This is a genomic window from Pseudomonas sp. GW821-FHT09C09 (assembly GCF_059418105.1).
In genome coordinates this window covers 14,355-70,981 of sequence record NZ_JBWKPF010000012.1, presented here as the reverse complement: position 1 = coordinate 70,981, position 56,627 = coordinate 14,355, and the positions used below count along the sequence as shown (strand labels likewise).

The following is a 56,627-nucleotide window of genomic DNA, read 5'->3' as shown; positions in this document are numbered from 1 at the left end:
AGGTGGCACCTGTTCCTGCACGATCCACTCGATCAATCCATCCACAATCTGCTGTACGACCGGCACCATTGCCTGTCGGTCAATTCTCAATTCCATGAGTACCCAAACTCCTGTCCGTTTTGCTCGCGGCAGTAAATCACAGCCGCGCCGGTCAGGCTGTGCGACAAAGACGTCAAAAGCCACCGTTCTAACTATTTGAAACACATTGTTTATCAATGACATGGAACCGGACACAGACGAAAAAACCCGCTGTCGGGCGGGTCTTTTCCTGCATCAACAGATGCCTTTTCAGAACGCGGTCACGCCTCCATCCACAGCCAGCGAATGGCCGGTAGTGAACGCTGCACCATCGCTGCACAGGTACAGCACGGCGCTGGCAATTTCCTCGACCTTGCCGATGCGGCCCACCGGGTGCATGGCGTTGGCGAATTCGCCTTTCTTCGGGTCGGCCTCATAGGCGCGCCGGAACATGTCGGTGTCGATCACCGCCGGGCAAACGGCGTTGACGCGGATTTTTTTCTTGGCGTACTCGATGGCGGCCGACTTGGTCAGACCGATCACCGCGTGCTTGGAGGCGGCGTAGATGCTCATCTTCGGCGCGGCGCCCAGCCCGGCCACCGACGCGGTGTTGACGATCGCCCCGCCTCCCTGCGCCAACAACAACGGCAACTGGTACTTCATGCACAGCCAGACGCCTTTGACGTTGACGCCCATGATCGCGTCGAACTCGTCCATCGAACCTTCGGCCAGCTTGCCTTTCTCGATTTCGATGCCGGCATTGTTGAAGGCGTAGTCGAGACGGCCGTAGGTATTGATCACCTCGTCCATCAGATTTTTCACTTCGCTTTCGACGGTAACGTTGCAACGCACGAAAGTCGCTTCACCGCCGGCTGTACGAATCAGCGCCACGGTGCCCTCGCCCCCGGCGGCATCCAGATCGGCGACCACCACTTTCAGACCTTCGGCGGCGAATGCCTGGGCGGTCGCGCGACCGATACCGTTGGCGGCGCCTGTGACGACGGCGACCTGACCGGAAAACGTCATGCTCATTGTTATGTCCTCGAATGCGGGGGATTGATGAAGGCAGCATAGCCACAGGGGCCTGAGTGACGTCAGCACTATCAAAAGGCCGGTTAGGCTTGCATGAATCGCGGTGATGAAACCCCGCCGGGGACTATCACCGTACTGGATCAGCCTGCATTCGCCCCGTGAGCCAACCTTGCGGCATTGTCCATGAAGGTCTATCAACAAGGCTTCATTCAATTCGAGTGCCTGTCATGACCAACCAGACCAATCGCCAGTTCCTGCTCGCCAAACGCCCGGTGGGCGCCGCCACCCGCGAGACCTTCACCTATCAGGAAGTACCGGTCGGTGAGCCGGCGACGGGGCAGATTCTGGTCAAGAACGAATACCTGTCTCTCGACCCGGCCATGCGCGGCTGGATGAACGAGGGCAAGTCCTACATCCCGCCGGTGGGTCTGGGCGAAGTCATGCGCGCGTTGGGCGTAGGCAAAGTCGTCGCATCAAACAATCCGGGGTTTGCCGTCGGCGACTACGTCAACGGTGCCATTGGCGTGCAGGATTACTTCCTCGGCGAGCCAAAAGGTTTCTACAAGGTCGATCCGAAACTGGCACCGCTGCCGGTTTATCTGTCCGCATTGGGCATGACCGGCATGACCGCCTACTTCGCCCTGCTCGATGTCGGCGCGCCGAAGGCCGGCGACACCGTGGTGTTGTCCGGCGCAGCGGGCGCGGTGGGCAGCATCGCCGGGCAGATTGCCAAGATCAAAGGTTGCCGGGTGGTCGGTATTGCCGGCGGTGCCGACAAGTGCAAGTTCCTGATCGATGAACTGGGCTTCGACGGCGCCATCGACTACAAGAGCGAAGACGTGTTGGCCGGTCTTAAACGCGAATGCCCGAAAGGCGTGGACGTGTATTTCGACAACGTCGGCGGCGATATCCTCGACGCCGTGCTGAGCCGTCTGAACTTCAAGGCCCGCGTGGTGATCTGCGGCGCCATCAGCCAGTACAACAATAAAGAGGCGGTCAAAGGCCCGGCCAATTATCTGTCGCTGCTGGTCAACCGCGCGCGGATGGAAGGTTTCGTGGTGATGGATTACGCCGCGCAGTACGCCAGTGCCGCCCAGGAAATGGCCGGCTGGATGGCCAAGGGTCAGCTCAAGAGCAAGGAAGACATCGTCGAAGGTCTGGAAACATTCCCGGAGACTCTGGGCAAACTGTTCAGCGGCGAGAACTTCGGCAAACTGGTGTTGAAGGTTTGAAAACAAAAAAGGGAGCCATCAGGCTCCCTTCTTTGCATCTTCAGCTGTTCCGTCAGGCCAGTTCGGCAACCACCGCAGCCAGGGCCTTGGCCGGATCCGCCGCCTGGCTGATCGGACGGCCGATCACCAGATAATCGGAACCGGCATCCAGCGCCTGACGCGGGGTCAGGATGCGACGCTGATCGTCCTGGGCACTGCCGGCCGGACGAATGCCCGGCGTCACCAACTGCAGCGACGGATGCGCGGTTTTCAACGCCGTGGCTTCCAGCGCCGAGCACACCAGACCGTCCATCCCGGCCTTCTCGGCCAGCGCTGCCAGGCGCAGCACCTGCTCCTGCGGCTCGATGTCCAGACCGATACCCGCCAGATCCTCACGCTCCATGCTGGTCAACACGGTCACGCCAATCAGCAACGGCTGCGGGCCGCTGCGCTTGTCCAGCTCTTCACGGCAGGCCGCCATCATGCGCAGACCACCGGAGCAGTGAACGTTGACCATCCACACGCCCATCTCGGCAGCGGCCTTGACCGCCATCGCCGTGGTGTTTGGGATGTCGTGAAATTTCAGGTCGAGGAACACTTCAAAACCCTTGTCGCGCAGGGTGCCGACGATTTCCGAGGCACAGCTGGTGAACAGTTCCTTGCCCACTTTGACCCGGCACAGTTTCGGGTCCAACTGGTCGGCCAGCTTCAGTGCGGCGTCACGGGTGGGGAAATCCAGGGCGACGATGATAGGAGTCTGGCAGGCGGACATGGATGGGCTCTCAGGCAAGTCGAAATCGGCGCGCATTGTAGCGGAACCGGCGGCGGCGCGGCACCCGATGATCGGTAAATCGTCGCGCCGGACGTGATCAGCATAGCCTTGCAGGGTATTGTGTCGAAGCCGATACACAACCGACACGCCGACAACATGCGTCCGCGCTAGCCTCGCCAGCCGCAACATGTCCTTACAGCAGCCCTTCCCGCCTCACGGCCGGACGCCTATGCTGAAACCACAACCTCGCAGCCTATCTTTGTGGTTGGCGGCTTACTGGCAGATGAACAGCCTCATGCACAACTCCCAAGTCTCCGTGAATGAAGAGCAGAAAGACGACAAGCGCTGGAGCATCCGCGCCCTGATCGTCGACGACGATGTGCCGATCCGCGAACTGATGATCGACTACCTGGCCCGTTTCAACATCCACGCCAGCGGTGTCACCGACGGCGCAGCCATGCGCCAGGCGATGCAGGCCGAGCATTTCGACGTGGTGGTGCTCGACCTGATGCTGCCCGGCGAAGACGGTCTGTCGCTGTGCCGATGGCTGCGTGCCGAATCCGACATCCCGATCCTGATGCTCACCGCCCGTTGCGAACCCACCGACCGAATCATCGGCCTGGAACTGGGTGCCGATGACTACATGGCCAAACCGTTCGAGCCTCGGGAGCTGGTGGCGCGGATCCAGACGATTCTGCGCCGGGTGCGCGACGACCGCACCGAACAGCGTGCGAACATTCGCTTCGACAACTGGCGCCTGAACAGCGTCCTGCGCCAATTGATCGCCGATGATGGCCTGGTGGTACCGCTGTCCAATGCCGAATTCCGCCTGCTCTGGGTGTTCATCGAACGGCCGCGCCGGGTGCTCAGCCGCGAACAACTGCTGGACGCCGCCCGTGGCCGCTCGATTGAAGCCTTCGACCGCAGCATCGACCTGCTGGTCTCGCGTTTGCGGCAAAAACTCGGCGATGACCCGAAAGCCCCCCAGCTGATCAAGACCGTACGCGGTGAGGGTTACCTGTTCGACGCACGGGACATCGGCTGATGCGGGGGCGCTTCGACACGCTGTTCAGTCGCCTGTTTGGCGTGCTGTTCGTGGCGATCGTCCTGGCGCACCTGCTGGCTTTCGCCTGGTTCCACCATTACGGCCCGCCTCCGCCCCCTCCGCCGCCGGAATTTTCCCAGGGCGTCGAAGGACAACGTCCGCCACCGGATCCGCGCTTCGCCCATCGACCGCCGCGCCCCTGGTTCGGCGGGCCGCTGGTGCCGCTGACCTTTCAGTTCATTTCGTTGATGATCGCTGCGTGGTACGGCGCCAAACTGCTGAGCCGGCCGATCCAGCGCCTGAGCGACGCCGCCGAGCGCCTCAGCGAAAACCTCGACAGCCCGCCGCTGGAAGAGTCCGGCCCGCGAGAGGCCCGGCAGGCGGCCCATACCTTCAACCTGATGCAGCAGCGGATTCGCGAACAGGTTCAGCAGCGCGCACGCATGCTCGGTGCCGTGTCCCATGACCTGCGCACGCCACTGTCGCGGCTGAAACTGCGTCTGGAACAGATCGACGACGACAAGCTGCAAGGCCAGATGCGTCAGGACCTGAACGACATGATCGGCATGCTCGACGCCACCCTCACCTACCTGCACGAACAACGCACCAGCGAAGCACTGCAGATGATGGACGTGCAGGCGCTGGTCGAATCCCTGTGCGAGAACGCCCAGGATCAGGGCGCCGACGTGCAGGTCAGCGGCCATTGCGCGCCCCTGGCGGTTCAGCCAATGGCCCTGCGCTCGTGCATCAACAACCTGATGGACAACGCCTTGCGCTACGCCGGGCAAGCACACATCGAACTGCAGGATCAGCGCGAACACCTGCTGATCCGCGTGATCGACCACGGCCCGGGCATCGCCGCGGACAAACGCGAAGCCGTGTTCGAGCCGTTTTTCCGTCTGGAAGGCTCGCGCAACCGCAACTCCGGCGGCGTCGGCCTGGGCATGACCATCGCCCGGGAAGCCGCGCAACGCCAGGGCGGTCAGTTGAACCTCGAAGAGACGCCTGGCGGCGGCCTCACTGCCGTGATTCGCCTGCCACGACTGTAAGCCCGACTGTGTACCGTCCGGTACAAAACCCACATACCTGCGACACCTCACGCCTTGAGTCTGCAAGCGCCGGTTCATGAACCGGTTTTCCATTACAAGGAGTGAGCCCATGATCGGTAGCGTCAGCAACTACACGAGCTATACCAGCACCAGCAGCACTTCCACACAAAACGCCCGCAGCCAGCAACTGCAAAAGGAACTGTTCGCAAAACTCGACAGCAACGGCGACGGCGCGGTGGATCAGGACGAACTGAACAGCGCCCTGTCGCAAAAATCCAGTGACGGTTTGCTGGTCAACCTGAGCAAACAATTCGGCGAACTGGACAGCGACAGCAGCGGCAGCCTCAGCGCCGAAGAATTGGCCGCCATGGCCCCACCGCCACCACCCGACCACAACCAGGCCCCCAACACCGACCTGGCCGACGCCCTGATCAAAGCCCTCGACACCGACGGCGACGGCGCCATCAGCAGCGACGAACTGAGCAGCGGCCTGACCAGCGCCGGCAGCACCGCCGACAGCAGCAAAATCTTCTCGGCCCTGGACAAGAACAAGGACGGCGTCGTCAGCCAGGACGAACTCACCGCCAGCCTCACCCCGCCACCGCCACCACCCCGGGTTTCCAGTGACGAACTGTTCAGCCAGCTCGATGCAGACGGCGACGGCAATGTGACGGCGACCGAGTTGAGCAGCGCATTGCAGGCCAGCGACAGCACCTCGTCCTCCAACAGCGACACCAGCGCGGCGCTGCTCAAAGTGCTGGATAGCGACAGCAGTGGTGGCGTGAGCAGTGATGAGTTGAAAGCCGCGTTACAGGCGGGACGCCAGCGTCCGAGCGATGAACAGACCGCCAGTACCACTCAAACCACGACCGAAGCGTTGAACCGGATGATTGCCAATCTGAGCAAGCAGTATTCGCTCGATAGTGCGGCGTCGGTGGGCAAGTATTTGAATGTGGCGACTTGAGGTACATACAAAAACAGGATGAGCGTTAGCTCGACAACGCTTTTGATCTTGATCCACCCGCCCCTTCGGAAGGCTGAGTGGAGGTGTTCATCCGGGGATTGGCACGTAGTGCCGTGCGGCGAAGCCGAACTCATCGACGAAGTCGATGCCCCCGGAGGGACACCGGAGCGAAGGAACCCGAGCCTGCGAGGGCCGAACGCCGGGGCGAGCGTTTTTTGCTTACTTTTTTAGGCGCTTGTAAAAAAGTGAGTCGCCGTAAGGGCGAAACCATAAGCCGCCGTTACCGAAGAAACGGATATGTACACAGTAGACCCGGAGCCTGGCCGGCCCGAAGGCCGCCAAGGCTAACCGTCAACGCCGATCCTCAACCCGCCCCTGACTCTTGCTCCAATCCGTCAACAAACTATAAGCCACCGCCAACAGCGTAGGCCCGATAAACAACCCGATAAACCCGAACGCAATCAACCCGCCAAACACCCCGAGCAACACAATCACCAGCGGCAGATTCCCGCCACGGCTGATCAGATACGGCTTGAGCACGTTGTCCACGCCACTGATGATGAACGTCCCCCAGATCCCGAGAAACACCGCCATCCCGTACTCGCCCTTCCAGGCCAGCCACGCCGTGGCCGGAATCCACACCAGCGGTGGCCCCATCGGAATCAGACTGAGCAGGAACGTCACGATCCCCAGCACCAGTGCCCCCGGCACCCCGGCAATCAGGAACCCGATCAGCGCCAGGATCGCCTGCGCCGCCGCCGTACCGATCACCCCGTTCACCACCCGCTGCACCGTACCGGCCACCAGTTCGATGTAATACCCGGCACGGTCGCCGATCAAGCGCTCCAGCAGGCTATGCACGAACGCCGCCAGCCGCGGCCCGTCACGATAGAAAAAAAATACGAAGACAATACTCAGGGTCAGCTCGAGAATCCCGCCGCCGATCTGCGCACTGCGCGCCAGCAGCCAGTTGCCCACCTGCCCCAGATAAGGCTTGAGCGACACCATCAACGCCGCGCCCTGCTGATCGACACTGTTCCAGAAACCGACCAGCCGCTCCCCCACCAGCGGAATCGTGCCGAGCCAGGCCGGTGCTTCCGGCAGACCGTCGACCTGCACATCCTTGATGAACACCGTGGCATCGCGCACGTGATCGGCCAGGTTGAACCCCAGCCAGACCAGCGGTGCCGCCACCAGCAGCATCCAGCCCAGGGTCAGGATACTTGCCGCCAGAGATTCGCGGCCGCCGAGCCAGCGCGTCAGCAGGCGCATCAACGGCCAGCTGGCGAACGCCAGCACCGCGCCCCAGAACAGCGCCGACCAGAACGGCGCCATCACCCAGAAACTGGCGCCGAACAACACCAGCAACAGGATCTGCACCAGCAGACGATCATTATTGGGCATGTGAAATCTCGAAAAAGTCAGTCAGGCAAAGAGTAGGCGAACACGCCGGGCGTGTCCGCCGCAGACACCTTATCGCAACAGATCGATGCGCAGGCCGGCACCTTCGACATTGCCGGTCTCCATGCGCGCCGCGCGCACACCCTGCGTGATCAACGCCTGACGCCAGACTTCGGCCTTGGGCCCGGAAACCGTCACCCGCAACGTCGTGTCGAGGTTCAGGCCACGGGACAGCAGACGCAGCCAGGTGTCGTCCGGATCGCCAGCCAGCTTCGGCAATTTCAGCTCGCCGGTGTCTTTCAACTGGCGCAACAGGGTCGCGGACGTCGGCAGCAACTCCCCCAACGGCGTGGAGGCCTCGAACTGCTCGACATGCAGATAGGCTTTGCGATTGCCGCGAGTGATGCTGTAGAGCGCCACCAGCGTGTTGTCACGAGGTGCCGCCAGTCTCAGCAGCAGATAGGCCTGTTGCTCGTCGGCACCGTACAGCTTGGCATTGCCGAACACTTCGTTGGCCCACAGGCTGCTTTCGCCACAATCCCTGGCCTGACACCAGAACAACAATTCGGCGTCCTGTTTTTGCAGGGCCTCGCGGGCGACGGTGAAGGCTTCGTTGGCGGAATGTTCGGGCGGCAGTTCGTAGGTGACCGAGGTGGTCTGCCCACGGGCGCCGACCTGGCCGTCGAAACGCAGCTGGCCGCTGATCTTGCGGATCGAGCCCATCGGGTAGATCCGCTCCAGCGTCGCGGCCGGGCGATAGTCGACGATCTGCGCATCGGCCAGACGCGGCACGATCGGCAGATCCTGACTGCCCGGCAGGTCGGCAGCGAGCAACACGGGACTGAAACAGCACAGCGCCAGCAGACTGAAAGATCGCATGGACAGGCTCATCGGATCGGCATGGCCGGGGCGCCTTTCTGGCTATTCGGGTTCGCAGCGGTGTAGAAATCCATTGTGGTTGTCTCCCATTTCAACCCGCCCAGCCTCGACAGTTGCCCGGGGCAAGTCAAGGAATGGCGAAGAACCGATTGAAACAGTCTGCGACAAGAACCGCACCCGACTCGTCGTTCAGGTGCAGATGGTGCCCGCCCGGCAGCTGTTCCCGGCTAAAGGGTAGACGCTCCAGCAGCTCGGGGTGTTTGGCCAGCATGCCATCGGCTGCCACCACCAATTGCGTCGGACAGGCAATGCGCTGGATGAAGGCCATCGCCTGTTCCTGAGTCAGACGCAGCGGCGATGGCAGGGTCAGACGGTTGTCGGTGCGCCAGGTGTAACCGCCGGGCACCGGCATCAGGCCACGTTGCGCCAGCAGTTCGGCGGCTTCACGACTGACCGCCACCAGGCCTTTCATGCGCACTTCGATAGCCCGGTCGAGGGTGGCGTAGACCGGTTTGCGTTTTTCCCGCAAATCAAGCTGTGCCTGCAGCGCCATGCCCAAGCGTTCGGCGGCGTTTTCGCCTTTATCCGTAGGAGGAATCACCCCGTCGATCAATGCCAGATGGGTGATGCGCTCCGGCAACGACCCCGCCAGCACCAGCGAAACAATCGCCCCCAGCGAATGCCCGAGCAGGCCGAAGCGCTGCCAGCCCAGCTGTTCGGCGACTTGCAGCACGTCATGGGCGTAGTCCCACAAGGCGTAACCCGCGCCGACCGGACGATGTCCCGAATGGCCATGACCGGCCATGTCCAGTGCCACAATGCGCAAGCCTTTGAGCTTCGGCGCCAGGCGAGCGAAGCTGTTGGCGTTATCCAGCCAGCCATGCAGGGCAATCACCGGCAACCCGTCTTCCGGGCCGAAAATATGCGCCGCCAGCTCGATATGCGGCAGGCTCAGGCGCACTTCTTCGACCGACGGGCTCATGCGCAATCCTTGTGCTGGCGGTTTTCCCAGCGACTGAACAGGTTTTTCAGCAACTGCGCGGTGTCCTGCGGACGCTCAAGGGGAAACATGTGACCGCCGGGCACGGTCAGCGACTCGCCCTGAGGCAGGCGCCCGACGTGCCGGGCGTGATGATTCATCACCACGCGACTCTTGTGTCCGCGTACCACCGCCAGTGGCACCTGAAGCTGTCGGGTTCGCCCTGGGCTGGTGTGCGGCACACCGCGATAAATAATGATCTCGGTGGCCGGATCGAAGCGCAGGCGCAACTTGTCGCCGACCTTGTGCAAACCGTGTTGCAGGTAGGCGTCGAAACACTCGGGATCGAAGCCACGGAACAGAGTCTTGCCGGCAAAGTAGCTGCGGGCACTGTCGAGGTCGGCGAATTCTTCGCGTCGTCCCAATGTGCGACCGGCCGGAGTGAGTTTATCGATGAAGCCAAAACGCTTCGCTGCGCGGATCACCCAGCGATCGGTGCGGGTCAGCACCGGCGAATCGAGCATCACCACCCCGCGATACAGCTCAGGGCAACGCAGTGCGGCGTGCAGGTGCAGCATTCCGCCGAAGGAATGGCCAACGCCCCACACCGGCTCGTCCTGTTGTTGCAGGTGGTGAATCAGCTCGTCGACCAGGTGGTACCAGTTGTCACCCGCCGGGAAACGCGGATCGTGGGCATGCTGCTCCAGATGCGTCACCCGGAACTCGGGCGCCAGCGCCGAGAACAGCTTGCCGTAGGTGCCGGAAGGGAAACCGTTGGCGTGGGCGAAGAAGATCGGTTGCGACATACGGGCAAATCCATGGGCGGTAAACGTGGCGTTGATTGTCCGTAAGACCGCGTTCCACAGCAATGACCGTAACTGCCAGGAATGATGACAGTCCGGTCAAGGCTATGACGGATCGGTCAGCGTGCCGGCGGTTGCTCGCCCAGCGGCACCACGGCCATGGTCAGGCGCGACACACAACTGGCCTTGCCTTCATCGCTGGTCAGGCGGATGTCCCAGACATGGGTCGTGCGACCGATATGAATCGGCTTGGCCACTGCCGTCACCCGTCCGCTGCGCAGGCCGCGCAAATGGTTGGCGTTGATTTCCAGGCCCACGCAATAGAACTTGCTGGCGTCGATGCACAGGTAACTGGCCATGGAGCCGACGGTCTCGGCCAGCACCACCGAGGCGCCGCCATGCAGCAGGCCGTAAGGCTGATGGGTGCGATGGTCGATGACCATGCTGGCCGTCAGCGATTCCTCGTCGAAGGACTCGAAGCGGATGTCCAGCACTTCGCCGATGGTGTTTTTTTGGATTGCGTTCAACTGCTCGATGTTGGGAGTGGTGCGCCACAAGGTCATCGCAGGCTTCCTTTGTTGTTTTGATCGTCACTCAATCCTGCCACAGCACCGCCTCGCTGCGCTCGCTCCATTCTTCGAAGCGCGCGCCGTAGGTGTCTTCGATGACGTTGCGCTTGATCTTCAGGGTCGGCGTGAGGAAGCCGTTTTCCACCGCCCAACTGTCCTTGACCACCACCAGGCGGCGCAGGCGTTCGTGCTTGTCGAGCACGGCGTTGACCTCCTCCAGCAGTTTTTCCAGGCTCGAATGCAATTGCGGTCGTGCGTCTTCATGCCCGGCAGCCGAGATCACACACAGCCCCAAAGGAGCGCTCAGACCATCGCCGACCACGCAGACCTGCTCGATCCTTGTATGCACGGCGAGACGGTTTTCAATCGGCGCCGGAGCAACGTACTTGCCTTTGCTGGTCTTGAAGATTTCCTTGAGCCGCCCGGTCAGGCGCAAACGACCTTCGGCATCCTGTTCACCCTTGTCGCCGGTGCGCAGGAAGCCGTCGGCGGTCAGGGTCTCGGCGGTTTTCTGCGGTTCCTTGAAATAGCCCAGCATGTTGGCCTGGCTGCGCACCTGCACTTCGCCAGACTCGTCGATGCGCACCTCGACATCAGGACATGGCCGGCCGATCCAGCCTTCCTTGTATTGCCCCGGCAGGCAGATATGCGAATAGCCGCAACTCTCGGTCATGCCGTAGACCTCCAGCACGTCGAGCCCGAGCTTCTGATACCAGCGCAACAAGGTCAGCGGCACCGGCGCCGCTCCGGACAACGCCACGCGCAAGGCGTCTAGCCCCAAGCCGGCCAGCACCTTGTGGCCGATCCGTTTACCGATAAAGGGCAGACCGAGGAGGAAATCCAGGCGTTTCGCCGGGATCTTGCTGTAGACGCCCATCTGGAATTTGGTCCAGATCCTCGGCACGCCAAACATCGCCGTCGGCCGCGCCCGTCTCAGATCGTCAAGAAACGTATCGAGACTCTCGGCAAAGAAAACGGTTTGCCCGGTATAGATCGACGCCAGTTCGACGAACATCCGTTCAGCTACATGGCACAGCGGCAGATAGGACAGCAGCCGGTCGTTTTCATTGAGGCCGAACAATTGCGTGCCGCGAGTCGTTGCGAACCCGAGGTTGGCAAAACTGTGCATCACGCCTTTGGGCAGACCGGTGGTGCCGGAGGTGTAGATGATGGTCGCCAGTTGCTCGGCGACGGGTCGCGGGTCGTCCTGAATCGGTGAATAACGTTGCAGGTCGCCCCAGTTGAAATCGAACTCGCCCGGCGGATGCAGCGGCAGGCTGATGGTTGGCAGATCCGCTGGCACCCCGACCGACATCCCCGGCCAGTCATCCAGTTTGCCGACGAAGGCCAGTACGCTTTCGGAATGGCTGAGGACCTGATTGACCGAGTCGGCAGTGAGGTTGGGATAGAGCGGCACGGAAACATGCCCGGCCATCCAGATCGCCAGGTCGGCGATGATCCAGTGGGCGCAGTTTTTCGAGATCAGCGCGATGTGGCTGCCCTGGGGCAACTCCCGGGAGCGCAGCCAGTGTGCGGCGCAGCGGGCCTGATGGCCGACGTCGGCCCAGGTCAGCGTCTCGACCTGCCCGCCGCCAATGGGCTGCACCAGGAAGCGCTGGCGCGGGTGCCGAGCCTCGCGTTCGTAGAACACGTCCAGCGGCAATCGAAAAGCAGCAGACATGCGACTCGCTCCTTTCTTTTTGGGATGGAGCAAGCGTAGTCAACCAAGCAAGTGCTTGGTTGACTATTTCATACAAAAAATTTCACGGATGTTTGAGGCTGTTGAGCGTCATCGAACCGATCAGCAACTCACTGTGCTCAAGCTCGGCCAGCCCGGCGGTGCTGACCTTTTCCGGCGGATAACCGGCGCCGTGTTGCAGGTAACTGAGCAGATGCCCGACCAGCGGATTGTGGCTGACCAGCAGCACATTGCTTACCGACACCAGTTGCTCGGCGACGCGGTCCGGATCGACTTCCGGGGTCAGCCATTCGACCGTGCGGATCTCCGGCTCGAAACCCAGCGCCTCGCGCACCAGCTGCGCAGTCTGCTGCGCACGCAAGTACGGGCTGGCGTAGATCGCCGTCAGTGGCTGGCCCATCAATCGGGCGGCGCTGCTGAGCACTTCCTTGCGGCCATGAGCGGTCAGTTCCCGCTCCGAATCGGGGCGCGAGCCATAGGGCTCGGCCTCGCCGTGACGCAATACCCAGAGTTTCATAGCTTGGGTTCCTCATCCCGGGCCGGATGCGGTGCCGGCGCGACGACGTGTGGCGCTTCACCTTCCGGGGTACGCGGCGCCGGCCAGTCGGCGAACGGCCAGGGTTTCTGGTCGCTGTGGAAGCTGCCGAACCGGCCGATCTGGGCCAGGAACTGGCTCAGGCTGTCGCCGAAATTCATCAGACCGGCGCTCGGGGCGCCATAGATCAAACGATAGATCAGTTGCACCAGCACCACCGCGCCGAGGATGAACTGCGCCACCTGCCAGACCAGGATGTAGACGATCATCCACAACACCCGCAGCAGGATGGATTCGTACTTGGCTTCGGTTTTCGGATCGTTCATGTCTAGCTCCCCTGCCCTGAAATAAAAGGCAATCAGTTGAAACCGCTGGTGGAAATGAAGTCGACGTCGGTCTTGGGCTCGGCGCGCATCAACAGGCCGATCACCTGTTCCAGCGTGCGCCCTTCGAACAGGATCGCGTGGAGCCCGGCGACCAGCGGCATGTACACGCCGACTTCCTGGGCCTTGGCCTTGAGCACTTTCAGGGTGTTGACCCCTTCGGCCACTTCACCAAGGCGCGACACCGCTTCATCGAGGCTCAAGCCCTGACCGAGAGCGAAACCGACCTGATAGTTGCGGCTTTTCGGCGACGAGCAGGTGACGATCAGGTCGCCCACCCCGGCCAGACCGAGGAAGGTCATCGGGTTGGCGCCCTGATTCACCGCAAACCGGGTCATCTCGGCCAGGGCACGGGTGATCAGCATGCTTTTGGTGTTCTCGCCCATCTCCAGCGCCACCGCCATGCCGGCAATGATCGCGTAGACGTTTTTCAGTGCCCCGCCCAGCTCCACGCCGAAGCGGTCGGCACTGGCGTAGACACGGAAAGTGCGGCCATGCAGCGCGGCCTGCACTTCTTTGCACAGTTCTTCGTCTTCGCTGGCGACCACCGTGGCCGTCAGCGCGTGTTCGGCGATTTCCCGAGCCAGGTTCGGCCCGGACAGCACGCCGATGCGCGCCTGCGGAGCGATTTCTTCGAGGATCTGGCTCATCAGTTTGAAGGTGTGGGCTTCGATGCCCTTGGTCAGGCTGACCAGCATCTTGCCGCTCAGGCGCTCGGCATGCGCCGCCAATACTGTGCGCAGTGCGCTCGATGGCAACGCAACAAAGCACAACTCGCAGGCATCGAGGGTTTCCTGCAGGTCGGTGACGGCCGTCACGCCCGGCAGAATCTTGATGCCCTTGAGATAACGCGGGTTCTCGCGATTGACCCGGATGGCCTCGGCCTGCTCGGGGTCACGCATCCACTGCCGGACTTGATGGCCGTTCTCGGCCAACAGATTGGCCACGGCGGTACCGAAACTTCCGCCTCCCAGGACCGCAATCGGGCGCTGTTCAGTCATATGTAATCCGTTAATCCATACCAGTGGCGATGCGGGCATTATACGGAGCGGCCCCTTCTCGGACAGCCCCGGCGTCAATTACCCGCACTTGTAGGAAGAAGACCAATAAAACCGAGGAAAATGCCCGCAACGTGACTGGAAAAGTCACTGTCCTCGGTTAACATGCGCGCCAATTCTTTGCTATCAAGGCTGCGTCGTGTTTTCTGGCACTCCCTCCCCGCGTTCGTCCCTGCTGCTGGCGCTGCTGTTCAGCCCGATGTTGCTGGCGGACGACCTGTTTCTCGACAGCGAGGCCTTGCCCCAGATCCTCACGGCCACGCGCCTGAAACAGTCGCCGGCGGAAGTCCCCGGCAGCATGACCGTGATCGACAGCGAACTGATCAACGCCAGCGGTGCCCGGGACATCAGCGAACTGCTGCGCCTGGTGCCCGGCATGATGGTCGGCAACATCAGCGGCAATCAGGCGGTGGTGAACTATCACGGCACCAACGCCACCGAAGCGCGGCGCATGCAAGTGTTGATCGACGGCCGCTCGGTGTACCGCGCCGGCCTGGCCACGGTGGACTGGAGCGACATCCCGGTGGCCATGGAAGACATCGAACGCATCGAAGTCTTTCGCGGCCCGAACACCGTCAGCTATGGCGCCAACGCGCTGATGGCAGTGGTCAACATCATCACCCGCAACCCGGCCGACAGCCACGGCACACGGCTGAAAATCACCCGTGGCCAACGGGGCATCAACGACTTCTATGCCAGCCAGGGAACGGGCTGGAACGGCGGCGACCTGCGTCTGTCGCTCTCGGGCCAGGAAGATGACGGCTTCGACAGCGACCGCACCGGCGCCGATTACCGCGACAGCCGCCGCTTGAACCGCTTCAGCCTTGCCGTGAGCCAGACCCTCAGCGACAACCAGAGCCTGGACTGGCAGCTCAATGCCAAGGACGGAACCAACCAGCGGCCTTACACCTATCGCCCGGTGTTCTCGGGGATTACCGCTGCCGGGAACAATTCCGACGTGATCGCCAAGGATTACGCCGGCTCGGTGCGCTGGAACCTGGACATCAACCCCGACCACAGCCTTTATGTACAAGGCTCTGCGCAACACTGGGATCGCCAGCAGACCTGGCGAGCCTGTGATGCCGAGGTGTCCTTCAGTCCGCAACTCACGGAGCTGTGGCAACTCAACCCCAATTACACCGAGCAACTGGCGCGCAACATCACCCGCTACACCGGGCCCGGTGCCGCGCCCGGCACGCCAACGGAAATGGCCCTGGCCAATCAGGTGCTCGATCAATGGCGTAACGGCGCCAGCCGGACGCTGTGCGGCGACATCGACCAGAGTGCCCGGGAATCGCGCTATGACCTGGAGTTGCAGGACACCCTCAGCCTGTCCGACAGTCTGCGTCTGGTCAGCGGCCTGAACTATCGTTACGACCGGGCCGATTCCGAGACCTATTTCAACGGAACGCTGGACGACACCACGTGGCGCGCCTTTGGCCAACTGGAATGGCGCGCCAGCGAGCACTGGCTGTTGCAGGGCGGCGCCATGTTTGAAAACACTCAGTTGATCGGCAGTTCGCTGACGCCCAGGTTTGCCGTCAATTACCTGATCAACCCGCGCCACAGCCTGCGTGCGGTGTACTCGGAAGCGATCCGTTCGCCGGACATGTTCGAGAACAACGTCAACTGGAGTTATCAGGTGACCAACCTGCGCCCGTCCGCCTATGGCCAGTCTTCGGCCCGCTACTTCGTCAAGACCCGGGGCCCCGGCGATCTGGACCAGGAGCACATGCGCTCGCGGGAACTCGGCTACAACGGCTTTTTCCCGGAATGGGGCCTGGCGCTGGACGTGAAGCTCTTCTACGACGAAATCACCGGGATGATCAGCGAGCCGCTGCGCAACAATCAGTACATCGCCAGCAACGCCAACGATTCACGCTTTCGCGGCACCGAAACCCAGCTGGACTGGCGCCTGAGTGCGGCCGATCGACTGCGCCTGACTTACGCCTACGTCGACGCCGAAGCAAGCAATCCGCTGGACCAACAGTTCACCGCACGCAACAGCGGCTCGGCCGGCTGGCTGCGCGATTGGGGCCAAGGCTGGAACAGCGCCCTCTTCTATTACGGTGACAACGCCCTCAACGGCTATCGCTTTGAGCGGGTCGACACGCGCATCGCCAAACGCATCCCGCTGGGCAAGGCCCAACTGCAACTGGCCGGCGTGCTGCAACAGCGTCTGGACAATGAGCCGACCACCTTCGTCGACAACAATTACGACGAACGCCGGGTGATGTACTTCAGCGCCGAGCTGGAGTTCTAGATGCGTTACGCCATGTCACGGAAGATGCCAACGGCCGCCCAATGGCTGGCCGGACTGTGCCTGTTCCTGACAGCCTGGCTGCACGGCGTGGCGGTACAGGCGGCCGACATTCTGCTGACCGGCGCCGAGGAAAGCCCCGGTGTGCAATCGTTCGTCCAGGCCCTGAGCGAACTGCGCCCCACCGACCGCGTACACTTCCAGCCACTGGCGAGCCTGCCGGCGCCGGGCAAGCTGCCGTCCAGCCTGCGTCTGATCCTGCTCGACCTGCCGAGCCTGGACTGGCGTATGCAGGAACCCCAGGGACCGGCGACACTGGTCCTGCGCATCAGCCGCCTGCAGGCCCGGCAACGCTTCGGCACCGCGCAACCACCCCACTTGAGTCTGCTGTGGAGCGATCCGCCGCTGAGTCGCCAGTTGCAACTGATCCGGCGGATCCTGCCTCAGGCTCAGCGGGTCGGCGTGCTGTTCGATCAGCACAGCGAGTTCCTGCTCAAGGAACTGCAATCGGCCGCCCGGCCGCTGAATCTGCAAATCGTCCCACAGCGCTGGGACAACACCCACGACAGCCGCCCCTTGCAGACCGTGCTGAAAAACAGTGATGTGTTGCTGGGCCTCGACGACCCTGACCTGTACAACCCGAGAACCGCGAAGAATCTGCTGCTCAGCAGCTATTCGCGACAACTGGCGCTGATCGGTCCGAACGTCTCGTTCGTGCGCGCCGGCAGCCTCGCCAGTACTTACAGCGACCAGAGTGACTGGCTGACGGTGCTCGACGAATTGCTCGACCGCCCTCCGGCCACCTGGCCGAGAGCGCTCTACCCCGGGCGTTTTAAAGTTTCAAGCAATGCGCAGGTGGCTCGTTCATTAGGGATAGAGCCGATGAATGAAGCGTCTGTTGCCGCAGAGCTGGCCGAAGGAGAGCGCCGCCCATGATTTTCCGCCGTTGGGACATCAATACCCGCACCCAGTTGATCAGCCTGGGCCCTGCGCTATTGCTGACCTTGCTGTTGATCAGTTTTTTCACCTTCGTGCGCATCCAGGATTTGCGCCAGGAGCTGAACCACACCGGCCAACTGATCGCCAACCAGCTAGCGCCCGCTACCGAGTACGGGGTGATTTCCGGCAACAACGAGGTATTGGAAAGCCTGCTCAAAGCCACACTGGCCACACCCAATGTGCGGTTCCTGGAAATCCAGGACAGCGCCAACCGGATTCTGGCGTATGTCGAACAACCGTCGGACACCCATAAGCGCCCGCATCAGGTCGAAGTGTTCCAGTCACCGGTGCGGCTGCAACGGATTGCCTTGCACAATGATTTCTTTCAGGACGGCAAGACCAACAATGGCGGTGCCAGCGAGGATTATCTGGGGCGGGTGATCGTCGGCCTGTCCAACGATGCGTTCAGCCAGCGCCAACAGGAAATCCTGCTCAAGGCCGGGATCCTGGCGCTGTTCGCCCTGCTGTTCACATTTGTCCTGGCACGGCGACTGGCCGGCAGCCTGTCGCAGCCGATCCGCGATATCGGCGATGCGGTCAAGGCGATTCAGGACGGTGACTACAAGACCCCGCTGCCGATTGTCGATGACACCGAGTTGGGCGCCCTCTCGCAGCACATCAACAATCTGGCCCAGGCGCTGGAACAGGCCAGCCGCGAACAGCACCAGGCCATGGCGCAGCTGATCCAGACGCGTGAAGAGGCGGAAAAGGCCAACAACGCCAAGTCGGACTTCCTGGCCATGATGAGCCATGAACTGCGCACGCCAATGAACGGTGTCCTGGGCATGCTGCAATTGCTGGAAACCACCGAGATGACCGAGGAGCAGATCGAGTACGCGGCGCTGGCTTCCGAGTCCACCGAGCATTTGCTCAAGGTGATCAACGACATTCTGGATTTCTCGCGCATCGAGCGTTCGGAACTGGAGCTGGAGCACATCCCGTTCAACCTCGCCGACCTGATCGGCGCGTGCGCGCAATCGTTCCAGCACAGCGCGGCGCAGCGTGGCCTGGAGTTGCAACTGCGGATCCCCGAAGACCTGCGCGGTTTGCAGGTACAGGGTGACCCGACGCGGATCCGGCAGATTCTGGTCAATCTGGTGGGCAACGCGTTGAAGTTCACCGAACAGGGGCGCGTCAGCATCGAGGCGCAGTGGCAGTCGCTGGATCACGAATTGCTGTGGTTCACCTGCTCGGTGCGCGACAGCGGCATCGGGATTTCTTCGGAAAGCCTGGAATTGATGTTCAACGCGTTCCAGCAGGCTGACAGCTCTATTTCGCGTCGTTATGGCGGGACCGGTCTGGGCCTGCCGATCGCCCGCACCCTGGCCGAACGCATGGGCGGCACCTTGCGCGCGCAAAGCGAAGAAGGTCGCGGCTCGGTGTTTACCCTGGAAATTCCGCTGGCTCTATATAAGCAGGCATTGCCGATGCTGGCAGCGCCGCGCGCAATCGATGGCAATGCTCACGGCGAAGGCCGCAATGTCCTGCTGGTGGAGGACAACCCGGTCAACCAGACCGTGATCGAGGCCATGTTGCGCAGCCTGGGCTTCACTGTCAGCGTCGCCACCGATGGCATGCAGGCTGTACGCAGTGCCGGGGGCAGTCGTTACGAAGCGATCCTGATGGACTGCCGTTTGCCGATCATCGACGGTTACGAGGCGACCCGCCAGATCCGCCGCCTGCCCGGCTGCGGCCATGTTCCGATCATCGCCCTGACGGCCAATGCGTTGCAGGGCGACCGGGAAAACTGCCTGTCGGCGGGCATGAACGATTACCTGGCCAAGCCGTTCAAACGCAATGACCTGCAGCAGATTCTGCAGCGCTGGGTGCAGTAGAGAGGCCCTTTCGAGCATCTGCGACTGGCGTGAAAAGCGAAAGTGCGGCAGTCTTAGGCACCCGAACGAGCCTCAAAAGGGGCTTGAATAAAAATTTCAGTGCACAAGTGTACATTCATGTCCTTGGTGCTGTGACTTTCACCACAACGCAATAGTCTATGAGTAGGCTGCCGGTTCGAGGCATGAACGCGTCGATCGGTCGGGAAGATTTGCCCCACCTGCCGCATGGGATTATTGAGGAGCTCGCATGACCAAACAAAACGCCTTTACTCGGGAAGACCTGCTGCGCTGCAGTCGCGGTGAGCTGTTCGGCCCAGGTAACGCGCAACTGCCCGCCCCGAACATGCTGATGGTGGATCGCATCACCCTGATCAGCGAAGAAGGCGGCAAGTACGGCAAAGGTGAATTGGTCGCCGAGCTGGATATCAACCCTGACCTGTGGTTCTTCGCTTGCCACTTCGAGGGCGATCCGGTGATGCCGGGCTGCCTGGGTCTGGACGCCATGTGGCAACTGGTCGGTTTCTTCCTGGGCTGGCAAGGCCTGCCGGGCCGCGGCCGTGCGCTGGGTTCGGGCGAAGTGAAATTCTTCGGCCAGGTCCTGCCGACCGCCAAGAAAGTCACCTACAACATTCATATCAAACGCGTCCTGAAGGGCAAGCTGAACCTGGCCATCGCCGACGGTTCGGTGACTGTCGACGGTCGCGAAATCTACACCGCCGAAGGCCTTCGCGTCGGCGTGTTCACCTCCACTGACAACTTCTAAGGGTTATTCGCATGCGCCGCGTCGTTATCACTGGTCTGGGCATCGTTTCGTGCCTGGGCAATGACAAAGAGACCGTCTCCGCTAACCTGCGTGCAAGCCGCCCTGGCATCCGGTTCAACCCGGAATATGCCGAAATGGGTCTGCGTAGCCAGGTTTCCGGCTCCATCGACCTCAACCTTGAAGAACTGATCGATCGCAAGATCTATCGTTTCGTCGGCCACGCAGCGGCTTACGCCTACCTGGCCATGAAAGACGCCATCGCCGATTCCGGTCTGACCGAAGAGCAGGTGTCCAACCCGCGTACCGGCCTGATCGCAGGCTCGGGCGGTGCGTCGACCCTGAACCAGATGGAAGCGCTGGACATCCTGCGCGAAAAAGGCGTCAAGCGCGTCGGCCCATACCGTGTAACGCGGACCATGAGCAGCACCGTTTCGGCGTGCCTGGCCACTCCGTTCAAGATCAAGGGCCTGAACTACTCCATCGCGTCTGCCTGCGCCACCAGTGCTCACTGCATCGGTACCGCCATGGAACAGATCCAGATGGGCAAGCAGGACATCGTGTTCGCCGGTGGCGGTGAAGAGGAGCACTGGAGCCAGTCGTTCCTGTTCGACGCAATGGGCGCCCTGTCCAGCAAGCGCAACGACACCCCGGAAAAAGCCTCCCGTGCCTACGACGCCGACCGTGACGGTTTCGTCATCGCTGGCGGTGGCGGCATGGTCGTGGTCGAGGAGCTGGAACACGCTCTGGCCCGTGGCGCGAAGATCTACGCGGAAATCGTCGGCTACGGCGCGACGTCCGACGGTTACGACATGGTGGCTCCAAGCGGCGAAGGCGCCATCCGCTGCATGCAGCAGGCGCTGTCCACCGTCGACACCCCGATCGACTACCTGAACACCCACGGCACCTCGACTCCGGTCGGCGACGTTGCGGAAATGAAAGGTGTGCGTGAAGTGTTCGGCGACAAGGCCCCGGCCATCAGCTCCACCAAGAGCCTGTCGGGTCACTCCCTGGGCGCCGCCGGCGTTCACGAAGCGATCTACTGCATGCTGATGATGGAAGGCAACTTCATCGCCGGTTCCGCCAACATCGACGAGCTGGACCCTGAAGTGGCCGATCTGCCGGTGCTGACCCAGACCCGCGAGAACGCCACCATCAACACCGTGATGAGCAACAGCTTCGGCTTCGGTGGCACCAACGCCACCCTCGTGCTGAAGCGCTGGGAAGGCAAGTAATTCCTTTCCGCTGAGCCGCACATGAAAACGCCCCGACTGGTTCGGGGCGTTTTTTTTCGCCTGGAGAAAAGCGTTTTTCAGCCGCTCCAAGATGAAACTTCTGTCATGCAACTTACCGCCCTGCGACTGAATGTCGCGGATTCAGCGGGCTCCAGCGCTGTTGCAGACTTCGCAAGAATACATTGCACAAATCGAGCGTTTACTTAGCAGGCTAACAAATTTTATAAAAGAGTCCTGCACACGCCTTGCTGCAGATAACAGAGATTGGAGCTAGCAGATGACTGTAAAAGTAACTGAACGCGACGATTCACACATGTCCCATGAAGGCGTAGCCGCCGGCGTACGGATCTGGGATGTGCATCAACAAGACTTGCTGGTCGGCATGTTCCACAACGAGATCGACGCCCACAACTACAAGGCCGAACTGGAACTGCAAGAACGGCAGCGGGATCTGAAATCCGCCTGAACCGAAACCACAGCATTGAAAACGACAAACCCCGCCATTGGCGGGGTTTGTCGTTATCGGGTGTTTCAGGACCGCGTCGCGGCCCGACGGAACCCGATTACCACATCAGATCATCAGGGATCACATAAGCCGCGTACGGATCGTCCTCGGCATTGACCTCTTCAACCTTCTCGTTGAGCTGCACGATGCGCTGCGGATCGCGCTCCTGAATCTTCAGGGCCGCTTCACGAGGAATCACTTCATAACCGCCGGCATGGTGCACGATCGCCAGCGAACCGCTGCTGAGCTTGTTGCGCATCAGCGTGTTGACCGAGATGCGCTTGACCTTCTTGTCGTCAACGAAGTTGTAGTAGTCCTCGGTGGTCAGCTTCGGCAGGCGCGAGACTTCGATCAACTGCTTGACCTGCGCCGCGCGAGCCTTGGCCTCGGCCTTTTCCTGCTGCTGACGGTTCAGCTCCTGGTCACGCTTGACCTTCTCGGCCTGAGCTTCCTGGGCAGCACGCTGCTGGGAGTCGTCCAGTTCGATCTGGCCCTTGTGGGCCAGACGCTGTTGTTTCTGTTTGTCTTTGCTGACCTGTTTGGCCTGCTTTTGGTTGACCAGTCCTGCCTTGAGCAACTGGTCGCGAAGGGAAAGGCTCATTGATGCTTACTCACTTGGGCAACGGCTCAGCCGCAGCTGGGCAAATTCTTTTCCTGACGTTTGGCTTCACCCCACAGGGCGTCCAACTCTTCGAGGGTGCAATCTTCCATGGGGCGGTGGGTGTCGCGCAATGCCTGTTCGATAAAACGGAAGCGTCGTTCGAACTTGCCATTGGCGCCACGCAGTGCAGTTTCCGGATCGACCTTCAGGTGCCGGGCCAGATTGACCACGGAAAACAGCAGGTCGCCGATTTCGTCCGCCACCGCTTGCGGATCATTCTCGGACATGGCTTCGAGCACTTCATCGAGCTCCTCGCGCACCTTGTCCAGCACCGGCAGGGCGTCCGGCCAGTCGAAACCGACCTGCCCTGCGCGCTTCTGCAATTTGGCCGAGCGGGACAACGCCGGCAACGCAGCCGGTACATCGTCGAGCAGTGACAGTTGCTGCGGCTCGGCGGATTTCTCGGCGCGTTCTTCGGCCTTGATCTCCTCCCAGCGCTGCTTGACCTGCTCTTCGTTCAGACGCGGCACGTCCAGCGGCGCATACAGATCGCCGGTGGGGAATACGTGTGGATGACGACGAATCAGCTTGCGGGTGATGCTGTCGACTACCCCGGCAAATTCGAACCGCCCTTCTTCCCGCGCCAGCTGGCTGTAATACACCACCTGAAACAGCAGATCGCCCAACTCGCCCTGCAAGTGATCGAAGTCGCCGCGCTCGATGGCGTCGGCGACTTCGTAGGCTTCCTCGAGAGTGTGCGGGACGATGGTCGCGTAAGTCTGCTTGATGTCCCACGGGCAACCGTACTGCGGATCCCGCAGACGGTTCATCAGGTGCAACAGGTCTTCAAGGCTGTAGGTCGGTTTCATGGAGTCCGGTTACGTCGCGTCTCGATGATGTTCGGCAACTGGGAAATCCGCCCCAGTAACCGGCCCAGTGCGTCCAGTCCCGGAATCTCGATGGTCAGGGACATCAGCGCAGTGTTGTCCTCTTTGTTCGAGCGGGTGTTGACCGCCAGCACGTTGATCCGCTCGTTGAGCAGCACCTGCGAAACGTCACGCAGCAGACCGGAACGGTCGTAGGCGCGGATGACGATGTCCACCGGATAGGTGAGCACCGGCACCGGGCCCCAGCTGACCTGGATGATCCGCTCCGGCTCGCGCCCGGCCAGTTGCAGCACCGAGGCGCAGTCCTGACGGTGAATGCTCACGCCGCGCCCTTGAGTGATGTAACCGACGATCGCATCGCCCGGCAACGGCTGGCAGCAGCCGGCCATCTGGGTCATCAGGTTGCCGACGCCCTGGATCTGGATGTCGCCGCGCTTGCCCGGCTTGTAGCCGGTGGCCTTGCGTGGAATCAGTTCCAGCTGTTCGTTGCCGCGCTCCGGCTCGACCAGTTGTTGCGCCAGGTTGACCAGTTGTGCCAGACGCAGATCGCCGGCCCCGAGGGCGGCGAACATGTCTTCGGCGGTTTTCATGTTGGCCTTGTCGGCCAGCTTGTCGAAATCCACCGCCGGCAGACCGAGGCGATTGAGTTCACGCTCGATCAGGGTCTTGCCCGCCGCGACGTTCTGGTCGCGAGCCTGCAGCTTGAACCAGTGAACGATCTTCGCCCGCGCCCGGGACGTGGTGACGTAACCGAGGTTCGGGTTCAGCCAGTCGCGGCTCGGCGTGCCGTGCTTGCTGGTGATGATCTCGACCTGTTCGCCGGTCTGCAGGCTGTAGTTGAGCGGCACGATGCGCCCGTTGATCTTCGCGCCACGGCAGTTGTGACCGATTTCGGTGTGCACGCGGTAGGCGAAGTCCAGCGGCGTCGCGCCCTTCGGCAAGTCGATGGCGTGACCGTCCGGGGTGAAGATATAGACCCGGTCCGGTTCGATATCGACCCGCAGCTGTTCGGCCAGGCCGCCGATGTCGCCCAGTTCCTCGTGCCACTCGAGCACCTGACGGAGCCAGGAGATTTTCTCTTCGTAGTGGTTCGAGCCGGATTTGACGTCGGTACCCTTGTAACGCCAGTGCGCGCAGACGCCGAGCTCGGCTTCTTCGTGCATCGAATGGGTCCGGATCTGGACTTCCAGCACCTTGCCTTCCGGACCGATCACCGCGGTGTGCAGCGAGCGGTAGCCGTTCTCTTTCGGGTTGGCGATGTAGTCGTCGAACTCTTTCGGAATGTGCCGCCACAGGGTGTGGACGATGCCGAGCGCGGTGTAGCAGTCGCGCATTTCCGGCACCAGCACTCGTACAGCGCGCACGTCGTAGATCTGGCTGAACTCCAGACCCTTGCGCTGCATTTTGCGCCAGATCGAATAGATGTGCTTGGCCCGGCCGCTGATGTCGGCGTCAACGCCGGTGGCCTGCAATTCGTCCTTGAGCTGGGTCATCACATCGGCGATGAAACGCTCACGGTCGAGCCGCCGCTCGTGCAGCAACTTGGCGATCTGTTTGTATTGATCAGGCTCGAGGTAACGGAAGGACAAGTCCTCCAGCTCCCATTTGATATGGCCGATGCCGAGACGGTGGGCCAGCGGCGCATAGATGTCGAAGACTTCCCGGGCGACCCGGTTGCGCTTCTCGTCATCGGCGGTTTTCACCGCACGGATCGCGCAGGTGCGTTCGGCGAGTTTGATCAGCGCAACGCGTACGTCGTCGACCATCGCCACCAGCATCTTGCGCAGGTTTTCCACCTGGCCCTGGGTGCCCATCACCATCGACTGGCGCGGGCTGAGACTGGCACTGATCGCCGCCATGCGCTGCACGCCGTCAATCAGTTTGGCGACCACCGGGCCGAAGCGCTGGCTGACCGCTGCCAGTTCGATCTGGCCTTCGCGCACGCCACGGTAAAGCACCGCCGCGACCAGCGAATCCTGATCGAGCTTGAGATCGGCGAGGATCTCGGCGATCTCGAGGCCGGTGCTGAAACTGCCGCTGCCTTCGGACCAGAGATTCTTTGCCGCGTTGGACTGTTGCTCGGCCTGTCGAGCGTACTCACAGGCCTCCTTCAAGGCTTCGCGATCCAGTGCCAGATCGACACTGACCGCATGATCGAGCCAAGCCTCGAGATTGATACTGCCGTCGGTGTTGATCGGCTGGTGTGCTCTCACCTGTACCATCTTGCTTTACCTTCCCTACGACGCAGACTCAATGCGTCAAATCACTGACCTTGATTGCCCGTGCGCACTCGCGGGGCTAAGACGAGTGCTGCACGGGCCGATCAGTCGGATCAGACGAGCCATCCTAGCTCGCTTCAAATAACGCCATGGCCTCGACATGTGCCGTCTGAGGAAACATATCGAGAATCCCGGCACGTTTTAACCGGTAGCCCTGCTTGATCAATTCGACCGTATCGCGCGCCAGAGTTGCAGGGTTGCACGACACATACACCAACCGCTCGGCACCCAGGGTCGCGAGCTTGCGCACCACCTCGAAAGCACCGTCACGCGGTGGGTCCAAGAGTACCGCAGAAAAGCCGTTTCCGATCCATTCGGCATCGGTCAAAGGCTGGGATAAATCGGCCTGAAAAAACTTTGTGTTATGCAAATTGTTACTGGCAGCGTTGGCGGCGGCGCGATCGACCATGGTCTGCACGCCTTCGACCGCCACCACTTCACGCACGGTTTTGGCCAGCGGCAAGGCAAAGTTGCCCAGACCGCAGAACAGGTCGAGCACGCGCTCATCGGCGGTCGGTTTCAGCCAGTCCAGCGCCTGGGCGACCATGGCTTCGTTGACCCCGGCATTGACCTGAATGAAATCCCCCGGCCGCCAGGCCAGCTCCAGATCCCACTGCTCAAGGCGATAACCCAGCGACTGCGTGGCATCGACCGGCTGCGGCTCACCTTCGCCGTGCAACCACAACTGCGCCTCATGGAAGGCGCAGAAATCCTTGAGGATCGTCAGGTCAGCCTCGGACAACGGCGCCATGTGACGCAGCAGAACGGCCAGAGACGAGCCACTGAACAATTCCACATGCCCCAGCGCCTGAGGTTTGCTCAGGCGACGGAGCATCTCCGGCAAGCGGGTCATGATCGGCTGCAAGGGCTGTACCAGCACCGGGCATTCGTTGATCGCCACGATGTCCTGACTGCCGGCAGCGCGGAAACCGACCTCAAGGGTTTTGGCCTTGCTGTCCCAGCGCACGGCAATACGGGCGCGGCGACGGTAGCCGAATTCCGGACCGCTCAAGGGTGCGGCCCATTCCTCGGGCTCGACGCCGGCAACTCGTGAAAGCTGTTCGGCGAGCATGCGCTGTTTCAGGGCAAGCTGTTCGCCGTGGGGCAGATGCTGGACGCTGCAACCGCCGCAACGCCCGGCGTGCTGACAAGCTGCCGGGCGACGCAATTCGCTGGCGGTGAACACACGCTCGGTGCGCGCCTCGACCACTTTGCCGTGGGCGCCAAGCACCCGCGCCTCGACCTCTTCACCGGCGAGGGCGCCGAGGACGAACCAGGTCTTGCCTTCAAAAAACGCGATGCCGCGACCGTCATTGGCCAGGCGCTCGATCTTCAAGCGCTGCTTTTTGCCAGTCGGGAGTTGCGGGGCCTTGCTTCCGCCAGCGGGCTGGAAGCGCAGGCCTCTATCGTGCTTGGCCATCAGTTGGCCGCGTCGAAAATGCCGGTCGACAGGTATCGGTCGCCACGGTCACAGATGATCGCGACGATCACCGCGTTTTCAACTTCTTTGGACAGGCGCAACATCGCTGCCACCGCACCGCCCGAGGACACGCCACAGAAGATGCCTTCTTCCCGGGCCAGTCGACGGGTAACGTCTTCGGCTTCGCTTTGCGCCATGTCGACGATACGGTCGACACGATCAGCCTGATAAATCTTCGGCAGGTATTCCTGCGGCCAGCGGCGGATGCCGGGAATGGCCGAGCCTTCCATCGGTTGCAGGCCGATGATCTGCACGCTGTCGCTCTGCTCTTTCAGGTAGCGCGACACGCCCATGATGGTCCCGGTGGTCCCCATGGAGCTGACGAAATGGGTAATGGTGCCCTGGGTCTGACGCCAGATTTCCGGGCCGGTGGTGGTGTAGTGCGCTTCGGGGTTGTCGCCATTGGCGAACTGATCCAGCACCTTGCCACGACCTTCGGCTTCCATCCGCTGAGCCAGATCGCGAGCGCCTTCCATGCCCTCTTCCTGGCTGACCAGAATCAGCTCCGCGCCGTAAGCGGTCATCGCCGCCTTGCGCTCGGCGCTGGAGTTGTCCGGCATGATCAGGATCATCTTGTAACCCTTGATCGCGGCAGCCATCGCAAGGGCGATCCCGGTGTTGCCCGAGGTCGCTTCGATCAGCGTATCGCCGGCGTGGATCTGCCCGCGCAACTCGGCACGGGTGATCATCGACAGCGCCGGACGATCCTTCACCGAACCCGCAGGGTTGTTCCCTTCGAGCTTGAGCAATAGGGTGTTGCTGGTGACACCGGGCAGGCGCTGCAAACGCACCAGCGGCGTGTTGCCGACGCAATCGGCGATGGTTGGGTACTGCAAGGTCATGGCGTTTTTCGCAATCCGGACAGCGGGGGCGCCTATCATACCGGCAAACCTGCGCGGCCCATATCACGCAAAGTGCGGTGCTTATGGTTTCTTGGAATAAGCAGTAAAAGTCTCACCAGTGACGAGACTTTTTAAAGAGTGTCAGCAGTGCTGACACTTTCTTGTGCCGCTCACACAATCTGCGGACGACTCATGTCCACTGTGGGAGCTGGCTTGCCAGCGAAAGCGTCGGGACTGACGGCACTGTCATCCGCCACCAACCGCAGATTCAATCGCAATCCCGACTGGCCGTTCTCGGCCCATAAAGTCCCGCCCTGGCGCTGCACCGCATTCCTCGCAATGCTCAACCCCAGACCAAACCCACCGTCCCCCGGCCGCGAGCCGTCGAGCCGGGTGAACGGCGAGAAGATCCGTTCAAGATCCGCCTCGGCCACACCGCCGCCCTCGTCCTCCAGCCATAGATGCCAGTAATCCCCGTCACGCCGTCCATCCAGCCGCACGATGCCGCCCTTGGGCGAATGCCGGATCGCATTGCGCAGGATGTTTTCCAGCGCCTGGGCCAGGGTATTGAGGTTGCCGCGCACCCAGCACGATGCATCCACCGCACATTGCAACTGCCCTGTCGGACAGCAACTTTCGTAACAGGCGTTTTCCGTGAGCATTTCCCACAGGGCCTGGATCTGGATCGCTTCGTCCGGCAGCGGTGCACGTTCGGTTTCGAGCCAGGCCAGTTGCAGGGTGTCTTCGACCAGCCGCTGCATGCCATCGACTTCGCGGCCAATGCGCTCGCGCAACGGCAACAGCTCCTGCTCGCTTTCGCTGGCCACCCGCAGGCGACTCAGGGGTGTGCGAAGTTCGTGGGACAGGTCGCGCAGCAATTGCTGCTGCAGGGCAACGGTCGATTGCAGGCGTTCGGACATCGAATCGAAGGCCCGGGCCAGTTCGCCGAGCTCGTCCGGGCGCTGGGTGATGCCGCTCGACAGGCGCACATTCAATTGATCGGCGCGCCACGCGTTGGCCTGTTCACGCAGGTTGTTCAGCGGCACCACCAACAAACGGTAAAGGCCCACGCACAGCAGCAAGGTGAACAGACCGGGGATCACGCCATTGGTGATCACTCGCCAGAACACTCGATACTTGCCCGGCAGGAATCGCTCAGGCAGCTCGATGACCAGGCTGCCGGCGGCCGGTTCTGTGGGGAATGGCACGCGCAACCACGGTCGGCCCTGCTTGTGAATCGGCCAGTCGAGGCCGCGCAGAAAGGTCAGGTGCTGGATTTCCTGTGCGTTCAGCGGATCACTGCTCAGCGACTGCAGGTTGCCGCCGATCACGCCAACCCAGCCGGCCTCGCGCAATTCCATGCTCTGCAACCAGCGGTCAATGCCAACCCGCTGATCGCGCTGCCACGCCGCTTCGGCTTCGGCGGCATAACGGGCCAATGTGCCGCGCGCCTCGTCGGAGAGGAACTGGTTGCGCTCCTCCATATAGCGGCCCCAGGACCAGCTCAACCAGATCATCAGCAGACAGAACGCCACCAGCAGACAGGCCAGTTTCCAGAACAGCGAATGCCGGCCCGGCAGATCAGACACCTTCATCGACGGCGCTCAGAACATAGCCCTTGCCCCACACCGTGCGCACTTCCCGCTCGGTGTAGCCGATCGATTTGAGTTTGCGGCGGATCTGGCTGATGTGCATGTCGAGGCTGCGGTCGTGGGCCGCGTAGCCGCGCTGAAGCACATGCTGATAAAGGAAGGCCTTGCTCAGCACCTCTTCATCATTGCGATTGAGGGTTTCCAGCAAGCGGTATTCGCTGCGGGTCAGGCCGGCGGGCTGATCGTGGTAGGACACCTCGCACTGCTCATCGTCGAAATGCAGACCGCCCGCCGCTACAGGCTCAACGCTGATTGCCGGACGCCGATCGAGGGCGACCCGCCGCAGGATCGCTTCGATCCGCACGTGCAGCTCGGCCATGCTGAACGGCTTGGGCAGATAGTCGTCGGCCCCCAGGCGAAAACCGCTGATGCGATCGGCCTCGGCCCCCAGCGCCGACATCAGCAGCACCGGCGTGGAATGGCTCTGACGCAGTTGCGTCAGCACATTCAGGCCGTCGAGCCCCGGCAGCAGAATGTCCATCAACACCACATCGAACGGCTGGCGCCGGGCGATGCTCAGGCCTTCGCTGCCACTCTGGCACCAGGTGACCTGGAAGCCGCTGCGCCCCAGTTGCTCGTGAACATAGGCACCGAGTACGGGATCGTCCTCGATGGAAAGAATGCGTGGCTGGCCAACAGAGACAGGAGTCATGACTATCTGCAAATAATTCTCAGTTGGGCGATTATTCAAGATTGCCCGCCGCCCGGCAACCCAAGGTTGACCTGCCGGACAAATGACCGGCATCGAAACGACCGATCACGACATGATTTTTCCCGGGAATGCCCGCAAGCAAATCGCTACACTGCGCCCATGCCGCGTGCCGGAAGCACGCAAGAGTCAATGATCAGCGGGATGCAGGAGATAGGCGTGCTCAAGAAACTGGGAATCAAAGGTCGCGTGTTGCTGCTGACCCTGTTGCCGACCAGCCTGATGGCGCTGGTGCTGGGCGGCTATTTCACCTGGACGCAGCAGTCCGACCTGCAGGCCCAATTGATGCAGCGCGGCGAAATGATCGCCGAGCAACTCGCTCCGCTGGTGGCGCCGGCCATGGGCCACGGCGATGCCGAACTGCTTGAGCGCATCGCCACCCAGTCCCTTGAACAGCCGGACGTGCGCGCGGTGACCTTCCTCGCGCCCGACCGCTCGCCGCTGGCCCACGCCGGCCCGACCATGCTCAACCAGGCCCCCAGCGGCGACAGCACACAATTGCTGCGGCGCAGCGGCAACGACGCCACCCGCTATCTGATGCCGGTCTTCGGCAAGCATCGCAACCTTGCCGGCGAACTGATCCCTGAAGAGTCCGACCGCCTGCTCGGCTGGGTCGAGCTGGAACTCTCACACAACGGCATGTTGCTGCGCGGTTACCGCAGCCTGTTCGCCAGCCTGCTGCTGATTGCGGCGGGACTGGCCGGCGCCGCATTGCTGGCGCTGCGCATGGGCCGCACGATCAATCGCCCGATCAGCCAGATCAAACAGGCAGTCGCGCAACTCAAGGACGGTCATCTGGAAACCCGCTTGCCGCCCCTCGGCAGTCAGGAGCTGGATGAACTGGCATCCGGCATCAACCGCATGGCCGGCACCCTGCAGAACGCCCGGGAAGAATTGCAGCACAGCGTCGATCAGGCCACCGAAGACGTGCGCCAGAACCTGGAGACCATCGAGATCCAGAACATCGAGCTGGACCTGGCCCGCAAAGAAGCCCTGGAAGCGAGCCGGATCAAGTCCGAGTTCCTCGCCAACATGAGCCACGAAATCCGCACGCCGCTCAACGGCATTCTCGGTTTCACCCACCTGTTGCAGAAAAGCGAGCTGACCCCGCGCCAGCTCGACTATCTGGGCACCATCGAAAAATCCGCCGACAGCCTGCTGGGGATCATCAACGAAATTCTCGACTTCTCGAAGATCGAGGCCGGCAAACTGGTGCTCGACCATATCCCGTTCAACCTGCGCGATCTGTTGCAGGACACCCTGACCATCCTCGCCCCTGCCGCCCACGCCAAGCAGCTGGAACTGGTGAGCCTGGTCTATCGCGACACGCCGCTGTCGCTGGTCGGTGATCCGCTGCGGCTCAAGCAGATCCTCACTAACCTGGTGAGCAACGCGATCAAGTTCACCCGCGAGGGCACCATCGTCGCCCGTGCCATGCTCGAAGAAGAACACGAAGACAGCGTGCAATTGCGCATCAGTATTCAGGACACCGGCATCGGCCTGTCGAACCAGGACGTGCGCGCGTTGTTCCAGGCGTTCAGCCAGGCTGACAACTCGCTGTCGCGCCAGCCCGGCGGCACCGGTCTCGGTCTGGTGATTTCCAAGCGTCTGATCGAACAGATGGGCGGCGAGATCGGCGTCGACAGCACCCCGGGCGAAGGCTCGGAATTCTGGATCAGCCTGAGCCTGCCCAAGACCCGCGACGATGCCGAAGACCTGCCCGCCGCGCCATTGCTCGGGCGCCGGGTGGCGGTGCTGGAAAACCACGAACTGGCGCGTCAGGCCTTGCAGCATCAACTGGAAGACTGCGGACTCGACGTCACGCCGTTCAATACCCTGGAAAGCCTGACCAATGGCGTCACCGGCGCCCATCAGACCGATCAGGCCATCGATCTGGCGGTGCTCGGCATCACCAGCAACGACATGCCGCCGGAACGCCTCAACCAGCACATCTGGGATCTCGAACACCTCGGCTGCCGGGTACTGGTGCTGTGCCCGACCACCGAACTGACACTGTTCCATCTCTCGGTGCCCAACCCGCACAGCCAGCTCCAGTCCAAACCGGCCTGCACCCGCAAGCTGCGCCGGGCACTGTCGGACATGGTCAACCCGCGCCAGACACGCAGCGAACCCGGCGAACCGCTGTCGAGCCGTGCGCCGAAAGTGCTGTGTGTCGACGACAACCCGGCCAACCTGTTGCTGGTGCAGACATTGCTCGAAGACATGGGCGCCAAGGTCTTGGCCGTGGAAAGCGGCTATGCGGCGGTCAAGGCCGTGCAGAGCGAAACTTTCGATCTGGTGCTGATGGACGTGCAGATGCCGGGCATGGACGGGCGCCAGAGCACCGAGACGATCCGCCAGTGGGAAAGCGAGCGCCATTGCACGCCGCTGCCGATCGTCGCCCTCACCGCCCACGCCATGGCCAACGAAAAACGCGCACTGCTGCAAAGCGGCATGGACGACTACCTGACCAAACCGATCAGCGAGCGGCAACTGGCGCAGGTGGTACTGAAATGGACGGGACTGGCGTTGCGCAATCATGCACCGGACCGTGGCGGTGAAAGCCTCGTGGGGCATCAGGACCTGCCGGTACTGGATCACGAGGAAGGCTTGCGCCTGGCCGCCGGCAAGGCGGATCTGGCGGCGGACATGCTGGCCATGTTGCTGGCTTCGCTCGAGGCCGACCGTGAAGCCATTCGCACGGCCCGCGACAATCAGGATCAGAACGGTCTGCTCGAACGGGTGCATCGTCTGCACGGTGCCACCCGCTATTGCGGCGTTCCACAATTGCGCGCGGCCTGCCAGCGCAGCGAAACCCTGCTCAAGCAGGAAGATCCCAAGGCCTCAACCGCCCTGGATGAACTTGAGCGGGCGATCAATCGTCTGGCGGCGCAGGCGAAGATCAGCGCCTGATCCACGGCAATGCCGGTCAACGCCGACGTGGCTAAAGTGGTCGCGGGTGATTCGCGCCCGCGTCGATGCTTCAGGAGGATTGCATGCGCACGATCGTTTTCAGCAGCCAGACCTACGACCGCGACAGTTTCCTTGCCGTCGACTGCCCGGCCGGCATCGAGCTGCACTTTCAACCGGCTCGACTGAGTCTCGACACGGCACCACTGGCCGACCGGCACGAAGTGGTCTGCGCCTTCATCAACGACGACCTCAGCGCTCCCGTGCTGGAACGTCTGGCGGCCGGCGGAACCCGGCTCATTGCCCTGCGCTCGGCGGGTTACAACCATGTCGACCTGAACGCCGCCAAACGCCTGGGGCTGGTGGTCGTGCGCGTTCCGGCCTACTCGCCCCACGCAGTGGCCGAGCATGCGGTGGCGCTGATTCTTGCGCTCAATCGCCGACTGCACCGAGCCTACAACCGCACCCGCGAAGGCGATTTCAGCCTGCACGGCCTCACCGGTTTCGATCTGGTCGGCAAGACTGTCGGCATTGTCGGCACCGGACAGATCGGCGCGACATTCGCGAAAATCATGCATGGTTTCGGCTGCGAGTTGCTGGCCTTTGACCCGTATCCAAATCCGGCCGTCGAAGCCCTGGGGGCGCGCTATCTCAGTCTGCCGCAACTGCTGGAGCAATCGCAGATCATCAGCCTGCACTGCCCGCTCAACGAGCAGAGCAAGCACCTGATCAACCGTGATTCGCTGGCGCACATGCAGCCGGGCGCGATGCTGATCAACACCGGCCGCGGTGGCCTGGTGGACACGCCGGCGCTGATCGACGCCCTGAAGGACGGTCAGCTGGGTTATCTGGGGCTGGATGTTTACGAAGAAGAGGCGCAGCTGTTTTTCGAAGACCGCTCCGACCTGCCATTACAGGACGACGTACTGGCGCGGCTGCTGACCTTCCCCAACGTGATCATTACCGCGCATCAGGCGTTCCTGACCCGCGAAGCATTGGGTGCGATTGCCGCGACCACCCTGCATAACATCGCGACCTGGGCGGCGGGATCACCGCAGAACCAGGTCGAGGGATGAACGATCAGGCGTCAGGCAGGAGGCGGCGTCGGAGAAATCGCCACACACAGAATCAACAGACCGAGCCAGCCGAAGCCGATCAGTCGCTGCTGGAAGGAATGCCCCCGGCGCAGCAGGAACCAGACAAAGATCATCGGCATCAGGAACGCCATGATCTTCAACCAGCCTTCGACCGGACGCACGCCGTCGGCATTCAACCGAGGTTCGGCCGCTCGCTCGGCCTGTTGCCGGCGCCGGCGTCCGGCAGCGGCGGGCATGACTTTGGGTTCCGGGGCTGACGCGGGAGCTGCGACGAAAGCTTCGGGAACCGTCTTGTTCCGGGGCAGACTGCCAAAGGAAATCGTTGATGCAGCGGAGTTCGCTTTTGCCGGTACCTGCGCGCCCGTCATCGGAGCCCCGCAATGAATGCACGCCTTCGCTTCGGGGCTGATGCTCCGCTTGCATTCATAACATTCGATCAGCGCCATGTTCCGTTCCTTAGAGATGAAGGCGGCAGTTTGCCACGACTGCGGTGTCGATTTGAACCGGATCGAAGGTCGCACGTGCGCGTTATTCTGCAATCAAGCCCGTGCTAGCATGTCGCGCATATTTGGAGGACCCATGGTCGAACACGATTTCCGCTACACCCTGATGAACCCGCAACACACCCTCACCGAATGCCGCGCCCTGGTACCGGGCCGTTATCAGGTCACCGGCAACGGTGGCTCGATCCGTATCGGTGACGTGCTGGTCGTGACCCTCAAAGGCAGCAAGGACTTGTCCATGCGCCTGACCGTCGACACCGTCCGCCATCTGATCAACCCGCCAGGTCAATGGACCGCGATGACCACCGGCCCGGTGTTCGGCGAACTGGCAATCCACACCTGGCAGGTCAACTGCGACAGCTGCGCCAAGGAGCTGAGCTTCGAATTCGCCGTGGACGCCAAGCTCGGCAAACCGGCAGAGAAACCGGCCGCCACGGCGCGCATCGCCGAGCTGGGCTGGAAAGCCGTCGGAGACGAACACCTGTGCCCGAAATGCCAGGAGCCTGCATGATGAAACACCTGGCCCTGACCGCCGCTGTCGGCGCCGGCCTGATGGGCTGCGCCGCGGAGCCTGTGCAACTGCAACAGGACCGCAGCTACATTCTGGAATGGATCGGCGAGCGGCCACTGATGGATTACAGCCACCTGACCGTGACCCTCGGCGAAGATGGCCGGGCCTATGGCAATGGCGGCTGCAACCACTGGTTCGCGCCCTACACCCTCGATGGCGACAAGCTCAGCTTCGGCAAGATCGGCAAGACCCGCAAACTGTGTGCTCCAGCGCTGATGGAGCAGGAACAGCGTTTCCTGCAGGCCCTGGAGAAAGTCGAGCGCTGGGACGTTTCGCCCATCGAGCAGATGCGCTTCTGGCCTGCCGAAGGCAAGCCGTTGCGCTGGTGGCTGGAAGAAGGCTGAGCCTTCTGATCGTTCCCGCGCACCGCGTGGGAACGATCCTCAATTGGTCGCCTTCAACGCCTCAAGCTTCGCCATCACCCCCGCCGCTGTCTGCTCACCCATCAACTGTTCCTGCACCTTGCCCTTGTTGTCGATAATATAGGTCACCGGCAAGGCTTCGCTGCGCGGCAGTTCGAACAGATCCGCCGGATCCTGCGCCAGCACGGTGAACTTGATGCCGAGTTTCTCGCTGGCACCTTTCAGTTCTTCACCCTGCACATTGTCGAAGTTGACCCCGAACACCCCGATCTTCTTGCCCTTGAGCTCTTCAGCCAGATGATTGAGTTCCGGGATTTCCGTGCGGCACGGACCGCACCATTCGGCCCAGTAATTGAGTACCACCCATTGCTTGTCCAGGCGCTCGGACGCGACTTTCTGCCCGTTCTGATCGATGCCGTAGTCGTTACCGCAGCCCCCCAGCATCAACGCCCCGATGATCGTCAATGCCGCTGCCAGTCGCCGTGTCATGTCATGTTCCTTGTGAAAAATTGAATGCGCCTGCGACCCATCGCCTCCCAAGGTTCTGGATTGCGCGCTGCACAGTTAGAATAGCCGCCACTCTACGCAAGAAGCGACCCGCCCATGACCGATCTGACGCTTTATCACAACCCGCGCTGCTCGAAATCCCGCGGTGCGCTCGAACTGCTCGAAGCCCGTGGCCTGACGCCAAACGTCGTGCGCTACCTCGAAACGCCGCTGGACGCCGCGCAAATCAAGGCCCTGCTCGACAAGCTGGGGATCAGCGCCCGGCAACTGCTGCGCACCGGCGAAGACGAATACAAGACCCTTAACCTGGCCGATGCCAGTCTCACCGAGAAACAATTGATTGAAGCCATCGCGGCGCATCCGAAGCTGATGGAGCGACCGATTCTCGAAGCCGGCGACAAGGCCGTCATCGGCCGCCCACCGGAGCAGATCCTGGAGCTGTTGCCGTGAGTGCGCCGTACATTCTGGTTCTGTATTACAGCCGCAGCGGTTCGACCAACGAGATGGCCCGGCAGATTGCCCGGGGTGTCGAGCAGGCCGGCCTCGAAGCGCGCCTGCGCACCGTGCCGGCGATCTCCACCGAGTGCGAAGCGGTATCGCCGGACATTCCGGATGAAGGCGCGCTGTACGCCACGCTGGATGACCTGAAGAACTGCGCCGGCCTGGCCCTCGGCAGCCCGACCCGTTTCGGCAACATGGCTGCGCCGCTCAAATACTTCCTCGATGGCACCAGCAACCTGTGGCTGACCGGCGCGCTGGTCGGCAAACCGGCCGGCGTGTTCACATCCACCGCCAGCCTGCATGGCGGCCAGGAAACCACCCTGCTGTCGATGATGCTGCCGCTGCTGCACCATGGCATGTTGATCACCGGCCTGCCCTACAGCGAATCGGCGCTGCTCGAAACCCAGGGCGGCGGCACGCCGTACGGCGCCAGCCATCACGCCGGGGCTGACGGCAAAAGCGGTCTCGACCAGCACGAAGTGGCGCTGTGCCGCGCACTGGGCGCACGTCTGGCCAAAACGGCCCAGAAGCTGGGGAACTGAGATGGCCCGAAAGCCGAAAGTCCTGCCTGCCGTCGAATGGCTGGAGCCACGGGTGCGGGCAATGCGGGTGATCAGTCTGCTGTGCTTTTTCGGCCTGGCCGGACTGCTCGCCGCGTATTACCTGGTGTTCGCCGACCTGCATGGCGCACGGCCGTGGGTGATTCTGCTGATCGAACTGATCCCGTGGCTGGTGCTGGCACCGGGCATGATCATGGGCAGCACCCGCGGGCATTCGTGGATGTGCTTTGTGGTGAACCTGTATTTCATCAAGGGCGCACTGGCGGCGTATGACCCGAGCCGCCAGCTGTTCGGCGTGCTGGAGATGATCGCCAGTCTGGCGGTGTTCTGCTCGGCGCTGCTGTATGTGCGCTGGCGGTATCAGCTGAACCGCAAACTGGCCGGCGAAGGCGAAGTCTCCGTCGCCTGACAGCTGTCCCGAGATCGTTCCCACGTTTTGCGTGGGAACGATCACTCGGTCTCAATGATTGACGGTATACGCCAGCATCATCGAAATCTGGCTCATCGGCCGCCCGCCACTCTCTTCATGCCACTGGTTGAACGCGTTCTGCACCGTGGCCAGATCCCGCAGACTGCTCGGCGCCTTGTCGACGATCTTCTGTGCATTCAACGCCGCGACCACATCGTAGCTCGGCACGAACGTGTCCTTGCCGACCATGCGCAGGAAGCGTGGCGCCGACAGGCCGCCCAATTGATGGCCGTGCTTTTTCAGGTAGGTCCACAGGCCGACGATATCGGTCACCGGCCAGTCGGCCAGCAACGCGCCGAAACTGCCCTTCTCTTTCTCGACATCCAGAATGAACTGCGCATTGCGCGGCACGCTTTTCAGTTTGCCCAGGTGACGGATGATCCGCGCGTCCTGCATCAACCGCTCAAGGTGCTCGGCGCTCATCAGCACCACTTTTTCCGGGTCGAACTTGAAGAACACTTCTTCGAAGGCCGGCCACTTGGCGTCCACCAGGCTGTGTTTGAGCCCGGCACGAAACACCCGCAGGGCCATGGTCGAGAGATAACGGTCGTCGCTGATCTGGCGCAATTGCGCCGGGGTCTTGGGAACGGGCAGATGGGCTTCCAGTTCAGCCGCCGAACCGAAGCGGTTCAGACAGTATTCGTGCAGCCACTTGTAGTCGCGCATGCCCTCTCCTAAAAAACGAATTGAAAACGGCGCCCGCGAGCGCCGTTTTTTTTCAAGCGATCGGATCGCTTACAGGTTCACCACGTTAACGAATCGCGAAGCGGCGGTTTCATCAATCTTCAGGCTGGTGAAATCGAACAGGTTACGGTCGGCCAGTTGCGACGGGATCACGTTCTGCAGGCTGCGGAAAATGCTCTCGGTACGCCCCGGGGTCTTGCGCTCCCAGTCCACCAGCATTTCCTTGACCACCTGACGCTGCAGGTTTTCCTGGGAGCCGCAGAGGTTGCACGGGATGATCGGGAATTGCTTGAAGTCCGAGTAGGCCTGGATGTCTTTCTCGTTGCAGTAGGCCAGCGGACGGATCACCACATTGCGGCCGTCGTCGGCGCGCAGCTTCGGCGGCATCGCCTTGAGGGAGCCGTTGAAGAACATGTTGAGGAAGAACGTCTCGACGATGTCATCGCGGTGATGACCGAGGGCCATTTTGGTCGCACCGATTTCGTCGGCGAAGGTGTACAGCGTGCCGCGACGAAGGCGCGAGCACAGCGAACAGGTGGTCTTGCCTTCAGGAATCAGCTCCTTGACCACCGAGTACGTGTCTTTCTCGACGATGTGGTACTCGATGCCCAGCTCTTTCAGGTAGGCCGGCAGCACGTGCTCGGGGAAGCCCGGCTGCTTCTGGTCCATGTTCACGGCGACGATCTCGAACTTGATCGGTGCAACCTTCTGCAGGTGCATCAGCACGTCGAGCATGGTGTAGCTGTCCTTGCCTCCGGACAGGCAGACCATGACCTTGTCGCCGTCTTCGATCATGTTGAAGTCGGTGACTGCTTCGCCGGCCAGGCGGCGCAGGCGCTTTTGCAGTTTGTTCTGGTTGACCGTAAGAGTGCCCATGACGCGAAATCCGTGAGGTGTGACGAAAGGCGGGCATTTTACGCAAAAACACCGGGGTTGTGGCCACAGGTTGTCGCCCCCTCGAATGCCCGCTCGCACAGACCCCGACGCGATTACCCCGCCGGTTTACAGCGCGATTTGCTCTAAGACCCCAATACCTGTGCGGTTAAGACCTTCCTATACTGCGACATAAGGTCGCACGCAATCTGAAGACCTGTATTTGCTCGGCCACATTGGCCCGTAGGCGCTCCGCTGGGGGGCGATGGCAATAACGAGAGGAGTGACTGGCATGATCCATCACGTAGTGGGACTTTTTACCCACCCCGATCAGGAATGGAAGGAAATCCGTGGCGACCAAGAGGAAAGCATCAGCCACATGTACCTGACGCACACGTTGATTCTGGCGGCGATCCCCGCTATTTCGGCGTTTATCGGCACGACTCAGGTCGGCTGGGTCATCGGCAGCCGCGCCCCGGTGATGCTCACCGTCGAAAGCGCGTTGTGGATGACCATCATGTCGTACCTGGCGATGCTCGGCGGAGTCGCGGTCATGGGTGCCTTCGTGCACTGGATGGCCCGCACCTATGACGCCAACCCGAGCCTGGCCCGTTGCGTCGCGTTTGCCACCTACACCGCAACGCCGCTGTTCGTCGGCGGCCTGGCGGCGCTCTATCCGCATATGTGGCTGGGGATGATCGTCGGTACGGCGGCCATCTGCTACACGGTGTACCTGCTGTATGTGGGGTTGCCGACCTTCATGAACATTCCGTCTGACGAGGGTTTTCTGTTTTCCAGCTCGGTACTGGCGGTAGGTCTGGTGGTGCTGGTGGCTATCATGGCGTTTACCGTGATTGTCTGGGGACTGGGCGTGGGGCCTGTCTATACCAACTGACGAACGATCCAATCCGAGAAGAACAAGATCCGCCAACACAGGCCGCCGCGAGGCGGCCTTCTCATGCCTGAAAGAGACGTCGCGACCATTCGGCAGTCTGGTGATTCGCAAGACTGAACGGTTGCGGCATACTCCAAATCTCTGGAGATCCATCAAGCATGCCCGAGCAACTCAATACCCGCGTCGAAGACTGTTTCCAACTCGCTGAATCCTTTTTCAAACGTCCTTTCAAACGCCCTGTGGTGAGCCTCAAGCTGCGCGGGCAAAAAGCCGGAGTCGCGCATCTGCACGAGAACCTGCTGCGCTTCAACCCGCAGCTGTACCGGGAAAACACCGAACACTTCCTCAAGCAGACCGTGGCCCATGAAGTCGCGCACCTGATCGCCCACCAACTGTTCGGCGACCGCATCCAGCCCCACGGCGAGGAGTGGCAACTGATCATGCGCGGTGTTTACGAGCTGCCGCCGGATCGCTGCCACACCTACGAAGTCAAACGCCGCAGCGTGACCCGCTATATCTACAAATGCCCGTGTGCCGACAGTGATTTTCCGTTTTCGGCCCAGCGCCATAGTCTGGTCAGGCAGGGGCGACGGTATCTGTGCCGCCGATGCCGGAATACGCTGGTGTTCAGTGGCGAGATGCGGGTCGAGTGAATCAGGCGATCACCTTCGCTCGCCGCAATTCGGCAATGCGCTCAACACTCAAGCCCAACTCCCCCAACACCTGATCCGTATGCTGCCCCGGCGCCGCGCCGACATGTCGCGGCGCCGGCAAGGCTTCGGAGAACTTCAGCGGACAAGCGATCTGCGCCTGCGCCGAGCCATCCCCACGGGGCACCTGCGTCACCAGTTCCCGCGCCTGCAACTGCGGATGCTGCACCGCTTCGCCCAGATTCAATACCGGTTCGACACAGGCATCGATCCCGGCGAACAGCTCGCACAGTTCGGCAAAGTCATGCTTCTCGAACTCGACCTTCAAGGCATCCTTGAGCGCCCGCTGCTGCTCGGGCTTGGGTGACAAACCCTGAGCCGCCAGTTCCGGCCGCCCCAGCGCCGCACACAGTTGCTGCATGAACGCCGGCTCCAGACTGCCCACCGACATCCAGCGCCCGTCGCGGGAGCGGTAACAGTCGTAGAAGCTGCCGCCATTGAGCATCTGATCCTCCCAGCCCGGCTCCTCGCCGCAGGCCAGATACCCGGCACCGGCCATGGCATTCAGGCTGAAGGCGCAGTCGGTCATGCTCACGTCCAGGTGTGTGCCCTGCCCCGTCTGTTGGCGAGATATCACCGCAGCCAGCAGGCCGATCACCCCGTGCAGCGAGCCACCCGCGATATCCGCCACCTGCATGCCCAGCGGCAACGGCCCGCTGTCGGCGCGCCCGGTGTAACTGGAGAGCCCGGCCAGCGCCAGATAGTTGATGTCGTGGCCAGCGCGATCCTTGTACGGCCCGGTCTGGCCATAACCGGTGATCGACACATAAATCAGCTTCGGATTGATCGCCTTCAGCGCCTCATAACCCAGCCCCAGCCGCTCCATCACACCGGGGCGGAACTGCTCCAGCACGATGTCGTAGTCCGCGAGCAACTGCTTCACCAGCTCCAGCGCCTCGGGCTGTTTGAGATCCAGTGCCAGGCTGCGCTTGTTGCGGTTCAGATAAGCGTGACTGGCCGAGACGCCTTGATCGTGAGGCGGCAAGACCCGCAGCAGATCGAGGCGGGTCGGCGATTCGATGCGCAACACCTCGGCGCCCATGTCCGCCAGCAGCAGCGAGGCGAACGGTCCCGGCAGCAGGGTCGAGAAATCCAGAATCTTCAGTGAGGCCAACGGTGCAGACATGGGCGATCTCCATCAACGATGCATGCAGCCTAGGCAGCCATGAACGATGGGGCAATTACCGGATGCGTCAGTTGCGCTGACCGTTGTGCTCAAATCGTGCACTTAAATCGCAGACATGAAAAAACCCGCCGAAGCGGGTTTTTCCATGTCTGCGATGCTTACTTCACATTGCTCGGGGTCGGGCCTTCGGCCACACCCAGGTCGTCTTCGTGACGCTGGTCGACGATACCGCGACCGCCCGAGGCCAGCTCGGCGTCCAGTACGTCGGTGTCCAGCTCCTTGACCCACTTGGCTACAACGATGGTGGCAACGGCGTTGCCGACCAGGTTGGTCAGGGCGCGGGCTTCGGACATGAAGCGGTCGATACCCAGGATCAGTGCCAGACCGGCCACCGGCAGGTGACCTACCGCCGACAGGGTGGCGGCCAGCACGATGAAGCCCGAACCGGTCACACCGGCTGCGCCTTTGGAGGACAGCAGCAACACCACCAGCAGAGTGATCTGGTGAGTGATGTCCATGTGGGTGTCGGTCGCCTGAGCGATGAACACGGCCGCCATGGTCAGGTAGATCGCGGTACCGTCGAGGTTGAACGAGTAACCGGTCGGGATCACCAGACCCACTACCGATTTCTTCGCGCCCAGACGCTCCATCTTGATCAGCATGCGTGGCAGTACCGATTCCGACGAGGAAGTGCCGAGTACGATCAGCAGTTCTTCACGGATGTAGCGGATCATCTTCAGCACGCTGAAGCCGTGCATGCGGGCGATGGCACCCAGCACGATCAGGATGAACGCCAGGCACGTGATGTAGAAGCAGATCATCAGTTGACCCAGTTGCACCAGCGAGCCGACACCGTAGGCACCGATGGTGAACGCCATCGCACCGAAGGCACCGATTGGCGCGAGCTTCATGATCATGTTGATGATGTTGAACATCACGTGGGCGAAGCGATCGATGAAGTCCAGGATCGGCTTGCCGTAGGCACCCAGGCGATGCAGGGCGAAACCGAAGATCACCGAGAACATCAGCACTTGCAGGATGTCACCGGTGGCGAACGCGCCGACGATAGTGGTCGGAATCACGTTGAGCAGGAAGCCGACAACGCTCTGGTCAGCGCCCTGTGCCACGTAGGTGGCGACTTTCGAGGCGTCGAGGGTGGCGACATCGATGTGCATGCCGTTGCCCGGCTGCACGATGTTGACCACAACCAGACCGACCAGCAGGGCGATGGTCGAAACGATTTCGAAGTACAGGAGTGCATAGCCACCGGTCTTGCCGACCGATTTCATGCTCTGCATGCCGGCGATGCCGCTGACCACGGTGCAGAAGATGATTGGCGCGATGATCATTTTGATCAGTTTGATGAACCCGTCACCCAGCGGCTTTACGGCCACGCCGAACTGCGGGTAGTAGTGGCCGAGCGCAATACCGATACAGATTGCGACGATCACCTGGAAATACAGGGATTTGTACAGTGGCTGACGAGTCGTCATTGCAAAGTTCCTCAAGAGTCCCGCGTGGCAACATCCATCTGTTGAACGCGACACTTGAATTGCGAACCCTCCTGCACTGGAGGGATTTGTTGTGTCGAACGACGCTTTCCGGACCGGCTCGGCGCACGCTTCTGTCGCTCTTATCGCAAACGTCGTGCCACTTTGGTGCAAATCGCTGCAAGCCTTTTGATATCAGGGGATGCAGGTTTTTCTGTGTCACTATCCGGTTACTCAAGTGTGGCGGATTTCCGCCAACGCACCTGCTCTCGTCCTACAATTTGGCGGAAATCCGCCTTGTTGCCGATCAGAGCCGCCGGCTACCATCGGTCGCCAGAGGAAGGATTTGCCGCTTATGCGCGAACGCACCATCGCCAGTCACTTCGCCCGTGCCGCCCTCGTCGGCGCACGCCGTCGCGGGTTCGATTATTCGGGCCTGCTGCTGCAACTGGGCATCAGTTCCGAACTGCTCGACGAGCCCCGTGCGCGGATCGCCCCGGAACTGTTCACCCAACTGATCCAGAACCTCTGGCTGGCCCTGGACGACGAATGCCTGGGTTTCGGCAACGCGCCCAGCAAGACCGGCAGTTTCGCCATGATGTGCCACGCCATCATCCATTGCCGCAGCCTGGAAAAGGCTCTGCAGCGCGGCTTATTGTTTTATAGCCTATTCCCCGAGGCCCCGCGCCTGAGCCTGACCCATGAAGACGAATGGGTGCGCCTGAGCCTCGACGATTTGCAATTGTGGGACCCGGATCACTTTCTTTCCGAGAGCCTGCTGGTGATCTGGCACCGCCTCGGCAGCTGGCTGATCGGCCAGCGGATTCGCCTGGAACAGGCAAGTTTCAGCTATCCGAAACCGGCGCACGGGGCGGAATACGATTTGCTGTTCTCGTGTCCGCTGGCGTTTTCGGCACCGCAAAGCAGCCTGGTGTTTCACAGTCGCTATCTGCACATGCCGCTGTTGCAGGACGAGCGCACCCTCAAGCACTTTCTCGAACGCTCCCCCGCCGACCTGCTGTCTCGCCCGGACGACGGCAACAGCCTCAGCAGCCGATTGCGCCGCCTGCTCAGCCATGACAGCGCGCGCTGGCCGGACCTGGAAGCCGTGGCGGCGCATCTGCACATCAGCCCGCAAACCCTGCGCCGGCATTTGCGCGAGGAAGGCACCAGTTTTCAGGAATTGAAGGATCAGTTGCGCCGGGACATTGCGATTTATCACCTGGGGCGGGCCGATCTGTCGTTGCAACAGATCGCCGAACAGCTCGGGTTCTCCGAGCCGTCGGCGTTTCATCGAGCGTTCAAGAAATGGACGGGGCTGACGCCGGGGGCGTATCGGGCGCAGGAGCAGTAGGCGGTCACACCGCCGGGAAATGAATCCTGAACGCCGCCCCGCCCATCGGCGAATCGCCCAGGGTCAATTTGGCGTTGTAGCTCTCGATGATGTCCTTGACCACCGCCAGACCGATCCCCTGCCCCGGGTGCTGGCGATCCAGTCGTTCGCCACGCTCAAGAATCCGCGCCCGCTGATGTTGCGGGACGCCGGGACCGTCGTCTTCGATACACAATTCGCTCCCGGCCAGGGTTTCGCGCACGCTGATGCGCACTTCGCCCAGGCACAGGCGATAAGCGTTTTCCAGCAGGTTGCCCAGCATTTCCAGCAAGGCGCCCTGCTCGATCGGCAGGTAGCAGTGTTCCGGCAGGTCGAATGCCACCCGCACGCGCTTGTCGCGGTAGACCTTGTCCAGGGTGTCGCACAGGCTTTTGAGCACCGGGCGCAGGCGTACCTGATGGCGCACCAGACCGCTTTTACGCAGGCTGGCGCGTTGCAACTGGTAGCTGATCTGCTGGCTCATGCGCTCGATCTGGGTTTGCAGCACCCAGGCCTGATCGCGATCTTCGGGGCGCTGGGCCATGTCCTCGCTGACGCCCTGCAACACCGCCAGCGGGGTTTTCAGACTGTGGGCCAGATCGTCGAGGGAGTCGCGGTAACGGCTGCGTTGCTGACGTTCGCTGTGCAGCAAGCGGTTGAGCGAGCCGGTCAGGCGCAGCAGTTCACGGGGGTGCTGTTCGGTGAGGCTTTCGCGGGTGCCGCTTTCGATTTCGTCCAGTTCCTGGCTGAGCCGGCGCAAGGCTTTCAGGCCCCAGGTCAGGCCGATCCACAGCAACGAAAGCAAGACCAGCAACGCAGCGCCGAAGCCGAGGTAGAGGTTTTCCCGCAGGCCTTCGAGGGTGGTTTCGTATTCGCGCACCGGTTGCAGCGCGACGATGCTGAACGCCGCGTTCTTGCCGCCGAGCAGTTTGACTTCGACGTCGTAGACGAAGAACTCCTGACCGCTGGCTTCGCGAATCCGCGCAAACTCGCTGCCCATTCCGTCGTAACGCGGTTTGTAGTTGATCTGCTCTTCCTGGGTCGCTTTCGAGCGCCAGACCAGATGACCTTCGCGGTCGTAGATGTAGCCGAGCAGACGAAAGTCGGCGAGGTTGAAACGCTCGTCCGGCAATTGCATCGGCATCACCAGCCGACCGTTTTCAATCCGTGCCGCAGAAATCAGTGTGGTGACATCCGAAGCCAGGCGCTGCTCGATGGAATCCTGCAGCGCCAGGCTGAACGCCCCTTGCATCGCCGGAAGCAAGGCGAGCATGAACAACACCGCCAACGTCGTGGCGGCCAACATCAAGCGAACGCGAAGCGAACGGATCAAGTGCAGCGCTCATTGAACAGATAGCCCAGCCCGCGCACCGTGTCGATCGGCTTGAACCCGGCCGGACCTTCGAGCTTGCGCCGCAGACGTCCGACCAGCACTTCGATCACGTTCGGATCACGCTCGTCGTCGTCCGGGTACAGCTGTTCCATCAGGCGATCCTTGGGCACCACTTGCTGGTGGTGACGCATCAGGTATTCGAGGATCCGGTATTCGTAGGCGGTCAGCGCCAGCGGCTGTTCATCGAGGGTCGCCTGCTTGCGATTGAGGTCAAGCAGCAGCGGCCCGGCAACGATGGACGACTGGGTGAAGCCGCTGGAGCGACGCAGCAGCGCATTGAGCCGTGCTTCCAGCTCTTCGAACTGGAACGGCTTGACCAGATAATCGTCGGCGCCGGCGGCCAGGCCTTCGACCTTGTCCTGCCAGTTGCCACGGGCGGTGAGGATCAGGATCGGAAAGCTCTTGCCGTCCTGGCGCAGCTGGCGGATCAGATCGAGCCCGCCCATGCCCGGCAGGCCGAGGTCGATCACCGCCAGGTCAAAATTGAATTGCCCGGTCTGGTACAGCGCCTCTTCGGCATTGGCCACGGACTCGACCACGTGACCGCTTTCCGTCAGGCGGGTTTGCAGGTGATGGCGCAACAGCGCTTCATCTTCGACGACCAACAGTTTCATGACACTCTCCCGGGCCAATCAGCATCTCCAACAGCATACCTGCGACAACGGTGTACTGCCGCTTTTGAGGGTCCTGTTCATTACATCCCTCGGACGTGGTTCAAGATTACTGAACCCGGCCTGTACCTGCCCTGAACGCACCCTGAACCCGGGCGCAATCAAATGAACTAGGCTGTCTTGACCTTTTATTGTCAGGAGACCCGATCATGCGCCTGTTCCTTGCCCTCACCCTGCTCGCCTTCAGCAGCCTCAGCGCGGCTGCAATCAAAACCGAGGAAATACCTTACCAGAGCACCGACGGCACGAAACTGATCGGTTATTACGCCTATGACGATGCGATCAAGGGACCTCGCCCCGGTGTGGTGGTGGTCCATGAATGGTGGGGGCTGAACGATTACGCCAAGCGCCGCGCCCGGGATCTCGCCGGCCTCGGCTACAGCGCCCTGGCCATCGACATGTACGGTGACGGCAAGAACACCGAGCACCCGAAAGATGCGATGGCGTTCATGCAAGCGGCCACACAGAACGCCGATGCCGCCAGCAAACGCTTCGAGGCCGGCCTCGACCTGCTGAAAAAACAGCCACAGACCGACACCGGCAAACTGGCCGCCATCGGTTACTGCTTCGGTGGTGGCGTGGTGTTGAATGCGGCGCGCCAGGGTGTGCCACTGGCCGGCGTGGTGAGTTTCCACGGCGCACTCGCCACCAAGACTCCGGCGACGCCCGGCAGCGTGAAGGCGAAAATCCTCGTCGAGCACGGCGCGCTGGACAGCATGGTCACCGCCGACAACGTCACGGCATTCAAGTCTGAAATGGACAAGGCCGGCGCCGACTATAAATTCGTCAGCCTCGACGGCGCCAAGCATGGTTTCACCAACCCCGATGCGGATCGTCTGAGCCACGGCGATCACGGTGGCCCGGACATCGGCTACAACAAGGCTGCGGATGAAAAATCCTGGGCGGACATGCAGACCTTCTTCAAGCAAATCTTTGGCTGAACCCACTCGTTCCCGCGCCCTGCGCGGGAACGTTCCACACCTGCGCACTATCCAGCCTCATAGCAACCCGGCAAAATGCCCGCCATGAATTCCAGCCCTCTCCTCCCCGCCTGCTGCACCCCGCTCGATGCCCACTGGCCGTTGCCGACCGTGCTGCCGGACACCGTGCTGCTGAGCACCCACTTCGATCCGTCGCAATTGCTCGGCGATGACTTCCGCCGCAGCGCCATCGAGCCACCGCCGAGCATCCAGCGTTCGGTGGCCAAGCGTCAGGCGGAGTTTCTCGCCGGACGCATCTGCGCCCGGGCCGCGCTGCAACAGCTGGAAGGTTCAAGCAGCGTACCGGCGATTGGCGAGGATCGCGCACCGGTGTGGCCGGCACATATCTGTGGTTCGATCACCCACAGCACCGGCCGGGCGGCCGCGATTGTCGCCAACAAGCAACACTGGCGCGGGCTGGGCATGGATCTGGAAAACCTGCTCAACGCCGAACGGGCCGAGCGCCTGGCCGGGGAAATCCTCACGCCAGCGGAGATGCAGCGCATGGCCGCCGGCGCCCGCGATCAACTGGCGTTGTGGGTGACGCTGACGTTTTCGGTGAAGGAAAGCCTGTTCAAGGCGTTGTACCCGATCGTCCAGAAGCGCTTCTATTTCGAGCACGCCGAAATGCTCGAATGGACCGAGCACGGTCATGTGAGGCTGCGCCTGCTGACAGACCTGTCCAGCGAATGGCGCAACGGGACCGAACTGGACGCACAGTTCGGGGTACACGACGGGCAGTTGTTGAGTCTGGTCAGCATCCAGGCTTGAGCGGCTTCAACGCCGCTCCTGATTCCGCGGCCAGCTCAGACTGAAACATGCCCCGCCCAGACTCTTGCTCTTGCCGATCAGCGCCCGGCCGTCATGCCAGTGGATGATCCGCCGCACAATCGACAAGCCCAGGCCGTGCCCACCGGACGCCCGGGTACGGCTGTCGTCCAGCCGTAGAAAGGGCGTGAAGATTTTCTCCCAGGCACTCTCCGGCACACCCGGGCCGTCGTCCTCGACATCCACCCGGCAACGCATCTGCCCGACCTGATAACTGACCGTGACCTTCGAGCGCGCATGGCGCATGGCGTTGCCCACCAGATTCTGCAAGGCCCGATGCAGGTAACGCGGCTCGGCCTCGACCCAGGCATCGTCGCAATCAGCCGCCGACAGGCACAAGCCGCGTTGCACCGTGACATCGGCGCGCAGTGGCGCCAGTTCTTCGATCACCTGATTGACCAGTGCATCGAGGTCGATGCGCTGGAAGGTCAGCGCCGGCGAGCCCTGCTCCAGCCGCGCATAGGTGAGCATTTCGTCCACCAATTTATCGAGGTCCTCGATGTCGTGGTCCATGCCCTCGCGGTACTTTTCCAGTGCTTGCGGGGTGGTGGCCGAGCCGATCATTTCCAGACCGAATCGCAGCCGCGCCACCGGCGTGCGCAACTCATGGGACACCGCGCGTACCAGTTCCCGCTGGATCGCCAGCAGCTGTTGCAGATGTTCGGCCATGCCGTTGAACGCCGCCGCCAGTTTGCCCACCGAGTCGGCGCCGCGTGCTGGCACACGGGTTTCCAGACTGCCCTTGGCGATGCGCGTGGCCGCTGCTTCGAGACCGCGCAATCGCCGCTCCAGCTGACGCACCAATAAATAGACGATGAGGCCGATCAGGGTCAGACCCAATGCCGCAATCAGCACCAGCCATTGCGGCGGGTACGGATTCATCTGATAGAGCGGGCCGATTTCCAGCACCCACGGTGTACCGACCATCCCGGCAAACACGCGGATCGAATCACCGCCCTTACCCAGCGCCATCACCGTATCGCCTTCCGAGACGCGACGACTCTGGTCCTCATCCATGTCGGCCTCGTCCACGGTGACCAGTCGCAGATCGAAACCGAACCCCTTCTCTTCCTTTAATTGCGCGAGGCGTTTGGGCTGCTCGCCCACCGGCACCCGCACCAGTTCATCGGCCAGCAGGTAGATGGTCGCCCGGGCCAGTTGCTCGCTGATCTGCTGCACCTCGCCCACCAGTACCAACTGCTCCTTGTCGCTGACCAGACGGTAGACCTTTGCCGCGTGCGGCCCGGTCTGCTCCACCAGAGCCTGGCCGCGCTGCACGCGGGTGCGCTGGGTCAGGTCGAGATCGGTCTGGGTGAACGTCTGCAACGTCAGCGGAATCCCCAGCAGCCGCTCCCACACCAGCAAGGCGCGATGGCGCTCGGTCTCGTTCATCGGTTGCAGATTGTCGGCCATCAACGAAAACGTGCCGTGGGCCAGGCGTTCGCGGTATTGCTCGCTGCGCACCTGATTGAGCAGGTGCAGCGCGAGAACACCGAGCACCGCCACCAGAATCAGTGCCGCGCACATGCCGCCATAGATGCGCAGGAAGATCGAATTCACAGCGGCAGTTCTACGCAGGCTTCAGGCACGAACAGATAACCTTTGCTGCGCACGGTCTTGATCAGACGCGGGTGATCCGGATCGTCGCCGATCTTCGGGCGGATGCGCGAGATGCGCACATCGATCGAACGGTCCTGGCCGTCGTAGCCGATGCCGCGCAACGCGGTGAAGATTTCTTCCCGCGACAGGATCCGTCCGGCGTTGGACACCAGCAGCCACAGCAGATCGAATTCGGCGCTGGTCAACTCGATGCCGCTGTCGCTCAGCCAGGCTTCGCGCAAGGCGTTGTCCACCACCAGCGGGCCGAATTGCAGACGACGTGGCTTGCCCGCCGCCGGCTCCGGTGCGTCACTGCGTCGCAACAGCGCCTGGATGCGCGCCAGCAACAGACGCGGGCGCACCGGTTTGCACACGTAATCATCGGCACCGATGTCGAGGCCGAGGATCTGGTCGGCGTCGTCGGTGCGCGCGGTCAGCATGAGGATCGGCCCGTCGTACTGGTCGCGCACCTTGCGGCAGATGCTCAGGCCGTCTTCACCGGGGAGCATCAGGTCGAGGATCACCAGATCCGGCTGGTCCTTGATGATCCGCGCCGCCGCCAGCGCCCCGTTGCCTTCGATCTCCACACGCAATCCGTTGGCTTGCAGGTATTCGCGGGTCAGTTCGGCCAGACGCTGGTCGTCCTCGACTATCAATACCTGCCAGGCTTCTTGCTCCACGGGTGACCTCTGCTTGCCGATGCTGCGAATAAAGGAAGGATCCTCCCGTCTTTTTGTCATCTTTAAGGAGGATAAGAATGCGTGCGTCAGGGCCGATTGTATAAACGGCGTACAGCGAGAACACAAGTCGGTAAATGCGTTCGGACAAGGCCGTTTTTTGTGATAGGGTTCGCGCCCTTAAAAATCCGCTGAAGCGTTTTTCCCGGCGAAAAAACAGTGACAAACGGTCTAGCTCAGCAGGTTCACGGCCTACAAAGGTTTTCCCTGTTTCGCACACAATTTACGCACAGGGTTATCCACAGGCTGTCCGTTGCAATCACCCCCCAAAACGCATTATCTTGTAGCCCGCGCTCAAAAAAACCCTACATGTAGGGGTTCGCGCCAAAAACCAAACACAAACCGGACAGTGAATTCAAGGCTTTTTATTGCCATTGTCGGGTTGAACCAAACGTATTTTCAGAAGCCCAAACCGCGCCTGCGGATGGCTACCGTTTTTCAGCCGATCACGGCGTAAACGGTACGGGTGTTGCAGTCCGAAACTGCTCCCCGAAAGGAATGCGGTTTCACGCGTATCGCGCGGACCGAAGACTTCGGCATGGAAGCGGCGCCCACACGGCCCACTTCCTGAACTGTCCCGAAGTCGTTACCCGGCGCTGGCCGGTCGTAGTGCTTCAGGACGGAACGGTGGGCACCGTGATGGTGCCCAAACAAACATAGAGAACGTGGAGACACCCATGCAAACCGACACAACTCGCGAGAACCCGCAGGGCACCTTGCCGCAGGCCGCCGATTCGAATTCGGATCTGGCTGCCACCGCGCCTGGTCAACTGCGTGTGATCAAGCGTAATGGCACTGTCGTTCCTTACACCGATGACAAGATCACCGTCGCTATCACCAAAGCGTTTCTCGCAGTTGAGGGCGGCACCGCTGCCGCTTCGTCGCGAATCCACGACACCGTTGCCCGCCTGACCGAACAGGTCACCGCGACCTTCAAGCGTCGCATGCCGTCGGGCGGCACCATCCACATCGAAGAAATCCAGGACCAGGTTGAACTGGCCCTGATGCGTGCCGGCGAGCAGAAAGTGGCTCGCGACTACGTGATCTACCGCGACGCCCGTTCCAAGGAACGCGCCACCCGCACCACCGCTGACGCACCGGTACAAGCGCACCCGTCGATCCGCATCACCCGCGCCGACGGCAGCCTCGCGCCGCTGGACATGGGCCGCCTGAACACCATCGTCACCGAAGCCTGCGAAGGCCTGGCCGAAGTCGACGGCGACCTGATCCAGCGCGAAACCTTGAAGAACCTGTACGACGGCGTGGCCCTGAACGACGTCAACACCGCACTGGTAATGACCGCCCGTACCCTGGTCGAGCGCGAGCCGAACTACTCGTTCGTGACCGCCCGCCTGCTGATGGACACCCTGCGTGCCGAAGGCCTGGGCTTCCTGGGTGTCGCCGAGAGCGCGACCCACCACGAGATGGCCGACCTGTACGCCAAGGCGCTGCCGGCCTACGTCGCCAAAGGTATCGAGTTCGAACTGCTGAACCCTGTGCTGGCCGACTTCGACCTGGAAAAACTGGGCAAGGCGATCAACCACGAGCGCGACCAGCAATTCACCTACCTGGGCCTGCAGACCCTGTACGACCGTTACTTCATCCACAAGGATGGCGTGCGTTTCGAACTGCCGCAGATCTTCTTCATGCGTGTGGCCATGGGCCTGGCGATCGAAGAGAAGCAGAAAGAAGACCGTGCGATCGAGTTCTACAACCTGCTGTCCTCGTTCGACTACATGGCTTCGACCCCGACCCTGTTCAACGCCGGTACCCTGCGTCCACAACTGTCGAGCTGCTACCTGACCACCGTTCCGGACGACCTGTCGGGCATCTACCACGCGATCCACGACAACGCCATGCTGTCGAAATTCGCCGGTGGCCTGGGCAACGACTGGACCCCGGTTCGTGCACTGGGTTCGTACATCAAGGGCACCAACGGCAAGTCCCAGGGCGTGGTTCCGTTCCTGAAAGTCGTGAACGACACCGCCGTTGCCGTTAACCAGGGTGGCAAGCGCAAAGGCGCTGTGTGTGCCTACCTGGAAACCTGGCACATGGACATCGAAGAGTTCATCGAGCTGCGCAAGAACACCGGTGATGATCGTCGTCGTACCCACGACATGAACACCGCCAACTGGATCCCTGACCTGTTCATGAAGCGCGTCTTCGATGACGGCAAGTGGACCCTGTTCTCGCCATCCGAAGTACCGGACCTGCACGACCTGACCGGCAAGGCCTTCGAAGAGCGCTACGAGTACTACGAAGCCCTGACCGAGTACCCGGGCAAGGTCAAGCTGTTCAAGACCATCCAGGCCAAAGACCTGTGGCGCAAGATGCTGTCGATGCTGTTCGAAACCGGCCACCCATGGCTGACTTTCAAGGACCCGTGCAACCTGCGCAGCCCGCAGCAACACGTCGGCGTGGTCCACAGCTCGAACCTGTGCACCGAGATCACCCTGAACACCAACAAGGACGAGATCGCGGTCTGCAACCTGGGCTCGATCAACCTGCCGAACCACATCGTCGACGGCAAGCTGGACACCGCCAAGCTCAAGCGCACCATCGACGTCGCCGTGCGCATGCTCGACAACGTGATCGACATCAACTACTACTCGGTACCGCAGGCGAAGAACTCCAACTTCCGTCACCGTCCGGTCGGCCTGGGCATCATGGGCTTCCAGGACGCGCTGTACCTGCAGCACATCCCTTACGGTTCCGACGCTGCCGTCGAATTCGCCGACAAGTCGATGGAAGCGGTCAGCTACTACGCGATCCAGGCTTCCTGCGACCTGGCCGACGAACGCGGCTCGTACGAGACGTTCCAGGGTTCGCTGTGGTCCAAGGGCGTGCTGCCGCTGGATTCGCAACAGATCCTGATCGAAGCACGTGGCCAGAAGTACATCGACGTCGACCTGACCGAGTCCCTGGACTGGGCACCGGTTCGCGCCCGTGTACAGAAAGGCATCCGTAACTCGAACATCATGGCCATCGCACCGACCGCGACCATCGCCAACATCACCGGCGTATCGCAGTCGATCGAACCGACCTATCAGAACCTGTATGTGAAATCGAACCTGTCGGGCGAATTCACCGTGATCAACCCGTACCTGGTTCGCGACCTGAAGGCTCGCGGTCTGTGGGACTCGGTCATGATCAACGACCTGAAGTACTACGACGGTTCGGTTCAGCAGATCGAACGCATCCCGCAAGAACTCAAAGAACTCTACGCGACCGCGTTCGAAGTGGACACCAAGTGGATCGTTGACGCCGCCAGCCGTCGTCAGAAGTGGATCGACCAGGCCCAGTCGCTGAACCTGTACATCGCCGGCGCATCGGGCAAGAAACTCGACGTGACCTACCGCATGGCCTGGTACCGTGGTCTGAAAACCACCTACTACCTCCGTGCCCTGGCCGCGACCAGCACCGAGAAGTCGACCATCAACACCGGCAAGCTGAACGCTGTTTCCAGCGGCGGCAACCACGGTGACGATTCGGTCCTGGCAGCGCCAGCCGGCCCTGCTCCAGTACCGAAGGCTTGCGCCATCGACGAGCCGGATTGCGAAGCTTGCCAATAAGCTGAGCTGAATCGGGCGTTGCGAAACGCCTGATTCCTCCAGACAAAAGAAAACCCCCGACAGACTTCTGGTTTGTCGGGGGTTTTCTTTTGGCCGGTGAAAAAATCCAGGCAAAAAAAACGGCGAACCCTGAATCACAGGTTCGCCGTTTTTTTGCGAGTAGCGACTTACCGTCAGACCATCGACAGCTCAGCCGATGCCTGTCCTACCACCGGAATGGTGAAGGAATCGCCGTTATTGGTGTAGAAGGTTTCGATTGTGTTCCCACCCTTGTACCAGTCCTTGAGGAACACGCCGGAATCCAGGTTGCCGCTTTGCAGGTCGGCCGCGTTGAAGATGTAAGCACCCAGATCATTTTTGACGATCCGGACCTCACTGAGGCTCTGGATGTTCTTCAGGGTAACGGTATCGATGCCCGTGCTCCCCAGGTCTTGAATACCAACCATAGTTTTGGAGAAGACGATATAAGCATCACCACCCTCGCCTCCCAAAGCGTCACCCGAACCACGCAAGTTCAACGTATCCGAACCCGCCCCACCCTGAAGCACATAGCCATACCCCGTGCCGGTCAATGTATCGTTGCCGTCACCGCCATCGGCAATTGCGGACGACACAGTGATATTGTCATTCCCGGACTCGCCATATAGAACGCTACCAGCATCATCGTCAGCGCTTCGCATTGTGTCGTTGCCGTTACCACCGTAGAGCATATCGGCTTGAACGCCTCTGATTGGCAAGCCACCGAAAGCGCTGGTATCGGTGGCAGTACCGCCATAGATAAAGTCATCGCCGTCACCGCCGTAAATAACGTCGTTACCGGCTCCACCTTCCAGCTTGTTCGAATAGGCATTCCCCGTCAGCGAATCGTTGAAGTTCGACCCCATCAGATTATCGATATTGATTAATACATCACCTTGAGCGTCACCGCCTGAAGCAGTTCCATCCAGCAAATTGATTTGCACGCTCCCTGCACTTGTCAGGTACCAGGCACCATCACCTCGCCCCACGCCCGTCAAAAGATCCGCGCCCGCGCCACCGACAAAGTTTTCCGCTGCTGCCGCGCTGCCGGTAAAACTGTCAGCCTGAGAAGTCCCCTGGAATATTTCGATGGACGAATAGATATCGCCCGCCGCAATCCCGGTCAGAACCGGCGCACTCAAATCAAGAACAATGCCGGTACTTTCGTCGGCGAAGCTCAGCATGTCCATGCCGGTACCACCGTCGAAGCGGTTGATCCCCGCGTCTCCGACAAACACATCACTGAAGTTCGAACCAATGATGGCTTCAATACTGGAGTAGACATCGCCGGCCGCAATTCCGGTATGAAGACCGGTTTTCGTGTTGATGGTTAATCCTGTCGTGCTATCGGCATAACTTACTGTGTCGAAACCCTCTCCACCATTGAACTGGTCGGCACCTGCGCCACCCTTCAGGGTGTCATTGCCGGCACCGCCGGTAATGATGTTATCGGATGCGTTACCCGTACCGATAAAGTTGCCAGTCCCGGTGAACGTCAGACGCTCGACCTCTGGCGCCAGGGTGATGATGTTCTGATTGGTACGCACTTCATCATCACCACCACCGGCCATTTCCACCACGTTCTGGCTGGCCGAACCGTTGATGATGTACACGTCATTGCCGGCGCCACCGTAGAAGGTTGTGGTGCCAGCCGAAGCGGTAAACACGTCGTTGTAGTTCGTACCGATGATGTTTTCGAAGTCGGAGAACGTGTCGCCCTGAGCGTCGCCCCCCAGACCGGTACCCGACCGTGCGGCC

53 protein-coding genes (1 of these 53 only partly in view) are annotated in these 56,627 nt (G+C 61.5%); 23 read left to right on the top strand and 30 right to left on the bottom strand.

Features of this window, described 5'->3' with window-relative positions:
* On the bottom strand, positions 1-96 hold the start of the coding sequence (locus AC07NR_RS28555; protein ID WP_495079958.1) for an aminotransferase-like domain-containing protein. The gene continues 1,305 nt to the left of window position 1, outside the view; 96 of the gene's 1,401 nt are visible here — the first part of the coding sequence; it begins with the start codon at positions 94-96; its stop codon lies beyond the left edge, outside the window.
* Positions 97-288: 192 nt separating this feature from the next.
* Positions 289-1,050, bottom strand: a complete 762-nt coding sequence (locus tag AC07NR_RS28550) for an SDR family oxidoreductase (RefSeq protein WP_007917441.1) — start codon at positions 1,048-1,050, stop codon at positions 289-291.
* A 227-nt stretch (positions 1,051-1,277) separates the two neighbouring features.
* Here AC07NR_RS28550 and AC07NR_RS28545 point away from each other — a divergent pair, with 227 nt between their 5' ends.
* A complete protein-coding gene (locus AC07NR_RS28545; RefSeq protein WP_495079957.1) occupies positions 1,278-2,282 on the top strand; it encodes an NADP-dependent oxidoreductase in 1,005 nt (334 codons plus the stop codon).
* A 52-nt stretch (positions 2,283-2,334) separates the two neighbouring features.
* Here AC07NR_RS28545 and pyrF read toward each other — a convergent pair whose 3' ends face one another.
* Complete coding sequence (gene pyrF / locus AC07NR_RS28540; RefSeq protein ID WP_162803507.1) at positions 2,335-3,033, bottom strand: orotidine-5'-phosphate decarboxylase; 699 nt, start codon at positions 3,031-3,033, stop codon at positions 2,335-2,337.
* Positions 3,034-3,328: 295 nt separating this feature from the next.
* Here pyrF and AC07NR_RS28535 point away from each other — a divergent pair, with 295 nt between their 5' ends.
* The 3 genes from AC07NR_RS28535 to xopAW all read left to right on the top strand — a co-directional run bounded on the left by AC07NR_RS28535 (position 3,329) and on the right by xopAW (position 6,091).
* Positions 3,329-4,078, top strand: coding sequence for a response regulator (locus tag AC07NR_RS28535; protein WP_085710962.1), 750 nt, complete (start codon positions 3,329-3,331; stop codon positions 4,076-4,078).
* Complete coding sequence (locus AC07NR_RS28530) at positions 4,078-5,127, top strand: sensor histidine kinase (RefSeq protein WP_114884788.1); 1,050 nt, start codon at positions 4,078-4,080, stop codon at positions 5,125-5,127. The genes AC07NR_RS28535 and AC07NR_RS28530 overlap by 1 nt, the downstream gene beginning before the upstream one ends.
* Positions 5,128-5,236: 109 nt before the next feature.
* Positions 5,237-6,091 (top strand): XopAW family type III secretion system calcium-binding effector, encoded by an 855-nt coding sequence (gene xopAW, locus AC07NR_RS28525; protein ID WP_495079956.1) that lies wholly within the window; start codon positions 5,237-5,239, stop codon positions 6,089-6,091.
* A gap of 351 nt (positions 6,092-6,442) precedes the next feature.
* Here xopAW and AC07NR_RS28520 read toward each other — a convergent pair whose 3' ends face one another.
* The 9 genes from AC07NR_RS28520 to AC07NR_RS28480 form a co-directional block, all read right to left on the bottom strand.
* A complete protein-coding gene (locus tag AC07NR_RS28520) occupies positions 6,443-7,495 on the bottom strand; it encodes an AI-2E family transporter (RefSeq protein ID WP_119429759.1) in 1,053 nt (350 codons plus the stop codon).
* Positions 7,496-7,564: 69 nt separating this feature from the next.
* Entirely contained in the window at positions 7,565-8,371 is an 807-nt protein-coding gene (locus tag AC07NR_RS28515) for a DUF4892 domain-containing protein (protein ID WP_248740095.1), read from the bottom strand.
* Between the two features lie 127 nt (positions 8,372-8,498).
* Positions 8,499-9,353: an alpha/beta hydrolase gene (locus AC07NR_RS28510; protein ID WP_495079955.1), complete on the bottom strand. Its 855-nt coding sequence runs from the start codon at positions 9,351-9,353 to the stop codon at positions 8,499-8,501.
* Positions 9,350-10,156: an alpha/beta fold hydrolase gene (locus AC07NR_RS28505; RefSeq protein ID WP_495079954.1), complete on the bottom strand. Its 807-nt coding sequence runs from the start codon at positions 10,154-10,156 to the stop codon at positions 9,350-9,352. The genes AC07NR_RS28510 and AC07NR_RS28505 overlap by 4 nt, the downstream gene beginning before the upstream one ends.
* A 116-nt stretch (positions 10,157-10,272) precedes the next feature.
* Entirely contained in the window at positions 10,273-10,716 is a 444-nt protein-coding gene (locus AC07NR_RS28500; RefSeq protein ID WP_007957810.1) for a hotdog fold thioesterase, read from the bottom strand.
* Positions 10,717-10,747: 31 nt separating this feature from the next.
* Complete coding sequence (locus AC07NR_RS28495; RefSeq protein WP_495079953.1) at positions 10,748-12,403, bottom strand: AMP-binding protein; 1,656 nt, start codon at positions 12,401-12,403, stop codon at positions 10,748-10,750.
* 82 nt (positions 12,404-12,485) lie between these two features.
* Positions 12,486-12,938, bottom strand: coding sequence for a phosphohistidine phosphatase SixA (gene sixA / locus AC07NR_RS28490; RefSeq protein WP_085710970.1), 453 nt, complete (start codon positions 12,936-12,938; stop codon positions 12,486-12,488).
* Positions 12,935-13,282 carry a DUF4389 domain-containing protein gene (locus tag AC07NR_RS28485; RefSeq protein WP_323160617.1) on the bottom strand — a complete coding sequence of 116 codons (348 nt, stop codon included), beginning with the start codon at positions 13,280-13,282 and terminating at the stop codon, positions 12,935-12,937. Before AC07NR_RS28485 ends, sixA begins: the two co-directional genes overlap by 4 nt.
* 32 nt (positions 13,283-13,314) lie before the next feature.
* Positions 13,315-14,340 carry an NAD(P)H-dependent glycerol-3-phosphate dehydrogenase gene (locus AC07NR_RS28480; protein ID WP_114884804.1) on the bottom strand — a complete coding sequence of 342 codons (1,026 nt, stop codon included), beginning with the start codon at positions 14,338-14,340 and terminating at the stop codon, positions 13,315-13,317.
* Between the two features lie 256 nt (positions 14,341-14,596).
* Here AC07NR_RS28480 and AC07NR_RS28475 point away from each other — a divergent pair, with 256 nt between their 5' ends.
* The 6 genes from AC07NR_RS28475 to AC07NR_RS28450 all read left to right on the top strand — a co-directional run bounded on the left by AC07NR_RS28475 (position 14,597) and on the right by AC07NR_RS28450 (position 21,952).
* Positions 14,597-16,660, top strand: coding sequence for a TonB-dependent receptor plug domain-containing protein (locus tag AC07NR_RS28475; RefSeq protein WP_495079960.1), 2,064 nt, complete (start codon positions 14,597-14,599; stop codon positions 16,658-16,660).
* Positions 16,661-17,593 carry an ABC transporter substrate-binding protein gene (locus tag AC07NR_RS28470; RefSeq protein ID WP_495079952.1) on the top strand — a complete coding sequence of 311 codons (933 nt, stop codon included), beginning with the start codon at positions 16,661-16,663 and terminating at the stop codon, positions 17,591-17,593.
* On the top strand, positions 17,590-19,491 hold the full coding sequence (locus AC07NR_RS28465) for an ATP-binding protein (RefSeq protein ID WP_114884810.1): 1,902 nt from the start codon (positions 17,590-17,592) through the stop codon (positions 19,489-19,491). The genes AC07NR_RS28470 and AC07NR_RS28465 overlap by 4 nt, the downstream gene beginning before the upstream one ends.
* A gap of 247 nt (positions 19,492-19,738) precedes the next feature.
* Positions 19,739-20,254 (top strand): 3-hydroxyacyl-[acyl-carrier-protein] dehydratase FabA, encoded by a 516-nt coding sequence (fabA, locus tag AC07NR_RS28460; RefSeq protein WP_003227150.1) that lies wholly within the window; start codon positions 19,739-19,741, stop codon positions 20,252-20,254.
* 11 nt (positions 20,255-20,265) lie between these two features.
* Positions 20,266-21,486: a beta-ketoacyl-ACP synthase I gene (gene fabB, locus AC07NR_RS28455; protein ID WP_495079951.1), complete on the top strand. Its 1,221-nt coding sequence runs from the start codon at positions 20,266-20,268 to the stop codon at positions 21,484-21,486.
* A 277-nt stretch (positions 21,487-21,763) separates the two neighbouring features.
* Positions 21,764-21,952 carry a hypothetical protein gene (locus AC07NR_RS28450; RefSeq protein ID WP_007957795.1) on the top strand — a complete coding sequence of 63 codons (189 nt, stop codon included), beginning with the start codon at positions 21,764-21,766 and terminating at the stop codon, positions 21,950-21,952.
* 97 nt (positions 21,953-22,049) lie between these two features.
* Here the strand turns inward: AC07NR_RS28450 and AC07NR_RS28445 are convergent, their stop codons facing one another.
* The 7 genes from AC07NR_RS28445 to AC07NR_RS28415 all read right to left on the bottom strand — a co-directional run bounded on the left by AC07NR_RS28445 (position 22,050) and on the right by AC07NR_RS28415 (position 30,384).
* Positions 22,050-22,592, bottom strand: coding sequence for a DUF2058 domain-containing protein (locus AC07NR_RS28445; RefSeq protein ID WP_007957793.1), 543 nt, complete (start codon positions 22,590-22,592; stop codon positions 22,050-22,052).
* A 26-nt stretch (positions 22,593-22,618) separates the two neighbouring features.
* Positions 22,619-23,461, bottom strand: a complete 843-nt coding sequence (gene mazG / locus AC07NR_RS28440; RefSeq protein WP_085710977.1) for a nucleoside triphosphate pyrophosphohydrolase — start codon at positions 23,459-23,461, stop codon at positions 22,619-22,621.
* Entirely contained in the window at positions 23,458-25,701 is a 2,244-nt protein-coding gene (gene relA / locus AC07NR_RS28435; RefSeq protein ID WP_085710978.1) for a GTP diphosphokinase, read from the bottom strand. The genes mazG and relA overlap by 4 nt, the downstream gene beginning before the upstream one ends.
* 124 nt (positions 25,702-25,825) lie before the next feature.
* Positions 25,826-27,178, bottom strand: a complete 1,353-nt coding sequence (gene rlmD, locus AC07NR_RS28430) for a 23S rRNA (uracil(1939)-C(5))-methyltransferase RlmD (RefSeq protein ID WP_495079950.1) — start codon at positions 27,176-27,178, stop codon at positions 25,826-25,828.
* On the bottom strand, positions 27,178-28,080 hold the full coding sequence (gene cysM / locus AC07NR_RS28425) for a cysteine synthase CysM (protein ID WP_114884822.1): 903 nt from the start codon (positions 28,078-28,080) through the stop codon (positions 27,178-27,180). Before cysM ends, rlmD begins: the two co-directional genes overlap by 1 nt.
* A 170-nt stretch (positions 28,081-28,250) precedes the next feature.
* Entirely contained in the window at positions 28,251-29,675 is a 1,425-nt protein-coding gene (locus tag AC07NR_RS28420; protein ID WP_495079949.1) for a histidine kinase sensor domain-containing protein, read from the bottom strand.
* Positions 29,662-30,384 (bottom strand): response regulator transcription factor, encoded by a 723-nt coding sequence (locus AC07NR_RS28415; RefSeq protein ID WP_134827793.1) that lies wholly within the window; start codon positions 30,382-30,384, stop codon positions 29,662-29,664. The genes AC07NR_RS28420 and AC07NR_RS28415 overlap by 14 nt, the downstream gene beginning before the upstream one ends.
* Positions 30,385-30,600: 216 nt before the next feature.
* Between AC07NR_RS28415 and AC07NR_RS28410 the strand changes: the two genes are divergently transcribed.
* Together AC07NR_RS28410 and AC07NR_RS28405 are read left to right on the top strand one after the other, a co-directional pair.
* Entirely contained in the window at positions 30,601-33,354 is a 2,754-nt protein-coding gene (locus AC07NR_RS28410; RefSeq protein ID WP_495079948.1) for a response regulator, read from the top strand.
* An 83-nt stretch (positions 33,355-33,437) separates the two neighbouring features.
* Positions 33,438-34,427: a 2-hydroxyacid dehydrogenase gene (locus AC07NR_RS28405; RefSeq protein WP_248740081.1), complete on the top strand. Its 990-nt coding sequence runs from the start codon at positions 33,438-33,440 to the stop codon at positions 34,425-34,427.
* 11 nt (positions 34,428-34,438) lie between these two features.
* Here the strand turns inward: AC07NR_RS28405 and AC07NR_RS28400 are convergent, their stop codons facing one another.
* Positions 34,439-34,894, bottom strand: coding sequence for a hypothetical protein (locus AC07NR_RS28400; protein WP_495079947.1), 456 nt, complete (start codon positions 34,892-34,894; stop codon positions 34,439-34,441).
* A 133-nt stretch (positions 34,895-35,027) separates the two neighbouring features.
* On the opposite strand from AC07NR_RS28400, the gene AC07NR_RS28395 reads away from it, so the two are divergent.
* The gene (locus tag AC07NR_RS28395; RefSeq protein ID WP_495079946.1) at positions 35,028-35,462 is read left to right on the top strand and encodes a hypothetical protein; all 435 of its coding nucleotides are present in this window, start codon (positions 35,028-35,030) and stop codon (positions 35,460-35,462) included.
* The gene (locus AC07NR_RS28390; protein ID WP_085710985.1) at positions 35,462-35,866 is read left to right on the top strand and encodes an META domain-containing protein; all 405 of its coding nucleotides are present in this window, start codon (positions 35,462-35,464) and stop codon (positions 35,864-35,866) included. Before AC07NR_RS28395 ends, AC07NR_RS28390 begins: the two co-directional genes overlap by 1 nt.
* A 39-nt stretch (positions 35,867-35,905) precedes the next feature.
* Here the strand turns inward: AC07NR_RS28390 and AC07NR_RS28385 are convergent, their stop codons facing one another.
* Positions 35,906-36,373: a TlpA family protein disulfide reductase gene (locus tag AC07NR_RS28385; RefSeq protein WP_495079945.1), complete on the bottom strand. Its 468-nt coding sequence runs from the start codon at positions 36,371-36,373 to the stop codon at positions 35,906-35,908.
* Between the two features lie 114 nt (positions 36,374-36,487).
* Between AC07NR_RS28385 and arsC the strand changes: the two genes are divergently transcribed.
* Genes arsC through AC07NR_RS28370 form a run of 3 tightly spaced genes read left to right on the top strand, consistent with a single transcriptional unit; the run spans position 36,488 to position 37,861 of the window.
* Positions 36,488-36,841 (top strand): arsenate reductase (glutaredoxin), encoded by a 354-nt coding sequence (gene arsC, locus AC07NR_RS28380; RefSeq protein ID WP_248740079.1) that lies wholly within the window; start codon positions 36,488-36,490, stop codon positions 36,839-36,841.
* Positions 36,838-37,434 (top strand): NAD(P)H:quinone oxidoreductase, encoded by a 597-nt coding sequence (wrbA, locus tag AC07NR_RS28375; protein ID WP_085683574.1) that lies wholly within the window; start codon positions 36,838-36,840, stop codon positions 37,432-37,434. Before arsC ends, wrbA begins: the two co-directional genes overlap by 4 nt.
* A gap of 1 nt (position 37,435) precedes the next feature.
* On the top strand, positions 37,436-37,861 hold the full coding sequence (locus tag AC07NR_RS28370; protein WP_305838382.1) for a DUF2069 domain-containing protein: 426 nt from the start codon (positions 37,436-37,438) through the stop codon (positions 37,859-37,861).
* A 51-nt stretch (positions 37,862-37,912) separates the two neighbouring features.
* Here AC07NR_RS28370 and AC07NR_RS28365 read toward each other — a convergent pair whose 3' ends face one another.
* A complete protein-coding gene (locus tag AC07NR_RS28365) occupies positions 37,913-38,587 on the bottom strand; it encodes a DNA-3-methyladenine glycosylase I (RefSeq protein WP_085730411.1) in 675 nt (224 codons plus the stop codon).
* 69 nt (positions 38,588-38,656) lie between these two features.
* On the bottom strand, positions 38,657-39,481 hold the full coding sequence (gene ttcA / locus AC07NR_RS28360; protein WP_064598661.1) for a tRNA 2-thiocytidine(32) synthetase TtcA: 825 nt from the start codon (positions 39,479-39,481) through the stop codon (positions 38,657-38,659).
* Between the two features lie 289 nt (positions 39,482-39,770).
* Between ttcA and AC07NR_RS28355 the strand changes: the two genes are divergently transcribed.
* Together AC07NR_RS28355 and AC07NR_RS28350 are read left to right on the top strand one after the other, a co-directional pair.
* Positions 39,771-40,373, top strand: a complete 603-nt coding sequence (locus AC07NR_RS28355) for a Yip1 family protein (RefSeq protein WP_085730410.1) — start codon at positions 39,771-39,773, stop codon at positions 40,371-40,373.
* Positions 40,374-40,531: 158 nt separating this feature from the next.
* Positions 40,532-41,026 (top strand): SprT family zinc-dependent metalloprotease, encoded by a 495-nt coding sequence (locus tag AC07NR_RS28350; protein WP_007957760.1) that lies wholly within the window; start codon positions 40,532-40,534, stop codon positions 41,024-41,026.
* A gap of 1 nt (position 41,027) precedes the next feature.
* Here the strand turns inward: AC07NR_RS28350 and AC07NR_RS28345 are convergent, their stop codons facing one another.
* Both AC07NR_RS28345 and AC07NR_RS28340 read right to left on the bottom strand, forming a co-directional pair.
* Positions 41,028-42,209: a CaiB/BaiF CoA transferase family protein gene (locus AC07NR_RS28345; protein WP_495079944.1), complete on the bottom strand. Its 1,182-nt coding sequence runs from the start codon at positions 42,207-42,209 to the stop codon at positions 41,028-41,030.
* Positions 42,210-42,367: 158 nt separating this feature from the next.
* A complete protein-coding gene (locus tag AC07NR_RS28340) occupies positions 42,368-43,702 on the bottom strand; it encodes a dicarboxylate/amino acid:cation symporter (RefSeq protein ID WP_423204125.1) in 1,335 nt (444 codons plus the stop codon).
* A 352-nt stretch (positions 43,703-44,054) separates the two neighbouring features.
* Between AC07NR_RS28340 and AC07NR_RS28335 the strand changes: the two genes are divergently transcribed.
* Complete coding sequence (locus AC07NR_RS28335; RefSeq protein WP_495079943.1) at positions 44,055-45,053, top strand: AraC family transcriptional regulator; 999 nt, start codon at positions 44,055-44,057, stop codon at positions 45,051-45,053.
* A 4-nt stretch (positions 45,054-45,057) separates the two neighbouring features.
* Here the strand turns inward: AC07NR_RS28335 and AC07NR_RS28330 are convergent, their stop codons facing one another.
* Together AC07NR_RS28330 and AC07NR_RS28325 are read right to left on the bottom strand one after the other, a co-directional pair.
* Positions 45,058-46,404 carry an ATP-binding protein gene (locus AC07NR_RS28330; protein ID WP_495079942.1) on the bottom strand — a complete coding sequence of 449 codons (1,347 nt, stop codon included), beginning with the start codon at positions 46,402-46,404 and terminating at the stop codon, positions 45,058-45,060.
* On the bottom strand, positions 46,401-47,078 hold the full coding sequence (locus tag AC07NR_RS28325; protein ID WP_085710996.1) for a response regulator transcription factor: 678 nt from the start codon (positions 47,076-47,078) through the stop codon (positions 46,401-46,403). Before AC07NR_RS28325 ends, AC07NR_RS28330 begins: the two co-directional genes overlap by 4 nt.
* A gap of 206 nt (positions 47,079-47,284) precedes the next feature.
* On the opposite strand from AC07NR_RS28325, the gene AC07NR_RS28320 reads away from it, so the two are divergent.
* Positions 47,285-48,076, top strand: coding sequence for a dienelactone hydrolase family protein (locus AC07NR_RS28320; protein WP_495079941.1), 792 nt, complete (start codon positions 47,285-47,287; stop codon positions 48,074-48,076).
* An 84-nt stretch (positions 48,077-48,160) separates the two neighbouring features.
* Positions 48,161-48,886: a 4'-phosphopantetheinyl transferase family protein gene (locus AC07NR_RS28315; RefSeq protein WP_305838362.1), complete on the top strand. Its 726-nt coding sequence runs from the start codon at positions 48,161-48,163 to the stop codon at positions 48,884-48,886.
* 6 nt (positions 48,887-48,892) lie between these two features.
* Here the strand turns inward: AC07NR_RS28315 and AC07NR_RS28310 are convergent, their stop codons facing one another.
* Together AC07NR_RS28310 and AC07NR_RS28305 are read right to left on the bottom strand one after the other, a co-directional pair.
* Positions 48,893-50,503, bottom strand: a complete 1,611-nt coding sequence (locus tag AC07NR_RS28310) for an ATP-binding protein (RefSeq protein ID WP_248740072.1) — start codon at positions 50,501-50,503, stop codon at positions 48,893-48,895.
* Positions 50,500-51,222 (bottom strand): response regulator, encoded by a 723-nt coding sequence (locus tag AC07NR_RS28305; protein ID WP_495079940.1) that lies wholly within the window; start codon positions 51,220-51,222, stop codon positions 50,500-50,502. Before AC07NR_RS28305 ends, AC07NR_RS28310 begins: the two co-directional genes overlap by 4 nt.
* A gap of 734 nt (positions 51,223-51,956) precedes the next feature.
* Between AC07NR_RS28305 and AC07NR_RS28300 the strand changes: the two genes are divergently transcribed.
* Complete coding sequence (locus AC07NR_RS28300) at positions 51,957-54,851, top strand: ribonucleoside-diphosphate reductase subunit alpha (RefSeq protein ID WP_085711001.1); 2,895 nt, start codon at positions 51,957-51,959, stop codon at positions 54,849-54,851.
* Positions 54,852-55,024: 173 nt separating this feature from the next.
* Here the strand turns inward: AC07NR_RS28300 and AC07NR_RS28295 are convergent.
* Positions 55,025-56,627, bottom strand: a 1,603-nt coding sequence (locus AC07NR_RS28295) for a calcium-binding protein (RefSeq protein WP_495079939.1), incomplete at its 5' end; no start/stop codon positions are given.

What these genes read in the sequence shown, in the direction of transcription:
- AC07NR_RS28550 (WP_007917441.1), bottom strand. Translation starts at nt 1,050, where the DNA reads ATGAGCATGACGTTTTCCGGTCAGGTCGCCGTCGTCACAGGCGCCGCC.
- AC07NR_RS28545 (WP_495079957.1), top strand. Translation starts at nt 1,278, where the DNA reads ATGACCAACCAGACCAATCGCCAGTTCCTGCTCGCCAAACGCCCGGTG.
- pyrF (WP_162803507.1), bottom strand. Translation starts at nt 3,033, where the DNA reads ATGTCCGCCTGCCAGACTCCTATCATCGTCGCCCTGGATTTCCCCACC.
- AC07NR_RS28535 (WP_085710962.1), top strand. Translation starts at nt 3,329, where the DNA reads ATGCACAACTCCCAAGTCTCCGTGAATGAAGAGCAGAAAGACGACAAG.
- AC07NR_RS28530 (WP_114884788.1), top strand. Translation starts at nt 4,078, where the DNA reads ATGCGGGGGCGCTTCGACACGCTGTTCAGTCGCCTGTTTGGCGTGCTG.
- xopAW (WP_495079956.1), top strand. Translation starts at nt 5,237, where the DNA reads ATGATCGGTAGCGTCAGCAACTACACGAGCTATACCAGCACCAGCAGC.
- AC07NR_RS28520 (WP_119429759.1), bottom strand. Translation starts at nt 7,495, where the DNA reads ATGCCCAATAATGATCGTCTGCTGGTGCAGATCCTGTTGCTGGTGTTG.
- AC07NR_RS28515 (WP_248740095.1), bottom strand. Translation starts at nt 8,371, where the DNA reads ATGCGATCTTTCAGTCTGCTGGCGCTGTGCTGTTTCAGTCCCGTGTTG.
- AC07NR_RS28510 (WP_495079955.1), bottom strand. Translation starts at nt 9,353, where the DNA reads ATGAGCCCGTCGGTCGAAGAAGTGCGCCTGAGCCTGCCGCATATCGAG.
- AC07NR_RS28505 (WP_495079954.1), bottom strand. Translation starts at nt 10,156, where the DNA reads ATGTCGCAACCGATCTTCTTCGCCCACGCCAACGGTTTCCCTTCCGGC.
- AC07NR_RS28500 (WP_007957810.1), bottom strand. Translation starts at nt 10,716, where the DNA reads ATGACCTTGTGGCGCACCACTCCCAACATCGAGCAGTTGAACGCAATC.
- AC07NR_RS28495 (WP_495079953.1), bottom strand. Translation starts at nt 12,403, where the DNA reads ATGTCTGCTGCTTTTCGATTGCCGCTGGACGTGTTCTACGAACGCGAG.
- sixA (WP_085710970.1), bottom strand. Translation starts at nt 12,938, where the DNA reads ATGAAACTCTGGGTATTGCGTCACGGCGAGGCCGAGCCCTATGGCTCG.
- AC07NR_RS28485 (WP_323160617.1), bottom strand. Translation starts at nt 13,282, where the DNA reads ATGAACGATCCGAAAACCGAAGCCAAGTACGAATCCATCCTGCTGCGG.
- AC07NR_RS28480 (WP_114884804.1), bottom strand. Translation starts at nt 14,340, where the DNA reads ATGACTGAACAGCGCCCGATTGCGGTCCTGGGAGGCGGAAGTTTCGGT.
- AC07NR_RS28475 (WP_495079960.1), top strand. Translation starts at nt 14,597, where the DNA reads ATGTTGCTGGCGGACGACCTGTTTCTCGACAGCGAGGCCTTGCCCCAG.
- AC07NR_RS28470 (WP_495079952.1), top strand. Translation starts at nt 16,661, where the DNA reads ATGCGTTACGCCATGTCACGGAAGATGCCAACGGCCGCCCAATGGCTG.
- AC07NR_RS28465 (WP_114884810.1), top strand. Translation starts at nt 17,590, where the DNA reads ATGATTTTCCGCCGTTGGGACATCAATACCCGCACCCAGTTGATCAGC.
- fabA (WP_003227150.1), top strand. Translation starts at nt 19,739, where the DNA reads ATGACCAAACAAAACGCCTTTACTCGGGAAGACCTGCTGCGCTGCAGT.
- fabB (WP_495079951.1), top strand. Translation starts at nt 20,266, where the DNA reads ATGCGCCGCGTCGTTATCACTGGTCTGGGCATCGTTTCGTGCCTGGGC.
- AC07NR_RS28450 (WP_007957795.1), top strand. Translation starts at nt 21,764, where the DNA reads ATGACTGTAAAAGTAACTGAACGCGACGATTCACACATGTCCCATGAA.
- AC07NR_RS28445 (WP_007957793.1), bottom strand. Translation starts at nt 22,592, where the DNA reads ATGAGCCTTTCCCTTCGCGACCAGTTGCTCAAGGCAGGACTGGTCAAC.
- mazG (WP_085710977.1), bottom strand. Translation starts at nt 23,461, where the DNA reads ATGAAACCGACCTACAGCCTTGAAGACCTGTTGCACCTGATGAACCGT.
- relA (WP_085710978.1), bottom strand. Translation starts at nt 25,701, where the DNA reads ATGGTACAGGTGAGAGCACACCAGCCGATCAACACCGACGGCAGTATC.
- rlmD (WP_495079950.1), bottom strand. Translation starts at nt 27,178, where the DNA reads ATGGCCAAGCACGATAGAGGCCTGCGCTTCCAGCCCGCTGGCGGAAGC.
- cysM (WP_114884822.1), bottom strand. Translation starts at nt 28,080, where the DNA reads ATGACCTTGCAGTACCCAACCATCGCCGATTGCGTCGGCAACACGCCG.
- AC07NR_RS28420 (WP_495079949.1), bottom strand. Translation starts at nt 29,675, where the DNA reads ATGAAGGTGTCTGATCTGCCGGGCCGGCATTCGCTGTTCTGGAAACTG.
- AC07NR_RS28415 (WP_134827793.1), bottom strand. Translation starts at nt 30,384, where the DNA reads ATGACTCCTGTCTCTGTTGGCCAGCCACGCATTCTTTCCATCGAGGAC.
- AC07NR_RS28405 (WP_248740081.1), top strand. Translation starts at nt 33,438, where the DNA reads ATGCGCACGATCGTTTTCAGCAGCCAGACCTACGACCGCGACAGTTTC.
- AC07NR_RS28400 (WP_495079947.1), bottom strand. Translation starts at nt 34,894, where the DNA reads ATGGCGCTGATCGAATGTTATGAATGCAAGCGGAGCATCAGCCCCGAA.
- AC07NR_RS28395 (WP_495079946.1), top strand. Translation starts at nt 35,028, where the DNA reads ATGGTCGAACACGATTTCCGCTACACCCTGATGAACCCGCAACACACC.
- AC07NR_RS28390 (WP_085710985.1), top strand. Translation starts at nt 35,462, where the DNA reads ATGAAACACCTGGCCCTGACCGCCGCTGTCGGCGCCGGCCTGATGGGC.
- AC07NR_RS28385 (WP_495079945.1), bottom strand. Translation starts at nt 36,373, where the DNA reads ATGACACGGCGACTGGCAGCGGCATTGACGATCATCGGGGCGTTGATG.
- arsC (WP_248740079.1), top strand. Translation starts at nt 36,488, where the DNA reads ATGACCGATCTGACGCTTTATCACAACCCGCGCTGCTCGAAATCCCGC.
- AC07NR_RS28370 (WP_305838382.1), top strand. Translation starts at nt 37,436, where the DNA reads ATGGCCCGAAAGCCGAAAGTCCTGCCTGCCGTCGAATGGCTGGAGCCA.
- AC07NR_RS28365 (WP_085730411.1), bottom strand. Translation starts at nt 38,587, where the DNA reads ATGCGCGACTACAAGTGGCTGCACGAATACTGTCTGAACCGCTTCGGT.
- ttcA (WP_064598661.1), bottom strand. Translation starts at nt 39,481, where the DNA reads ATGGGCACTCTTACGGTCAACCAGAACAAACTGCAAAAGCGCCTGCGC.
- AC07NR_RS28355 (WP_085730410.1), top strand. Translation starts at nt 39,771, where the DNA reads ATGATCCATCACGTAGTGGGACTTTTTACCCACCCCGATCAGGAATGG.
- AC07NR_RS28350 (WP_007957760.1), top strand. Translation starts at nt 40,532, where the DNA reads ATGCCCGAGCAACTCAATACCCGCGTCGAAGACTGTTTCCAACTCGCT.
- AC07NR_RS28345 (WP_495079944.1), bottom strand. Translation starts at nt 42,209, where the DNA reads ATGTCTGCACCGTTGGCCTCACTGAAGATTCTGGATTTCTCGACCCTG.
- AC07NR_RS28340 (WP_423204125.1), bottom strand. Translation starts at nt 43,702, where the DNA reads ATGACGACTCGTCAGCCACTGTACAAATCCCTGTATTTCCAGGTGATC.
- AC07NR_RS28335 (WP_495079943.1), top strand. Translation starts at nt 44,055, where the DNA reads ATGCGCGAACGCACCATCGCCAGTCACTTCGCCCGTGCCGCCCTCGTC.
- AC07NR_RS28325 (WP_085710996.1), bottom strand. Translation starts at nt 47,078, where the DNA reads ATGAAACTGTTGGTCGTCGAAGATGAAGCGCTGTTGCGCCATCACCTG.
- AC07NR_RS28320 (WP_495079941.1), top strand. Translation starts at nt 47,285, where the DNA reads ATGCGCCTGTTCCTTGCCCTCACCCTGCTCGCCTTCAGCAGCCTCAGC.
- AC07NR_RS28315 (WP_305838362.1), top strand. Translation starts at nt 48,161, where the DNA reads ATGAATTCCAGCCCTCTCCTCCCCGCCTGCTGCACCCCGCTCGATGCC.
- AC07NR_RS28300 (WP_085711001.1), top strand. Translation starts at nt 51,957, where the DNA reads ATGCAAACCGACACAACTCGCGAGAACCCGCAGGGCACCTTGCCGCAG.